This is a genomic window from Marinomonas transparens (assembly GCF_016463975.1).
GTDB classification, from domain to species: domain Bacteria; phylum Pseudomonadota; class Gammaproteobacteria; order Pseudomonadales; family Marinomonadaceae; genus Marinomonas; species Marinomonas transparens.
In genome coordinates, this window is record NZ_JAEMNX010000014.1 from 57,672 (window position 1) to 115,342 (window position 57,671).

A 57,671-nucleotide genomic window follows, 5' to 3' on the forward strand; every position below is an offset into this window, starting at 1 on the left:
ATAACACAAATAGGCTGACGACCTTCAAGGCCAGCCATCACATCAACATCTTGCCAAGTACGAAACCCCATAACATTCACTGCAGAAGCCCCCTCTATTGGAAGAGCCTTAGCTCGAGAGCCAGTCGCCAATACCAACTGGTCATAAGGTACTTTTTGGCCACTGCGCAAATAAAGCTCTTTCGCCTCAAGGTTCATACTAATAACAGGATCCCCTGCAATAATATCAACACCCTCATTACGCATTTTATTGGTATCAACCAAAGGCATTTCGGCATCAGAAATATCCTTCGCCAATAAGGACGACAGCATAATGCGGTTATAACCGACCTGAGCCTCTTCACCAATCAAGGTGATTGAATAATAGGCATTTTGCTTGTGCAGCAAATCATTGGCTAATTTACTGCCTGCCATGCCGGCTCCGACAATAACAATACGACCTGCTTGACTCATTGCGTTAAGCATTTGCAACCTTGGCATTAACAACAGTCTTCTTCTCTTTAGCAACCGCAATAGGCTCTACTTTGCGTTGTTTTTCATACAAGAAGGTCAGTACTTGTGCTCGATAGTCCACGTACTTAGAGTCATTTGCCAAAGCTAGACGATCCCGTGGACGCTCTAAATCTACCTGAAGAATTTCACCAATGGTCGCTTCTGGGCCATTGGTCATCATCACAATGCGATCAGACAGCAATACGGCTTCATCCACATCATGGGTGATCATAATGACGGTGTTATTCAGGTCTTTTTGGATTTCCATCAAGGAATCTTGAAGATGAGCACGAGTCAAAGCGTCTAACGCGCCAAAAGGCTCATCCATCAACAACACACTTGGCTCCATCGCCAACGCACGGGCAATACCCACACGCTGCTTCATACCACCAGATATCTCATCTGGACGTTTGTCCGCCGCATGGGTCATATGCACTAGTTCTAAGTTATGCATAATCCAATCATGCATTTCTTTTTTCGTTTTGGTTTTCTTAAAAACCTGTTTAACCGCCAGTTCAACATTCTGGTAAGAAGTTAACCAAGGAAGCAAAGAATGGTTTTGAAAAACCACGGCACGCTCTGGTCCCGGCCCTCTAACTTCCCTTCCGTCGAGTAAAATTCCACCTTCGGTTGCATCATAAAGACCAGCAACAATATTAAGCACGGTTGATTTACCGCACCCGGAATGTCCGATCAGAGAAACAAACTCGCCCTTCGCAATTTTCAAACTGACGTTGTCTAATGCTTTAAACGATCCCTTCGCCGTCGGAAACTCCATAGAAACTTGACTGATATCCAAATGTGTTGCCATCTTGCTCTCCAATTAGCCTTTGCTATTTAACTCGTCTCTCATTAACGAAGCACTTGTGTTTTATCCCAAGAAACAAAGCGCTGAATGACCAGCATGGCTCTGTCTAATAGAAAACCGATAAAACCAATCATCAACACAGCAACCATGATTCGACCAAGCGAGTTTGAGCTACCATTCTGAAACTCATCCCACACGAACTTTCCTAGCCCAGGGTTTTGCGCCAGCATTTCTGCGGCGATTAATACCATCCAAGCAATACCAAGAGACAAACGAAGACCCGTAAACATAAGAGGAATAGCGGATGGAATCACAATTTTAATGACATGGGTAATCCATCCAAGACGCAGCACTTTGGACACATTAAGTAAGTCTTTCTCGACAGCGGCCACACCCACGGCAGTATTAATCAGCGTTGGCCACATGCAACACAAGGTCACGGTAAACATAGACGTTAAGAAAGATTTGGAAAACATCGGATCCTCCGATACATAACTGGCACTCACCACCATGGTCACTAGAGGCAACCAAGCAAGTGGAGACACTGGCTTGAACACCTGAATAATGGGATTAAGTGCACTGTATACAGAACTATTCAAGCCGATCAAAATACCCAATGGAATGGCAATTAAACTTGCTAAACCAAAACCTGCTAATACGGTATATAAACTGGTAAAAATCTGGTCAAAAAAAGTAGGTTTACCAGTGTAATCTCTCAGTTTACCGACATAGTTAGGGTCTTTAGCTTGTCGAGCTTCAATACGTTTTTCTTGACGTTGGTAAAACTTATCTTCTTTTACACGTTCATTATGATGCTCTGTTACCAGACTATTCCACTGCTCGTACACTACAGTAGGTCCTGGAAACTCGCCTAAAGAAGTATGAACTCGACTTGCTCCAACCTGCCACAGCAAAACAAATACTAAAATGCCGAAAATGGGAAACAACAGGGCTTTAAAGGAAAAATTTTCGACCCTGTCTTTCAATGATGCTATGGATAAACTTGGTATATTCATATTTCCTTTCTCACTTAATCTAACTAAGCACTCTTAACGAGATAAGGCAGTCTAATGGCTGCCTTATCATGCGCTATCTTTATATTTGCTCGTCGCCTTTCAAACCAATTTTGAAGCTTTTCAAGTAATCATTAGGACGTTTACCGTCATAAGTCACCCCATCAATGAAGTCATTTAATGGTGCTTTGAAGCCGTCTTCTTTATCAAAATCAGGAAATTCAGAGGCCATCATTAAGCCATCTTCGATCAAAGATTTAGCTGCTTGAGCATAGATATCAGGACGGTAAACCTCTTTCGCCGTTTTCATAAACCACTCATCTGATTTTGGCTCTGCAATTTGTCCCCAACGGCGCATTTGCGTTAGGTACCAGATGGCATCACTGTAATACGGGTAAGTGGCGTTATGACGGAAGAATACGTTGAAGTCAGGCACATCACGCTTATCGCCTTTTTCATACTCAAACGTCCCTGTCATGCTGTTCGCAATAACATCATAATCCGCACCCACATAATCACTGCGAGATAAAATTTCTACGGCTTCAGGGCGGTTAGCATTATTGTTTTCATCCAACCATTTGGCAGCACGAATCATGGCTTTCACTACACGAATGTGCGTAATTGGGTTTTCTTCCGCCCAGCCACTGCTTACACCAAATACTTTCTCTGGGTTATTTTTCCAAATTTCGTAATCGGTAATAACAGGAACACCAATGCCTTTAAAGACCGCTTGTTGATTCCAAGGTTCGCCAACGCAATAACCTGAAATGGTTCCGGCTTCCATGGTGGCTGGCATTTGTGGTGGTGGTGTTACAGAAAGCAAGGCATCAGCATCAATTTGACCGCTAGTATCGCCTTTTGCAGGCGCGTAATAACCGGGGTGAATACCGCCAGCGGCTAACCAGTAGCGCAATTCGTAGTTATGGGTAGAAACAGGGAATACCATGCCCATCTTAAAAGGCTTACCCTCGGCTTTATAACCATCGATGACAGGTTTTAAGGCGCTCGCACTAATAGGGTGAACCGGCTTACCATCAGCACCATTTGGAATGTTTTTCTTCATTTCCTTCCAAACGTCGTTCGATACGGTAATGCCGTTACCATTTAGGTCCATACTAAAAGCCGTAATGATATGAGCTTTCGTTCCATAACCTATGGTCGCACCTAGCGGTTGACCAGCTAGCATATGCGCACCGTCAAGTTGTCCGTCAATCACTCGATCTAATAACACCTTCCAGTTAGCTTGAGCTTCCAAGGTAACGTACAAACCTTCGTCTTCGAAGTAGCCTTTCTCATAGGCAATCGCTAGCGGTGCCATATCTGTCAACTTGATAAAACCGAACTTAAGCTCTTCTTTTTCTGGATAACCTAACTCAGCTTGGGCCATCCCAGACAAAAGTGTTGAACCTACCAAGGCGGCAAGGCTCATTTTTTTACCAGCACATGCTAATTTGGATAAAGGTAAAACCGTTTTCAAGTTTCTCAATTTCATAACTAAACTCCGCTTCGGGCTCAAAAAACAAAAAAGGCGCATGCAAATCACAATTAATGTGTCTGCAGGCGCCTTTGCCAGTTAGTTAATAGATCTTCATTGAGCTATTAATAACATGAGTGATAATTAACGAATAGGGTTAATCTCACCAAGATGTATGTCTGAAACTTAATTCATAAACAATAATAAGCACGGAGTATGCCAAATAACAAACCCCTTTGATTTAATAAGGTTTCTCGTAGAAAAAGCACAAAATCAAACAAATCATTGGAACTTTACGCCCACTTAGTAAGCAGCACGCACCATATTAGACATCGCGAAACTCAAAGCCTTTTAAAATTCCCTCTGGGTGCAGTTGTATCTTTCCGGTAGACACAGCATCTAGCCACTGACTTTCTTGCAGCGAAGAAAGTTTCCAGGGCTCTTCCTTTACCATTTCATGGCCAAGCGCCTGATCATACAAGTCCTGACAATAGACCTGCTCGGCAACTGCATTTAAGGACGACACCTTCGCCAACTGTTGCCAGCGATACATCTGCGCCATAACCCACAAGGCATAATTCGGTAGAGGCTTATTAACCTCTTGACCAGAAAAACGCTGATATGCCTCCATTGGCCAGTCAAACTGCCCTTTGGGTTTAATACTACTAAAGCCATATATCAACTGCTCAGGCGTACAATTTAGATAATCGGGATGACTGAGGATTTGTAGCAACTCTGTTTGATTCTCAGGTGCATCCACCCAAACACAAGCCTTATCTAAAGCGCGAATCATTGCCATGTGGACAGCTTGATTTTTCTTCGCCCAAACTGAGTTAACCCCAAATACTTTTTCTGGCGTACTGCCCCATATTTCATAGCCTGTCACCAACATGTGACCTATTCCCTGCTCAACCGCTAAGCTATTCCAAGGCTCTCCAACACAATAACCATCAATTTCACCCTGCTTTAAATAATCCATCATCTGAGTCGGCGGAATCACAATAATCTGCACATCTTTATCCGGATCAATCCCAGCTCGATCAAACCAATCACGCAACTGATAATTATGTGAAGAGTATGGATACACTATAGCAAAGCGAAATGGTACAGCCTGTGCCCCACGTCGTTCAATCAAGCGCTTCAAAGCCACGCCACTACGTATATCAGCGGAGGATTCAGACAAGGGGAGAAGTTGTTCATATAAAGCATTACCAACTGTAATGCCATTACCATTATGGCTTACCGTGAAACTGGTTTGCATGGCTGCTTTGATAGTGCCAATACCTAAACTAGCCGCTATTGGCATAGACGCCAACATATGAGCACCATCAAGTAGATTAAATGCCACTTTATCACGAACGCTTGACCAAGAGGCTTCTTTTGAAAGCTGTACATCTACCCCCTCATTAAAGAAAAAGCCTTTTTCTTTAGCAATAACAAAAGGCGCACAATCGATAAGAGGAATAAAACCAACTCGCACTGGCTCACTACTGGTTAAAATCTCCTGGGAATCCATCATGTTCATTTTCTGTCTCCCATCAACTCCATGACCGAAATAATATTGCGGGCCACATCCGTCATTCGCTGACTACGATCCATGGCCAATTTCCTCAAGGCTTTATAGGCAGCTGGCTCATCACACTGTTGATGTTTCATAATTAGGCCTTTTGCTTTATCTATGAGTTTTCGGTCTTCAAGCTGACTTTTTACTGTTTCCAATTCAGAACGCAATGCTTGGAATTCACGAAAACGTGCAATAGCAACTTGTAACAACGCCTTCACACTACCGCTTTGCACCCCATCCACAACATAGGCACTAACACCCGCACGAATGGCCGCTTCCACATGTCGTGAATCGTCTTCTTCAGCAAACATAACAATAGGACGGGGATTGTCTTTGGTAAGACGAGACATATTTTCTAACATGTCTCGATCAGGCGATTCAATGTCGATGATAACCATATCTGGTTGGCATTCTGTCACCGCTTCAGTCAGGTTCTTTGCATTTTCAAGTCGCCTGATGACACGATAACCACTGTCTCTCATTGCTTGCTCCACAATGGCGGCCCTAGCAGGCTCATTGTCAACAAGCATTACAGTTAGCTCTTTATTAGGAGGCGCTGACATGGTGCATTCTCACAACAAGGAAAGTATTTATCCTTACCAGCAAGCAATATATGCGCCATAAAGAAACACAAAAAATAAAATCACAACAAAGCAAAAAACCCACTTTAAAAGCTTATTTATAAGTGAGTTAGAAAATAACAGCTAAGAAAAACAAACTAAGAAAAGAGAAGGCGTGCTACTAATGCACTCTTAAGAAGCAAGATTAATGCATGGCGTGAGATTTTTGCACCATTAAGGCGAGAGACAATCTATCTTTCGTATTGGTCTTTTTAAATATGGCGGTTAAATGCGCTTTAACGGTACGCTCTGTGATATCCATATCATTGGCTATTTGTTTATTAGACAAGCCTTTGCCTATCCGCCGAGCAACATCTTGCTCACGATCCGACAATCCATCTAATTCAGCGTCACCCGAGTTCATTGCAAAAGCCGATTGCATAATCAACTGTTGAATAAAGGCTTTGCCACCCCAAATTTCGCCCGATTCTACAACAGACAAAACTAATTTAAGCTGCTCTTCACCAATATAAGGAGCGCATTGACCGCTAACACCCACTGAAAAAAGCCTTAAAGCCGCCTGCTGACTTGCTTGGTTTGGAAAAACAATCATCTTTTGTTGAGGATGGGAAGCCCGTAAGGACACCACCAGCTCTACTCGCTCAGAAAAATTTTCATTGTCTAAATAGATAAAGCAGTATCGAAAAGAGCCATCTTCACTCTGCAACGCTTCAAGCATTTGAGACCATTGGGTTACACGAACTAAGACAACCTCAGAACCTACAATTCGATTCCAATGACGCCATACAGTCTCATCTGTATTCCAACACAAAATTCTCAAAATCACTCCCACCTATTGCTAAACAAAATGTGTACCCAGATTTTACCTATGATAGATAAAATGAGTGTTAACATTTGTTATAATCCCCCTACACAAATCAAACTTTATGTAACTACCTCTCACGAAGTGCATTCTGCTTAGCTTTTAAAATTGGCTTAAGCAAATAGTCTAATAACGTCTTTTTCCCTGTAATCACGTCCACACTTGCTTGCATACCCGGAATGATGGGTAAAGGTGCCTCTTCTGTACCAAGGAAGTTTTTATCTGTTCTCACTCGAACTTGATAAAAGCTATTACCTTCTTCGTCTAAAATCGTATCCGCACTTATGGTTTCTACACTCGCTGGTAAGCCACCAAAAACAGCAAAATCGTAAGCCGAAAGCTTCACGACAGCATGGAGACCAGGTTTAATAAAACCAATATCTTCAGGCCGAACTTTTGCTTCAATCAACAAAGAATCTTCAAGAGGTACAATTTCTAACAAACTCATACCGGGACGAATAACACCACCTACCGTATTAATTTGAATCTGCTTCACCACCCCTTTCACAGGAGAACGCACTAGCGTTCTAGATACTTTATCCTGCAACGAAACATTGGTTTCTTTAAGCTGATCTAACTTATTTTGTACTTTCGTTAAATCTTCTTGGGCATCTGCACGAAACTTAGCATCGCTTTCTTTCAATTTATTTTGTGCTTCTTTTAAAGCAGACCGAGCACGAGGAATCGCCAACTTAGTCGCGTCCAGCTCCCCTTTCAATTCATTTACTTGACGCTCAAGTTGCAATAACTCGACCCTAGAAACCGCACCTTGCTCAAACGCTGGTCGAGTTAAATCCAGCTCTTCCGTCGATAATTCGAAGCTTTGCCTTAAGTTAGAAAGTTTAGCTTGTTGTTCAACAATTTCTTGTTTCTTTTGCTCTATTTGCTGCTGAAAAACCCGTTGATTTGTTTTAAGTGACTCTAATCGGTTGTTATATAAATCCATCTCCCGATTAACAAGTTCAGGAGAAAGTGCCCTTATATCAGGATCAAACACAGGTGACTCGCCAGTAGATTCGGCTCTTAGGCGGGAAGAGCGTACTTGCAAGCTCAAGGACTCCGTTTGCTGCTCGCGTAAAGAAGACAGGGCTTCCGTATTTTCAATTGTCATCAGCACTTGGTCACGCTCTACCGTTTGACCCACTGATACATTAATTTCTTTAAGAATCCCCCCTTCTAGGTTCTGGATTTCTTGCACCTGACTAGAAGGAATCACCTTTCCTTCACCCACAGTTACCTCATCCAACGAAGCGTAATTTGCCCATATCAAGGCAACAATCACAAAGAAGAAAATCGCCCATAATATAATGCGCCCCCCTCGAGGGGTTTTCAGCATCAGCGCCGCATTACGATCATTTAGGTACCCTAAATCATTTTGAGAAACTGAATTTTTGTTACTCATAATTAGCTTACCTTCAACTTACCTTGGCGGAGTGCTTCGTGTACTTGTGCTTTTGGACCATCCGCAATTAAGCGACCATTATCCATCACAATAATACGGTCAACCATGTCTAGCATAGAGGCTTTGTGAGTAATTAATATAAGCGTTTTTTCTTTCACAGCCTCCATTAAACGACGCTTCATTCTTGCTTCAGTCGTGTTATCCATGGAAGCCGTAGGTTCATCTAAGATTAAAATGGGCGGATCAAATAATAGTGCTCTAGCAATAGCAATACTTTGACGCTGACCTCCAGATAACAAGGCACCACGTTCACCAACACTACTATCTAAACCACCCGGTTTACGGTTAGCAAACTCAGACACACCAGACAAATCCGCCGCGCGAATAATGGCTTCATCCTCCATATAAGGTACGCCCATGACAATATTGTCCTTGATAGAGCCATAAAATAAATTTACGTCTTGAGAGACAGCCCCAATATTCCGCCGTAAGTCAGTTGGGTTTACTTGTCTTAAATCCACACTATCAATACGTACCGCGCCACTAGTTGGGGTATATAAACCAGTCATCAGCTTACCTAAAGTCGACTTACCAGAGCCAATACGCCCGATAATGGCAACTTTTTCCCCTTCCCTGATATTAATATTAATATCACTAACAGCAGCTTGTTCTTGATCAGGGTATGAAAAATTAATCGCTTCAAACTGAAACTCACCTTTAAACTTCGGACGATGCACAAATTTCACATCATCCGGCCTTTCAACGGGAGAAGACATGATTTCATTAAGAGAAGTAAAAGCAGATTTAGCCTGATTATAACGAGTCGCTAAGCTGGCCACTTGTGCCATTGGACCAAGCGCCCTTCCGGTTAGCATCACCGATGCAACTAAAGCTCCCATACTCATATTGCCTTCGGATATTTGATAAACCCCGACAATCACAATAATCACGGTTGTTAGCTGTTGCGCCACCATAGCAAATGACGAACATGACTGAGAAAGTTGGCGGGTTTTCACCCCCCAATCAGCAATATTACCCACTGCATTTTCCCACTGTTTCTGTAATACGCCTTCCGCATTATTAAGCTTGACACTTTCTGCGTTATACAAGCTTTCAATCAGCACCGCATTTTTCTGCGATGCGGTTTTTTGGCTTTCTACAATAGATCGCTTGAGTGGAATTTGAATAACCAAACTAAATAAAATAATCAGTGCAATGGTGACAATGGGAATGTAGCCCACTGGGCCACCAATTAACCAGATCACCCCAATAATCAAAAACATGAAAGGAATATCAACTAAGGTCGTAATCGAAGCTGAAGTGATAAAATCCCGAATACTTTCAAACTCTTGCAAGTTTTTAGCAAAGGCCCCGACAGACTTAGGCCGTGCCGCCATAGTGATATTATTGACCTTAGAGAAGATCGTAGCAGAAATTAGTATATCGGACTTTTTACCCGCAATATCGATGAAATATGCCCGTAGAGAGCGAAGCAAAAAGTCAAATAGATATACCACAATAGCGCCAATAGCCAATACCCAAAGCGTGTCAAAGGCATTATTTGGTACCACTCTGTCATATACATTCATTACAAACAAAGGGCTTGCTACAGCAAAAATATTAATCAGCAACGAAGCAACAAAAACGTCTCGATAAATACGCCAAGAACGAGACACGGTTCCCCAGAACCAATGGCCTTTCTTACTGTCTACTTCATCACTTTTTTCAGAGCGTTTATCAAATTGATACAGGGGACGAACAAAGAAGCAATACCCCATATAACTATCGGTTAGCAGATCTAAGGGTAAAAAAACCTCACCCTCACCAGATTCAGGGCGGAAAATTTTCGCGATATTTTGCTTATGATCAATTTCCAGTAACACACAAGCCTGATTATCTTTCAACAACAGTACTGCTGGCAGCACCATGTCTGGAATCTTTTTCAGAGGACGCTTTACAAAGCGAGAGCTAATACCAATACGTTTTGCTGCACGCTGGAAAAATTCCGGTGCCATATCATTATCGGTAATAGGTAAGCCTGCAGCGATAGCATCCGCGGTGTAAGGGTTATGAAAAAACTTACTCAACAACACCAAACAATCTAATAGTGGATTGGGATATTCCAATGTTGCACTCTGGACATTCCACTGCTCTTTAGAGCCACTGAAAGTACTGTCATCAGGCGCCTTCGTTGATTCTTCAGGATTGTTAACATCCCCCTTTTCAGGCTTAATATCAGTCTCAGCCGAAGAAAAAGGCTTTTTCCCTGAAATATCGGAGTCAGACATACTACAATTACCCCTTAAATACTTAAGAAATATAGGGTTTATACGCCTATATTATAATTACTCTGGTCTAGGATAGTGCTTATTCGGTAAGATGGAAAGTATAGTGCGCAGACTTAATACAAAATAAAACACACAAGGAAATCAAGATGCTATACGCCAAGGTAGACGAAAGCGGAGAGATTATTGATGTTGCAACAGAACAATCCGATGAGTACAAATTATTGGTTGCTCCCAATGATCCGATAGTCGCAACGCTATTAGAACAAAAGTTCACTGCAAGCAATACAAAAACTCAAGAAATGCTCACTACTTCAGACAGTGAGATGATGAGGGTATTAGAAGATTTAGTCGATCTACTAGCAGAAAAGCGCCTAATACAGTTTACCGAATTGCCTCTGGCTGCACAGAAAAAACTACTTAGCAGAAAATGGGTACGTGGAGTACACAACGGTGGTGATGAAGGCCTTATTAGTGACGATGAAAATTTCACCCCCGGCAATGATTCCCTAATATAAAAATCATCTCTCTTCTATTTACTTAACCACACAAGGTATATAACCATTTATCTACATATCTTGTGCGCGACCAATCATAAAACCTTGCCCACCAACAATATCAAAACGTTTTAGTACGGTAATTTGTTTTTCACTTTCAATACCAGTAGCAATAACGTTTATATTTAAGCTATTAAACATCTTACACAAGGTATGCATAAAGAAAGATTCAGATTCTTTTCCTATCGCCATACGAGTATAAGAAGGGTCAATTTTTACATAATCAGGCATCAGGTTCTGCAAATATTGGAAAGCAGAAAACTGCTTACCCACGTTATCAATGCCAAATAAAACACCTTTCTGCTTCAGCATTTGCGCCAATACAGTCACTTCTTTCTCTGTTACCAACACACTTTGCTCAGAGACTTCAAAAATCAGTTTAGATCTGATTGTGCTATCTAGCCCCGTTAATGTACGCTCAAGCCACTCAACAAAAGAAGGCTTTATATAAGCCGACGCGGACAGATTCACAGCTAAAGGAGCATCAAGCTTGGTCTTTTTAAGGTATTCAATGGCTCGCCCTATAATGACTTGATCCACCTGATCACCCAAATCAAACTGCTCAGCCAAATCAATGAAATAGCCTGCGTGATATTTTTCACCTTCGTATTCCAAACTTGCAAATACTTCTTCATGCAAGGTAACTGGATGCCCATCTAACGTTGAAATTTTCTGCTTTCTCAAGCTAAAGGATTTATGCTCTATGGCATACTCTATCATCGTTTTCCAAGTCATTCGGCCAATGGCCACGCCTTGCCCCGTTTTAAGATCAAATACTTGGCAAGTGTTCATGCCCTCAAGCTTAGCAGCCCGCAATGAGGCATCCGCTTGCGCCATGGCTTTAGACCGATCCACAAGACTATCAATGGTCACTGCGCCAATATTGGCAACATGTTCAGAATAACTAATATGTGCCGCATTTAGCTCTAACAGTTCCAACATAATATTGTCAACCGCTTGCTTAAGTTGCTCATGATCAAAATTGGGTAACAGCAAAATAAAGTCAGCGCCGGATAAACGCGCTAACGTAGCAGACTTAGACAAATGTGATACCTGCTCAGCCAATATGTCGCCAGCAGCTTGAATAAACATATCTGCAGACTCATAACCCCGCTCATTATTTAATTTAGAGAGGTCCGCTAAACTGATTAACACCAGACCATCCACTGAACGCTCTTTACCAGCAAAATGGGACTTCACTTGGCTTTCAAAGAAATTACGATTACCTAGGCCACTAACAGGGTCTTTGAAAGCTTTTGCCTGTAACCATTGGGCCGTTTCCACTTCAGAAGCAAATTCTTTTTCGAGCTTCTCCGCCATCCGATTCATCGAGAGAACAACAGATCTAAGCTCCCGTGTTTTAGGAACATTAGACATCTTAATAAAACGGCGCTGCTGTATGGCTTCCGCTTGTTTTTCAACTTCCGCTAAAGGCTTAAATAATAGGCGTAGCGCCAAGCCTCCCATTAAAATAGTAATCGACCCAATCGCTAAAAATGAGATTAAGATATCTCGGCTAGCTAACCAAAGTTGATAATAACCATAACCCGCACTACCGGTAACATACACTTGACCTAATTCACTCCAGCCGTTTGAGATCACCGAACTGGCTTGAGGAACATCAAAATCAATGGATTGAATAAACCACGAAGGTACTCCATTAATCTTCATGGCATTTTTGCGTACTATGTCTTCATCTGTCGCATAGACATGAATGCGCACCTCAGAAAAATAACCACTATCAAAAACGGCATTAATACTACTCTCAACGGCAGCATAATCTTCTAGCGCCATATAATCGGACACGGACATACCAAGTGAAGTCGCAGACCCTTGTGTCGTGGTTGCCAATTGATTGATCAAATATTGCTTGGTTGTATTAAAGTTTATTCCCATTACAACCACCAACATAAGTGAGAATATCATCACAATCGTCATCATTAATTGGCGAAAAAGTGTCATCCCAGTACTCCTAGTTTTTAAAGGTATCGAGCCGATTATTTAAATCTGTCCACAAGCTCAGTCGAGATGAGCCCCCTACTAACACACCTCGCCCTTGCTCTTTCGAAAGCCACAAATTGTTCGCATTAAATGAATAAATAGGCAGCAAATCTCTGCGCTTTATCGCTGGTTTTAATTCCTTATCAAGATTATCGAGCAAGACGGGGACAGAGGTGGGTTTATGATAATAAGCCAGTACCATATGATGCTGGTTCAGTTTTAATGCTTTAACGTAAACCAAACGAAGCTTTTCATCTGGTACGCCAAGTTCTCTAAGGGTGAAATATTTTGCTATGGTAAAATCTTCGCAATCCCCAGCACGGACCTCTAAAAACTCAATAGGAGTTGCCCAATAATCCTCTTTACCCCATAAACTTATATCACTAACAAAGTCCATTTGATTAAAGAAATTATTCACCTCAATAAGCTTTTCTACGACTGGCAAATCTTTACTGCTATCAATTAATCTTCGCCAAGCTAAAATTCGCTTTTCAGCATCCTCACCATAAGTAACACCCGCTTGTTGAGCAAGTTGACGATATTTATCCGAGACATCGGCATATAACCACATCTGAGGGATTATGCACGCAAATAAGCAGAAGCAAACAAAACGTTTGCTTCTGCTTAAAACGAGTAAAGACGAAAAAAAACGCCTACTCACTGATCACTACTTAACAGAGGTCGCATTAAAGGCAGCCAATTGTTCCACCGTTGCAGGAGGCTGGTATTTAGCTTTCCAAGCGTCATAAGGCTCGCCATAAACATATTCTCGAGCCTGATCATAATCTACTTTAACGCCTTGCTGTTCAGCCTCTGCCATATACCATTTACTTAAACAATTACGACAAAATCCAGCCAAGTTCATTAAATCAATATTTTGTACCGACTTATTATCATCTAAATGTTTGAGCAAACGTCGCAACACGGCAGCTTCAATTTCTGTTTGTTTATTTATAGACACAACTTAGTCTCTACTATCAAGTGGTTAGTGGGAATCATCAGCTAATGGCCGTTTACGCCATTGCCACCGCTGAGAGGAAACCATGAAATCTCGCAATGCTTGCATGCTCTGCCCTGTAATTTGCTCGACAGCATAAGCACAAGCTTCTAAAGTTGATAATGCCTGCCCATTAGGAGATTTTCGAATATCGTATTGGCAAGCTGGCGGCATAGCAAACTTTACAGCATTAAATTTATGCAGCAGGGGATCAGTTAAATACAATTTTTTTGCCTTACGCCACGTCCCATCTAACAAAATAATGCCTTCGAGCCTAGATGAGGATTCGTGATCTAACGTTTCAATGTCGACCGCCCCTTCGCAAGGGTAGACCAATCTCCATTTGCTATAGTCTAGCTCAGATAAAGTGCTAAGCAGTTTTTCCTTATCATCAGAGTCAATACACGTCACCTGAGGCAAAGCGAGTCGTAATAAAGACACGGTATTTTTTGCGTGCTTTGCTTCTTTTGCTTCTTGAATAACAAGAATCTGTATAGACGTGGATATAGGTGAAAGCCAACGGCACACACACTGCACAACCAAGAACCCACACACTTCGCAGTAAGCTCGCGTTTCTACCTGCATATTATCAGGCCAGTTTTGACAAATAAGCCTTCACTACATTGTCCCAACCTAAATCTAATGCTTCGATGGTCAAAGCATGACCAATGGAAACCTCTGTCACTCGACCCGCACGACACAAAGGCTCAATGTTATTCAGGTCTAAATCATGCCCAGCATTAACACCTAGCCCAGCATCAATAGCTGCCTGAGCAGCTTGTTGGTATTGCTCCACAACCTGTTCAAAGCCATCTTTTCCATAGGCATTGGCATAAGCTTCCGTATATAACTCCACACGGTCAGCACCAATCTCTTTAGCCAAAGTCATATTTTCAGCTTCCGGGTCCATAAACAATACGACGCGAATCCCCTTCTCTTTCAGTTTAGCAATAACTGGACGCAATGCGTCTTGGTCGCGGGCAACATTCCAACCATGGTCAGAAGTTAACTGATTTGGGTCATCTGGAACCAAGGTACACTGATCAGGTTCGACTTCTAGTACAACACTTAAGAATTGCGAATCAGGAAAGCCTTCTATATTTAACTCTCGGTCTGGAAAGCGCTGCAATAAATTCTTTAGATCATAAGCATCTTGGTAGGTCGCATGACGCTGATCCGGTCTGGGATGAATCGTGATACCAAACGCACCTAGCTCCAAAGTGCGTTCTGCCATACTCATCAGGTTAGGATAATTTCTGCCACGAGAGTTTCTAAGTAAGCCAATTTTATTTAGGTTTACGCTCAAATGTGTCATTTAACTTCTCTCGGTTAATATTTTCTCCGCATTATAAGACAAACACATAGCCTACAGCACTAAAATACCAAACAAGATATCGTTTAGATAAGTTATACCAGCGAAGGCTTATGATAAACTCAGCCTAGAAAAATAGGAGTCATGCATGCAATACGAGCTCTTCCAAACAATTTATGACCGTGCGACCTTACGTCATGGCGGCATTAAAGCCCTTGAAAGCAAACTAAACCACCCATTACCAGCGAAAGAACTAAGCCAACATAGTGATGATAGGTGGTTAGCTGCATTTTCGCAGAAGGTATTTCAATCTGGCATCAACTGGCAAGTAGTGCGTAATAAATGGCCAGGTTTTGAAGAAGTATTCTTCGGTTTTGATATCGAAAAAATGCTGCTTATTCATGATGAAATGTGGGAAGAAAAAGCTAAAGACACACGCATAATACGAAACTTTGGCAAAGTAATGACCATTAGAGAAAATGCCATCATGATTAATGAGTGTCAGACAAGCCACGGCAGCTTTACGGATTTTATCGCCAATTGGCCTAGCAGCGACATCATTGGTTTATGGGCCTATCTAAAAAAACACGGCGCACGGCTCGGTGGTAATACTGGACCTTATACTTTAAGAGCGATGGGGAAAGACTCTTTTCTCCTTACTAAAGATGTAGAAGGCTATTTACGCAAGAATGGCATTATCACCACAGGAAGAGATACTCAGTCTGCTTGGAAGGCAGCTCAAAACGCCTTTAACCACTGGCACCAAGAAAGTGGACGTAGTTACACAGAAATCAGTCAATGCATTGCCTTAAGCGTCAACTAACGACTTAACCAAAGTAAAAAAATTTAATTTATCTATAGGAGAACACATGGCCGATCTGCGTATCGACATCATTTCAGATCTCGTTTGCCCTTGGTGCTACTTAGGTTATACACGCCTCAAACAAGCTATTGAACAACTAGGTGACGACTACAAAATAGACATTCGTTGGCAACCATTCGAATTACATCCAGACATGCCTTTAGAAGGTGCTGACCGCGACACTTACCTAGGAGAAAAATTTGGCAGTGCAGAAAAACTCAATGAAGCCACTCATGCGCTCCAACAAGTTGGTATAGAAACAGGTATCCAGTTCAATTTTTCAGACAAGGACCGAGTACCTAACACCAAAATTAGCCATCAATTTGTTTTAGCCGCAACCAAAGCGGACCTAGCAACGCCTTTTGTCATGGCCTTATATCATGCTTACTTCACGAGCGGAAAAGACATAGGCTTAACAAGCATACTGAAAGAGGCTGCCCTCAGTATTGGTATGCAAGACAGTGATATTCATTATGCTCTCTCTCTACAAGCAGAAAAGCTCACAAATAAAAAACTACAACACCTACGCAGCCTAGATATCAAATCCGTACCCACCTATGTGATTAATGATAAATATATGATTCAAGGTGCCCATGACCCCGAAGCTTTCCTCAAGGTATTAACCGACATAGCACAAAAAGAACAATAATCCATTCACCTTCTTTTTGTACGGATGAAAGTAGGCGCTCATCCGTACAAATATCCAATTACAACAAAAACTATCAAACTTGGAAAATAAATAAACAAATACATGTTGATAATCATTCACATTCTTACTAGACTGAAACGGTAAGAATATTAGTAAGAGTGATTTTCATTTATGTATGTGTGTCTTTGCAACGGCGTTACGGATAGAGAAGTAAAAGAATCTATTCAACAAGGGGCGACTACCCTGCGCGAGCTTTATCAAGAACTCAACGTTGGAAGCCAATGTGGAAAGTGCTGTCAGTGTGCCAAGAAAATACTGAACAATGAGCTTCTGCAAATTGCAGAAACCCAAGTTCAGGTAGCTTAAGATTAAGCCACTTATATTTAGTAAAACGAACTACCCCCGACTAGTCTTTACATTTGTGACTGAAGATAGTTTTCAATGCCAGATGAAGCAATTAAATGTTGCTGAGTTTCCAGCCAGTCAATTTGCTCTTCCTGCTCTTCCAGAATTTTTTCAAGCGCATCTCGGCTCATAAAATCCAGTTTTTGCTCACACAAATCAACCGCCGTTCTTAGTGTTGGCAAAGTATCTAGTTCAAACTCCAAATTAGCAGCAATCATTTCCTCGCTATTTTCACCAATACGAAGACGACCAAGATCTTGAAGATTTGGCAACCCCTCTAAAAATAAAATACGCTCGATCAATCGATCTGCATTTTTCATTTTTTGAATAGAGACTTTATAATCTGCTTTATCTAGTGCACTAAAACCAAAATCTTTAAACATACGCGCATGTAAAAAATATTGGTTGATACCAACCAACTCATTGGCTAACACCTTATTCAGGTTAGCAATTACGTTACGATCACCTTTCATAAAGCCTCCCTAGCTAGCCATCTGTGATTGGTAATAATTCTGCATACCAATTTTTTCCATCAAGCCAAGCTGCTGCTCTAACCAATAGACATGATCCTCTTCTGTATCAAACAACAATTTCTCTAATACTTCGCGAGTCTGATAGTCACTTTCAGCTTCACACACAGCAATTACTTCACGAACACAAGTCACCACTTCAAGCTCTAGCGTTAAATCATTTTCCATCATAGAGCGAACATCCGCTCCAATCAGAAGATCACGACGATTAGTCATACATGGCACACCTTCCAAAAACAAAATGCGCTTAATTAACCAATCCGAATGCTGTTTTTCCTCATCCATTTCATGATCAAGACGTTCATACAACTTGCCCAACCCCCAATCCTCATACATTCTAGAATGTATAAAGTACTGATCAATCGCCGCCAACTCATTGGCTAATAACTTATTTAAACTGTCTATTACTTTTTGACTACCTTTCATTTCACCCTCTCCTTTACTAGAAGTGCACCCACAGTTAAAAGTAAGTGCAATATGAAAACTACAGATCTAATGTAAGCCGCCCCTCACTCTAGAACTTAGCCTATTAATCGAATATTGCAATTTATAGTCTATTCTGAAAATAGATCCTGATCCTTGCTTATTTCGCCTTTTGACACTTTTCCTTCACCGACTTTAACGTCAAAGGAGTCAATTCGTTGGAAGCCTCGCGGTAACTTCAAGCCTCTTCGACCACGCTCGCCCAAATAATCTTCTAGATCTTTCTCTGTAAAAGACATAAAACGTTTACCCGCATAGGCCAGTAAAAGATCATTTGGCTGGACACATGCCATGGCGACAAGCAATTCTTCTCTCTCTGCCGCACGAGCACTTGGAATACTCAACATCTTATTACCCTTACCTTTTGCCATTTTCGGCAAAGAAGCAACATCAAAGGCCAGCATTCGACCCTCATTAGAAACTGCAACTACTCTTCCAAATTCTGGATTTTCCACCAGAACTGGAGGCATCACCCGTGCTTCTTTAGGAAGACTTAATGTTGCCTTACCCGCTTTGTTCTTCGCGTATAAGTCTTTAAGCTGCGCCACAAAGCCATAACCTGCATCACAAGCAATCAGATAATGGGCATCCTCACTATCCAGTACTGCTGAAACAATGGTCACTTCTCTTTCTAAAGTGATTCGTCCTGTAATCGGCTCACCTTGTCCACGGGCAGAAGGTAACGTATGAGCTTTAATTGAATAGGTACGGCCATTCGATGCCAGCAATACTAAAGTTTGATTAGAACGCCCTTTTGCACTAATCAAAAATTCATCGCCAGACTTATAACTCAGCCCATTCACATCAATATCATGACCTTTTGCAGCACGCACCCAACCTTGCTTGGAGATAATGACAGTAATTGGGTCATTTGAAAGCAGATCTTCTTCACTAAAGGCTTGAGCTTCTTTACGTGCCACAATAGGCGTTCGCCTATCATCACCAAAAGCGTCTATTGCTTCTTGAATTTCTTCTGTAATCAGCTTTTTCAACTTGCGGTCTGAAGATAACAAACCTTCAAGCTTCTTACGCTCTTTCTCCAGTTCGTCCTGCTCTCCCTTGATTCGCATTTCCTCAAGCTTGGCAAGGTGACGAAGTTTAAGTTCAAGAATTGACTCAGCTTGAGTATCACTAAGACTAAATCGAGACATCAACTCAATTTTGGGCTTTTCTTCCGTGCGAATAATCTCAATCACTTCATCGATATTTAAAAATGCAATCAATAAGCCTTCAAGAATATGTAAGCGGCTCACCACCTTATCAAGGCGAAATTGCAAGCGACGACGTACAACGTCAATGCGAAAGCGCAACCACTCGGCTAGAAAACTTCTTAATGGTTTCACCTGAGGCAAACCATCCAAGCCAATCACGTTCATATTAACGCGGTAGGATTTTTCTAAATCAGTAGTCGCAAAAAGATGCGTCATCACAGAATCAATATCAACACGATTAGACTTAGGAACTATGACTAGGCGCGTGGGGTTTTCATGATCAGATTCATCACGTAAATCCACCACCATAGGAAGCTTCTTCGCCTGCATTTGCGCGGCAATTTGCTCTAATACCTTGCTACCAGAAACTTGATGAGGCAACTCATTAACAACGATTTCGCCTTCTTCTAATGCAAAGCGCGCTCTGGCTTTAATTTGACCTTTGCCCGTTTCATATAGCTTAACGATGTCACTTCTCGGCGTAATGATCTCTCCACCTGTAGGAAAATCTGGCCCTTGCACATAATTAAGCAACTCATCTAAATCAGCATTGGGATTATTCAGTAAGTGAATACAGGCACCACCTATTTCACGTAGATTATGTGGCGGTATATCTGTCGCCATCCCCACCGCAATACCCGTTGTGCCATTAAGTAACAAGTTAGGTAAACGAGACGGTAATACAGAAGGCTCTTGTAATGTGCCATCAAAATTCGGCACCCAATCCACCGTCCCTTGGCTTACTTCACCCAGTAAAACGTCAGCGTATTTAGACAAACGAGATTCGGTATAACGCATAGCCGCAAAAGACTTTGGATCGTCCGGTGCCCCCCAGTTACCTTGGCCGTCAACCAGCGGATAACGATAAGAAAAAGGTTGGGCCATAAGAACCATGGCTTCATAACATGCACTGTCGCCATGGGGGTGAAACTTACCAAGTACATCACCCACAGTACGAGCAGATTTTTTATACTTAGCTGAGGCTTTCAGTCCCAACTCACTCATGGCATAAATGATACGCCGTTGCACTGGCTTTAAACCATCACCAATGTGTGGCAAGGCACGATCTAGAATGACGTACATGGAATAATTTAAGTACGCTTTTTCTGTATAGTCCTTTAATGAAAGGGTTTCATTAGACTCAAAATTTGACAACTCGCTCAAGGAATCTTTCCTTCTACTATCGTTTGGGTGGGTGAATTTTCAACACACACAGATTTGCTAAACATTATGATGGGAATACTATAAAGAAACACCCCAACGACCTGCAACAGTCGAAGTAAGATTATCATGGAAAGGTTGGCATTCTCATGCTTCAATATATAAGTTTATAAATTAAAGGTGCAGCATGGCGAACTTGTCCAACACACATTCTCTCTACCCTATTCAATATCACCTTGGACAATCCAGTCAGCGTATCATTATTCATAACCAGAATGACCTCAATATTTCTCACGAGCACCTCTTTCAGGACGACACGCCAACACGCTTCTATCATTATAAAGCGAATACCTTTTTGTTCGTATTGAAAGGTGAGCTTTATCTAAAACAAGATGAGCAAGACAGGGTAATCAAGCAACATCAAGGTGTCTGGTTAGAGGCAAATACCGTCAATATTGTCACTCTATTAAAAGCGTCTATTGAAATTTGCCTGATTCGCTTCAAGGCTAGTGACCAAAGTAAAAGCCTAGACAATTTAAAAAAAGTTTCGTCGGGAACAGTGAACTTCGTCTCTGGACGTAACGGCATTAAAACCTGGCCACTTTGGCAAGGTGACTCAGGCTATATAGCAATCGAACTCTACCCGCCCTACTACAAAGAAACGCTTTACTACCAGAAAGCAGCCAACCAATACCTACAACCTTTAAACGGCCAAGTTTTTATCAATAACGGCAAGGGCACACCACAAGCTTGTCCAGAGATAGGAAAAATCATCACCACAAGAACCCCAAGAGCCATACTTAACCCCAATACAGAAAGCGTCACCACCTTAACGGTAACCACCTCTCCAGCGGAAAAAGGTCGTGTTCTAGTCCTCACCCGTGCAAATAAATGATAACACTCAGCGCTTTACTTGAGCCGTGATAATGTGGTCTTCCCAGCGCCCATTAATCTTCAAATAGTCCTTCGCCACGCCCTCCTTCTCAAAACCTAATTTTTTTAGTACTGCCGCACTTCTGGCATTTCTGGGCATATAATTCGCTTGAATTCGATTAATCTTTAATTCTTTATGGAGGTAGTCTAAACCAGCACTCAGGGTTTCTAGCATAATACCTTTGCCTTGTTCACTTTCTCGCAAGCTGTAACCGAGGTTACAAGCTTGAAAAACACCCCGAATAATATTGGTATAATTGCTATAAGCCATCACTTTGCTTTCATCAGGAGAAAGCAAACACAACACAAGCCCCTTATCTTCCAAAAAGTCACGTCGCATCTCTTTAACCCGAAGTTGACAGGTTTCGAAAGAATAATAGGCTTCGCTCCTAAGTGGCTCCCAAGGAGCAAGAAACGCTTTTTCCTGATTAACATAGTCATGTAGAAGGTGGGCTTGAGATTCCTTCAAGACGGTTAAAATCCCTCGTTCTGTAACGATACGCGGGAAACGCGAAGCATGTATATTTTTATTCGTTTGTACAAATGACCGCTCAGAAAGCACCTCAAACAATTTCAACGAATAACCTTCGTACCAAAACTGCTCAGCGATAGACAATACTTTACGATGCATCTCATGATCCAACCAGCTCTCCGCCGCTTGTCGAGTCTGCCAATAAGTCACCACCATATCTGTCTCACTTAAAGCACACTCGGCACCAAGATAGTCAGCTTGTTCTTTGGCTAAGTCCAACATCTTATCCGTCATAATACGATAAATCATATCGTTCAATATTAATTTACTGGACAAGCTAACAGCGAAATAAGGTGCTTTTTCTGGGTAACTAAATAGATCCATAATGCCTCTATTACTAAGTTGAAAAAGGAACGAATAACAAAATTTTAATCCGCTATGAAACAAAAAAGCTTATTCGAGCCTTCCCCAATACAAACTTCATCGCTGCAAAATAAAATATTTGCTCATAAAGTCAAATTTAAGACTATAGTTAGATGATAAGAGATTGCCTAACAAGGTTTTTAAAAAGGTCAGTAAAAGGGCGAACCGTACTTATCAGTACAATTATCTATACCAAAATCCGCTTACTTATTTGTCATAGCAGAACCCAAGACGATCTCTTTATTAGTTTTCCTCCTGAGCACAGTAGAGCTTTATGCCCGCCAAACGCGGGCATTTTTTTGCCAATAATGTATTTTCTAAACTAGAGATAGTCATCTTGATAGCCTACTTCAACTCAGACAATCAATCTGCCCTTATCACTGCTTGAAACATTTCCACGTTCACAACTCACACTATAAAACTCAAAAAAAAAGCGGTGATGGGACGATAGTCCCAACACCGCTTCTTTTATAGCTTACTAATTAAGACACCCGCTCACCGTGAGCCTGCTTATCTGCATGATAAGAAGAACGAACCAAGGGCCCACATGCCGCATGTTTAAAACCGAGCTCTTTCGCCACTTGCTCGTAACGCTCAAATTCTTCTGGTGGTACAAAACGCGCCATTGGAAAATGATGTTTAGAAGGTTGTAAATACTGACCAATCGTCAACATATCTACATTATGAGCTCTTAAATCTTTGAGCACCTCAACGATTTCTTCAAAGGTTTCGCCCATTCCTACCATTAAGCCCGATTTTGTCGGTACATCTGGGCATCTGTCTTTAAAGTTTTTCAATAGATCTAAAGACCACTGATAATCAGAACCCGGCCTTACCTGACGATATAAACGGGGAATTGATTCTAAATTGTGATTAAAAACATCTGGCGGGGCAATTTGTAAAATATCCAAAGAAACCTCCATCCGACCACGGAAGTCAGGTACCAAGGTTTCTATTTCAATATTTGGGCTTTCAATACGGGTTTCACGAATACAATCGACAAAATGTTGAGCACCGCCATCACGAAGGTCATCACGATCAACAGACGTAATCACAACGTATTTAAGCTTCATATCGCGAATCGCAGCCGCCAACTCTTTCGGTTCGTCTTGACTCAACGCATTAGGACGACCATGAGCGACATCACAAAAAGGACAACGGCGAGTGCAAATCTCCCCCATTATCATAAAAGTAGCAGTACCGTTGCTAAAACACTCACCTAAATTAGGGCAATTTGCCTCTTCACAAACAGAGGCCAGTTTATGCTCTCGCAAGGTGCTTTTAATCCGCGCAATTTCTGGCGAAGCAGGGACACGAACCCGTAACCAATCAGGTTTACGAGGAATTTCTTCCGTAGGTACAATTTTCACGGGAATGCGCGCCATTTTATCGGCACCACGTAACTTTTCCCCTTGGACAACGCGCTTGCGTTCTGCTGTCATTTTATTTCCACCCTTGTTGGATAGTCGGATGATCATATCCGAGTAATTCAGCCAGCTGGTTCGCCAACTGAATCTTAATTTTTGATAAGATAACATGCTTGTTCAGATGCTTCATATCAACCATTTTCAAGCCTTGGTAGCCACATGGATTAATACGATTAAACGGAGTGAGATCCATATCTACATTCAAAGCCAAGCCATGAAATGAACAGCCTCGGCGTACACGTAAACCTAACGAAGCAATTTTTTGTTCATTCACATAGACACCCGGCGCATCTGGCTTAGCATAAGCCTTAATATGATTCGATTCTAACACGGCCACAACTGTGTTCTCTAATACACTAACGAGATCACGAACCCCAATACCGAGACGCTTTAGATCAATTAATACATAAGCCACTAATTGCCCCGGGCCATGATAGGTAACCTGACCACCACGATCGACTTGAATGACGGGAATATCACCCGGTGCTAAAAGATGCTCTTCTTTGCCCGCCTGCCCCTGCGTAAATAAGGGAGGATGCTCCAACAACCAAATTTCGTCTGCCTCTTCTTTTGATCGAGTTTGAGTAAAGCTTTTCATGCTTTCCCAAGTTTCTGAGTACTCAACCAGGCCCAAATCACGGCAAATTAGGTCAGGTGTCATCACATAACCATCTTAACAGCATCAATTGACATAAGGCTTTTATGCAAAGCAGACAATTGCTCTTCACTAGTAGCAACAATTCGAAAGCTATAACTAGCAAATCGCCCTTTACTAGAACGATTAATAGCGACTGCATTAGGATCCATTTCAGGAGCATGGCTCGTCATGCATTCAACAATTTGAGCATAACTACCATCAAGGTCAAGAGACACTACTTTTATCACATAGTTTTCACAAGGAAACTCTATTTTAGGGGCATCAACCGCTGTTTCCGCTTGATCACCCTCTTTTGTAATTAACGCCATTAAATTACCACTTGGCCCCTTGGGGCTTAAAACAAATTAGTGAAGAAAAGTTTAATATTATCAAACAAGCGCTTGAAGAAACCGCCTTCCTCAACAGCCTCAAGAGCAACAACAGGACGCTCTAATAGGACATCACCTTCCGTTCCAACCACAATCGTCCCTAGAACATCACCAACAGCAATTGGCGCAACAATTTCCTTATGCATATCTAACGTTGCAGGAATAGAAGTACCTTGCTGACGAGGCATGGTAACAAGCACATCTTCAGCAAACCCCACTTTTACATTAGACTGACTCCCCCCCCAGACATGGGCATTATTAACGACCTGTCCACGGCTATATAGCTTACGAGTTTCGTAATACCTAAAACCATAATCGAGCAATTTCTGCGATTCCACAGCACGACCTTCATCAGATTTAGCGCCCATCACGACCGAAATCAAACGTGTGCCGTTTCTTACTGCAGAGGCGGCTAAACAGTAGCCAGCAGCTTCAGTATGGCCTGTTTTCAAGCCATCAACCGTTTTATCTCTCCACAAGAGTTTATTGCGGTTCGGTTGGCGAATATCGTTGTAGGTAAAGTATTTTTCAGAATAAAGAGGATAATTGTGTGGAAACTGCAAAATAGTCGCACGTGCTAGCTTGGCAATATCATTAGCACTAGAAAAATGATTGTCAGCAGGAAAGCCAGTTGAGTTAACAAAATGACTGTTCTTCATACCAAGCAATTGCGCATGTTGATTCATTAAATCAGCAAAAGCCGACTCACTACCTGCCACATATTCAGCGGCAGCGACACTGGCATCATTACCTGATTGAATAATAATACCACGCATTAGGTTTTCCACAGAAACTTGCGTCCCTTCTCGGATAAACATGCGCGAACCTTTCATACGCCATGCTTTTTCACTAACAGTGACTTTATCCTCAAAAGATAAATTACCGCGAGCCAGCTCATATTCCATAATATAAGCTGTCATTAGCTTTGTTAGACTGGCTGGTGGTACTGATTGATCAGCATTATGCTCAACCAATATATCGCCAGTATAGGCATCAATTAAGATATAGCTACTAGCAGACAATTGCGGCGGTGCCGGAATCAGTGAAGGGGCAGCAAACAGTGGATTGGTAATCAAACCAAACACTAGGGATACAATAACTAGCAGTCTTTTCATACTCAAAAATGTCATCTATAAAAATATGTGTGGATAATACTAGAGCAAGCAATAATTCTCTAGTTCATAAATACTTTGCTAAGGCAACAGAACAACCCTAACAGGCCGACTAAAGCCAGCTTGATCGAGCTTTTCTTGCCAATTTAGCAACTCATTAGCATCTGAATATGGCCCTACTAACACTTTATAAAGACCATCTTCTTGCTTATTCACCAGTACTTTAATATCCGTATCAAAAGCTTCGAATAACTTCCCTTTTAAACGATCTGCCGACTCTTCTGCGCTAAAGGCCCCCAACTGTAAATGAGTGAAAGACAATTCTGCTGAAACATCAGAAGGAATTGCAGGTAAAGCTTCTGGTGTATTTACCACTACTTTCTGCGGTGCAGCTTCAGTAGTAGGTCGATAAACCTCTCCTTTACTTGGTACAATAGCTTCGATTCGAACCCTAGCTAACCCCTTTTTGTGATACCCCAACCTTGCTGCTGCCGCATAAGATAAATCAATCAAACGATCACCATGGAACGGCCCCCTATCATTTACTCGAACAATAACAGTCCGCTTATTATCAAGGTTAGTTACCTTAAGATAAGTGGGTATAGGAAGCGATTTATGGGCGGCAGAAAAACCATACATGTCATACTTTTCTCCATTTGACGTTTTATGACCATGAAACTTTTTGCCATACCAAGATGCCGTACCTTCTGCGACATAACCCTTTGCAGAATCCATCACCGAATATGTCTTACCCCATACTTCATAAGACTTTTTGTTACCGCCACGGCTTTTAGGTTCCCACTTGGGCACCAGATCAGGCAAATGATCTACCTTGATATCACCTGTAGGGGCATGATCTTGTAAAATAGAATAACGACCGCCACCAGATGCTTTTTCATAATCTATATCGTCCTTGCCAAGTACATGACTGGTACTCATACAACCATTTAGTAACAACAAACTGATACCAGCAAGAAAGCATATATTAACTATCTTCATAATTTCCTATTTTTTCAGCAAGTTGCAACACAGACATGGCATAACGTCTACTAGGATTATAATCCATGATGGTGAAAAAATTCTCATAAGCGAGCCAATAGGAAACTTTTTCAGATTCCGTTCTTAAGCCAATCAAGCCGGCTTCTTGTGAAACAAACGCTTCTGTCGGTAAAACATTTAAAGAAGACCAATCCGCTATACTTCTACTTGGAGATCGACCTTCATTAACCCGCTCAGAGATTTTTTCTGGATTGGCAACTTGCGCCATCACAAACCAAGGTTGACCTTTTTGCCAACCATGATGCTGTAAATAATTAGCCACACTACCGATCGCATCCGCTTCAGACGTCCACAAATTAATATGGCCATCAGCATCATAGTCTATTGCTAACTTACGATAGTTACTCGGCATAAACTGCACCATCCCCATGGCACCACTGTATGACCCCTTTGTCGCACCAATGTCCCAATTTTCTTCTCGTACTAGTAATAAATAGGCCTGTAATTCACTTTGAAAATAGTCTTTTCGACGAGGATAATCAAAAGCCAATGTTGTCAGAGAAGTAAATATATCGGTCGACCCTGTCACTCGCCCATAAAAGGTTTCGACACCAATCAAAGCCACAATCACTCGCGACTCAACACCAAATTCTTGTTCAGCCTTACGCAGCCAAGACGCATTGCGTTTAGCAAATTCACGCCCCTTCTTGATACGAGAATCAGAAACAAAACGAGTACGATATTGATAAAAAGGTGTAATTACTTCTGGTTGATTGTTTGATTTTTCAATGACTTTAGGACGAACTTTTATACGCGAGAAAGCCAGCTCTAAGGTAGAGCGATCATAATGGTAATTAGCGACCATTTTACTAATAAAAGCTTGTACTTCTGGGTTCACAGCATAGGAGTCGGCCCACTCTTCTGGCATCTCCTCGAGCAATGAATTACTCACGCCCAAATATGAAGACTCATTTGAATGATCTGTCGTACTACAGGCAGTTAAGCCAAGCACCAACAATATTCCTATCGCTTGTTTTATTATCATTACCTTGCTCTTTTGTGTGTTTGTATCGACATTAAAATGCCAAAAGTAGCCATTATTGTAATAATTGAAGTTCCACCGTAACTCACCAAGGGTAAGGGTACCCCAACAACTGGCAGAATACCTGACACCATGCCAATATTTACAAACATATACACAAAGAAGGTTAGAGTTAAACTTCCTGCTAAAAGGCGAGCATAATTATCCTCAGCCATCGCTGCGATATACAAGCCACGGGCGATAACCAATAGATAAGCAAGTATCAAAACCCCGCACCCAATCATGCCAAACTCTTCACCCAACACCGCAATAATAAAATCAGTATGGCTCTCTGGAAGAAAGTTTAATTGTGCCTGCGTTCCCTCCATCCAACCTTTACCATAAAGGCCTCCAGAACCAATCGCAGTTTTCGACTGGATAATATTCCAGCCCGAGCCTAGCGGATCACTCTCCGGGTTTAAAAAAGTTAATACTCGTTGCCGCTGATAGTCGTGCATCACCTGCCATAAAACATAACCGGCAATAGGCGCTAAAGCGGCGGAACCAAGAATATAACGCCAGCCTAAACCCGCTAAAAATAAAACAAATATGCCAGAAACAGCCACAAGTAAGGAGGTACCTAAATCGGGCTGCTTAGCAATCATAAGAACTGGCACCATGATAAGCACCAATACCATCACAATTTGCTTAAACTTTGGTGGTAACGGCCGATCAGAAAAATACCAAGCTATCATCATTGGCATCACAATTTTCATAATTTCAGAAGGCTGAAAACGTAAACCTCCGGGTAAGGCTAACCATCGCTGAGCACCTTTTGCCCCCACGCCGAATAACAAAACACCAACCAATAACAACACCAAAAAGGTAAACAACAAAGGAGAAGCTCGACGCATATATTTAGGAGGAAGCTGGGCAAGCATAAGACACCCTCCCATCCCTATCACCAACCGGAAAACTTGCCTTTCAACCATAGCCACATCCTGCCCAGAGGCAGAATAAAGCACCACCAAACCACCTCCGATCAGCAAAAGTAAAGAGCCGATCAAGAGCACGTCAATATGCACTAGATTCCATAACCGCGCATTACTAAAAGCAACCACACGACGATACAAGCTATTATCAGTCATGATGATTTGGCCCCTTTAGATAGTCATAGCGCTTAGGGTATTTCCCAGATAAATAAGCATCAAATAACGCCCTAGATAAATCAGCAGGCTTAGAACTGCTACCACCATTTTCAAAAATCGCAAATACAGCTATTTTAGGTTTCTCTGCTGGAGCAAACCCTATAAACAAAGCATGATCATGAAGGCGTTTAGCAAGTTTTTCCGAGTCATACTCTTCATCTTCTTGTAGACTAAAGACTTGCCCCGTCCCCGTCTTCCCCGCAATAGAGTAATCCGTTCCTCGTAAACGTCTTGCCGTTCCTTTAGAGTCTGTAATTACCTTACGCATAGCATTAACCATTTTTTCCCAGTTACGCTGATCTTTAAGAACAATTTCTCGCTCGCCACCTAAACCATCCAAAAACTGAGCAGGTTGATCTCCAATTGTCTTTGCCATACGAGGGTCAAAATAATGCCCACGAGCTGCTAATGCTGAAGTAGCCGCAGCGATTTGCATAGGCGTCGCGACCATAAAGCCTTGGCCAATACCAACGTTAACAGAATCCCCCGGATACCATGGCTCGTTATACTTGGCCATTTTCCATTCATTAGAAGGCAACAGGCCTCGGCTCTGACCATTCAAGTCCAATAACAAATCCTTACCAAAACCAAAACGCGACAAGAAATCATGAATCGGTGTAATGCCCATCTTATTAGATAATTGATAGTAATAGGTATCAACGGACTCAATAATAGAGCGTTCTAAATTTATCCAACCATGACCTGTTCGCAACCAGTCACGGTAACGACGCCCATCGGGATTAATTTGATAATAGCCACGAGCAAAATAACGCTCTTGCCACGAGGCATGGCCATACTCAAGACCAGCTAAGGCCATAAAAGGCTTAATTGTAGATGCTGGTGGATAACCACCACGAAGGGCACGATTAAATAAGGGAAGTTTTTTCGAATTGCGTAACGCAGAATAGTCTTCAACAGAAATACCACGAACAAATAGATTAGGGTTATAACCTGGTTTGGAAACCAGAGCTAAAACACCGCCATTATTAGGGTCTATAGCAATCACAGAGCCAGTATAATCACCTAGTAAATCATAGGCGTACTGCTGTAACCTTGCATCTAAATAGAGGTTAACGTCTTGCCCTGGGGTTGGATTCTTCCGTTCCAGTTCGGACATAATGCGACCACGAGCATTTACCTCAACCTTACTAATACCTGTTTGGCCAAACAAGGTTGTCTCGTAATATTCCTCAATCCCTGTTTTACCTATAAACAAAGCCCCTTGATAAGCCAGCTTGTCGACTCGCTCAAGGTCTTTTGAAGTAATTCGCCCTACATTCCCAACAGCATGAGCAAAAGCATCACCATAGGGATAATAACGTGTTAATTGCGCCTCAACCTGAACACCGTCCAATTTATATAAATCAACCGCCACCTTTGCCCATTCTTCATCGGTTAGCTGGGACTTTAAGGTAATGGATTGATAAGGACGTCGATACTCTTTACGTCTTTCTTTGAAGTCTTCCCACTCAGCATCACTAATATCGATCACATTAGATAAGGTTTTCTTGAGTTCAGTAAAGTTAGAAACGCGTTCTGGGGTCACTGTTAAACTGTGGATAGGACGATTGTCGGCAAGCACTAAACCATGACGGTCATATATCAACCCCCTTGGCGGCGGTTCGGTAACCAACATCACGCGGTTATCATCAGCTTTAGTTTGATACAGTTTATGCTCAATCACTTGCAAATAAAACAAACGAGCCATCAGCACGCCAGCTAACAAAAGCACCATAATAGCGGCGGCAAAAACCCTCTGCTGAGTCAGCTTTTGTTCTTGGCGATAATTGCGAAAGTGTTGATGTTGACGGCTCACCAAACGCCCCTTACCTATGATACGGATGGTTATTCATTAATGTCCAAGCTCGATAAATCTGCTCAGCCAAAATAATACGCACCATAGGGTGCGGCAAGGTCAAACGAGATAACGACCATAATTGATCAGCTTTAACAGAACACCTTGGATCAAGTCCATCAGGCCCACCAACTAAAAGACTGACATTAAAACCATCCATACGCCACAGCTCCGTTTGACTCGACAACTGCTCGGTGGACCATTCCTTACCCAGCACTTCCAGTGCAATCACCTTATCCCCTGCTGGAATGGCATTCAGCATAGCATCGCCTTCCTTGCGAATGGCTTTTGCTATATCCGTATTTTTCCCACGGGGAGACATAGGTATTTCGATCAGCTCTAAAGCGAAGTCTTTAGGTAGACGTTTAGCATACTCATCATAGCCTTGCGTCACCCATTTTGGCATTTTATTGCCAACAGCAATCAAACGAACATGCATTTTAAAGGCCTATAATACTTCAGGCTTGATATCCCACAATTTTTCGAGATCATAAAATGCACGGGCCTCTTCTGTCATCACGTGAACAACGACGTCGTGCAGATCTACCAATACCCAATCACTACTCATACCACGGCCTTCTGACCCTAGTGGCTGTAGACCTTTTTGCTTTAGGTGCTCAAAAACATGTTGCCCTAATGATTCCACATGGCGCTTAGATGTACCGGTACAAATCACCATAAAGTCCATCATGTCGGTATGGTTACCCACATTCAACACAGTGATCTTATCGCCTTTGACATCTTCCAATGCTTCAACGGCAAAAGCTAAAATTTGATCTGCTGTGAGATTCGGCTGACTCATATAATTACGTTATCCTATCGATATAATTGATTTTTTTCTATGTATGCTTGAACAGGCTCCGGTAGCAAATAAGCAATAGATGACTGCTTACGGCAAAGAGATCGAATCATGCTTGAAGAGATCCCTAGTGGCGTTAATGTTTCCAACCAGACCAGTCCTGAGGGCGCGCATTGTAACTCAAGCGGCGAAGCGGCACGATAGTTTTCGCAGAATGTATTCAACTCCGAAATCAAATCTGGCTCCCAGCCGGGACGAGATACAACAAAAATATGGGCATATTGAATTAAATCCTGCCAATTGTGCCAAGTTGGTAAGGATAAAAAACTGTCCATCCCCAATACCATAATCAAAGGTTCATCGACACCAACATCATCACGAATAGCATGCAATGTGTCTATGGTATAGCTTGGCCCTGCACGCTTAATTTCACTGTCATCGACCACTAATCGGCTATCACCAGAAACCGCCATATTGACCATATCCAGTCGTTGTTTAGCCGTAACACTCGGCGCACTCTTATGGACAGGTTGGAAACACGGAATCAATTTTAGTTCCCGAAAGCCGTAACGATCTAATATTTCCACTGCTGTACGCAAGTGCCCATTATGAACTGGGTCAAATGTCCCCCCCATAATGGCGACGCCAACTCTTTCTTTGTCATTCTTAAAATTAATTGTCACGGGTATGACCATCACCCAGCACTATATACTTTTGACTGGTTAGCCCCACCAAACCTACAGGGCCACGCACATGTATTTTATCTGTTGAAATACCTATTTCGGCACCAAGACCATATTCAAAACCATCGGCAAATTGCGTAGAGGCATTCACCATGACGGAAGAAGAATCCACTCCAGTCATAAAAGTACGAGTCTTAGAGTAATTCTGAGACACAATAGCGTCCGTGTGATGCGAGCCATATTTATTGATATGAAGAATTGCCTCGTCAATATCTTTCACTATTTTCACAGAAAGCTTAGGTGCCAAATATTCTGTATACCAATCTTCTTCCGTCGCCTCCCCAATGACAGAAGACAACGCCTGAGAAGCAGTACATCCCACTAATTCAACATTCTTATCTTGATAACCAGCAATTATTCTAGGTAAAAAGCTTTCCGCTACATCTTTATGAATAAGCAAAGATTCCATGGCCCCACACACACCATAACGACGAGTTTTAGCATTTATAATAATAGAAAGTGCCTTATCAAAATCTGCTTCATCATCAATATAAACATGACAATTACCATCTAGGTGCTTAATCACTGGCACTTGTGCATCCCGACTAATACGCTTAATCAGGCCTTTACCACCACGAGGGACAATCACATCCACATACTCAGGCATAGTAATCAGTTTACCTACCGCCTCTCTATCTGTGGTGTTTAAAACTTGCACGGCATGTTCTGGCAAACCTGCTTTATCTAGCCCTGTAATAACAGCTTGGGCAATAGCTTGATTAGAATAAAAAGCTTCCGAGCCTCCCCGTAAAATAGTCGCATTACCAGATTTTAAACATAGGCTTGCTGCGTCAATCGTCACGTTTGGACGAGACTCGTAAATAATACCAATAACCCCTAAAGGCACACGCATCTTGCCGACTTGAATACCGGATGGACGATAAACCATGTCCGTTATTTCACCAATAGGATCAGGTAGAGCCGCCACTTGTTTAAGCCCTTCAATCATGCCATCGATACGGGCATCATTAAGTAGCAAGCGATCCAATAAAGCGGCATCCAGCCCCTTTTCTTTACCATTTTTAATATCTTTAGTATTTTCCTCTATCAATCGAGGTCGGGCCTCTTCCAAAGCAGTCGCCATGGCAATTAGCGCCATATTTTTTTGCTCTGTCGATGCTTTAACAAGCTGACGAGAGGCCACCCTAGCTTGCTGACCAATTTGATTCATATAGGATTCTAAAGACATTATTGGATCTCTAACTAAATTAAATAATGGATGGTAAATCGTAAAAATGTCGCGAACGATTTAATCTTGCCAGTATACTACCACAATCTTTTTATTCGTTTAGTGTGGAGCCCTACAAAAAGGAAAGCAATGTGACACCCAGCAACTCATATACCCTATCTACAATTGGCATTGTACATTCTTGTTATAAAGAAAAATTTGGTATCCCTCGGCAGCCTGGCTTAGTTAACGCCGCGACCGCTCGCATTGAACTTGTTTCCCCTTACAATCGCCTAGACACACTAGATGGGTTAAATGATTTTTCACACATTTGGGTTCAATTTATTTTCCACGCCAACCTATCCACTAGCTGGAAAGCAAAAGTGCGTCCACCACGTCTTGGCGGGAAGGAAAAAATGGGAGTATTTGCAACACGTTCTACCCATAGACCCAATCCAATAGGCCTGTCAGTTATAAAACTCGGCAACATTTACCAAGAAGGTAAAAAAATCTTTATCGATTTGCACGGTGCAGATCTACTTGATGGCACACCTATTTTAGACATTAAGCCTTACCTTCCCTACGCCGATATAATTGAAGAGGCACAAGGTGGGTTTGCACCTACTCCAACAGAAACCAAACCTGTTGTCTTTTCCAAACTTGCTCAACAACAATGTATTGAATACCAAGAGTTGCACAAAACAGACATAAGCACTTTAATTAAACAAATAGTCGCTCAAGACCCTCGCCCTTCTTACTTATCAGATCAAACAGATAGAGAGCATGGCATTCAACTTTGGGATATTGACATTAAATGGTGTGCAAGAAATACACACCTAGAAATTCTCCGCTTAGAAAGTAAGCAAGAGAGCAAAGAATGAACAAAAAGCAATTTCTTAATACCTATAAAAAAATCGACGCTCTGAATAAAGACAAGGCAACTCCTAACGAGAAGCCGACACTATACCGCTCAGAGCACGATGAACGCCTAATAAAGGACTTCCATTACGCGAAATTTCAAAAAAACCAACAAGTAGCACAACAAAGTGAAGCATTAAAAAGCTTATTAGAAAAAGAAGAATGGGACGAGGAAGACACACAAAAATTATTAGATTCACTACGCTAAGAAACTACACCGAGTCTATACCCATGGTTATCCACATGTTCTGTGTATAGTTTTCTTGTCAATTAATTCATAAATTTTTGATATAAAAAAAGCGGACCGAAGTCCGCTTTTTAATGACACTTAGAAAATCAAAACTTAGTTTTGGTTTTCTAGCTGAGCCTTGATCAAATCACCGATAGTGGTAGGACCATTTGCTTCAGTTTGTTGTTTCTCAGTATGAGATTTCAACGCCGCTTTTTCTTCAGTCGCATCTTTCTGCTTGATAGAAATTGCGATAGTACGAGCTTTACGATCAACATTAATGATCGCCGCTTCTACACTGTCGCCTTCTTTCAATACTGTGCTCGCATCTTCAGTACGCTCACGGCTGATTTCAGATACTTTCAATGTCGCTTCTACGCCTTCAGCAAGAACAACGACAGCACCTTTAGCATCAACAGAAGCAACGGTACCAGTTACAACAGCACCTTTATCATTCTCTGCTACGTAAGCAAGGAATGGGTCTTCTTCCAGTTGCTTAACACCAAGAGAAATACGCTCGCGTTCAGCATCAATAGACAGAACAACGGTTTCAAGCATGTCGCCTTTCTTGTATTGACGAACGGCATCTTCACCAGTCTCTTCCCAAGAAAGGTCAGATAGGTGAACAAGACCGTCGATACCGCCATCAAGACCGATAAACACACCAAAGTCAGTGATAGACTTGATTGCGCCAGAGATCTTGTCGCCTTTGTTGAAAGACGTAGCAAATTCTTCCCATGGGTTCATAGTACATTGCTTGATACCCAAAGAAATACGACGACGCTCTTCGTCGATGTCTAGGATCATAACTTCAACTTCATCACCGATCTGAACAACTTTAGATGGGTGAATGTTTTTGTTAGTCCAATCCATCTCAGATACGTGAACTAGACCTTCTACGCCTTCTTCAAGTTCTGCGAAGCAACCGTAATCAGTCAAGTTAGTAACACGAGCTGTGACTTTGTTGTTTTCTGGGTAACGGGCTTTAATAGCAACCCATGGATCTTCACCCAATTGTTTAAGGCCTAGAGACACACGGTTACGCTCGCGGTCAAACTTAAGAACCTTAACGTCGATTTCATCGCCAACAGCAATGATTTCGCTTGGGTGTTTAATGCGTTTCCAAGCCATATCTGTGATATGTAGAAGACCATCAACACCACCAAGGTCAACAAACGCACCGTAATCAGTAAGGTTCTTAACGATACCTTTAACTTCTTGACCTTCTTCAAGAGAAGCAAGTAGCGTTTCACGTTCAGCGCTGTTAGTCGCTTCCATAACGGCGCGACGAGATACAACAACGTTGTTACGTTTTTGATCAAGCTTGATAAGTTTGAACTCTAGATCAACACCTTCTAGGTGAGAAGTATCGCGAATTGGGCGAACATCTACCAAAGAACCAGGCAAGAAAGCACGGATGTTAGCGATATCAACTGTGAAGCCACCTTTAACCTTACCGTTGATAACACCGTGAACGATGGCGCTTTCTTCGTAGGCTTTCTCAAGCACAGACCAAGTTTCAGCACGTTTCGCTTTCTCGCGAGACAATTTCGTCTCACCGAAGCCATCTTCAACAGCATCAAGAGCTACTTTAACTTCGTCACCGATGTTTAAGCTAAACTCACCACTATCCGATAGGAATTGCTCACGAGGAATCACACCCTCAGATTTAAGACCTGCATGAACAGTTACCCATTCGCTGTCGATATCAACAACGATACCAGTAACAATTGAGCCTGGCGCCATTTCGACGGTTAACAGGCTTTCTTCAAACAGTTCTGCGAAGCTTTGAGTCATTGTATTTCCTATATAATCGGTTTAGCTAGGCTAAACCTTTATCCACATTGCCAGCAAATGTGGGTCAATTTTTTTGGATGTTGCGACAAAGGCATGCTGGCCCCTCGCCGACTTGAATAACATTTGATCTATTCTAGCACATTTTAGACGCACAAAAGAACAGGTTATACGAGTCCAGCCTTTACTGTTTCAGCAAAAACCATCTCGACAACCTGTTCTATTGTTAAGTCTGTACTATCAATTACCAGTGCACCTGCAGCAGGCACCAGAGGGGCGATAGCACGGTTGGCATCTCGCTCGTCTCTTTCTTTAATGGTTTTGACAAGTTCGTCTAGATTAACAGTTCCACCTTTTTGCTGCAATTGCAGCATGCGTCTTTGAGCTCGCTCTTCAGCAGAAGCGGTTAAGAAAATTTTAATCGGTGCATCAGGAAACACAACTGTCCCCATATCACGACCATCTGCGACCAAGCCAGGAGCCTGTGCAAAAGCCTGCTGACGAAGCAATAAGCCTTCACGCACCTCAGGAATAGAAGCCAACTTAGATGCTTGATTGCCCACTTCCTCAGTGCGAATTGCCTGAGTAACCGTCTCACCCTCTAAGACAATCTCCACTTTACCATCTGCAGAATGCTCAAACTGAATATCAAGATGCTCAGCAAGCACCTTTAAAGTATCGACATCTTCAGCAGACATCCCATGATGAGAAACAGCCAGCGCAAGCAATCGATATAAAGCACCACTATCTAGCATGTGCCATCCCAGCTTTTCTGCGACCAATTGGCTCACCGTGCCTTTACCAGCGCCACTTGGACCATCAATCGTAATAACTGGGGCTTGGTTTATCATAACAATTCCTCTTTAATCTCTGTTATGCCACAGAACAATGAAAACCCAATTGCTTTGCGACATGCTCTAAGCCATTAAATTCTTCTAATAATTTTTGGCAATCATTAACCTTGGTAGAAGCTTTGCTTCGCACACCTAATGCAAGCATAGCAAGCGCTAATCTATCGTCTCCGACACAGTCCACCTCACCACCTTGAGGGACACCACCTTCAATAATCAAATCTCCAGACTGATAACGACAAGCCACCTTCATATGGTTAAGCGCATCTACCAAGGATAAAACTCGATCCTCATCATAGTAGGGCAAGGCACTTATCCCTTGAATTTTACTTTCCCCTTTAGCATACGCTGCGGCGACGCATAATAAGGGTAATTCTTCTCTTAGTCGATAAGTCTGAGCTGGTAACAGTGTAAATGCTTTTAACTCTGCAAATCCTCCCTCTACAGAACCTTCATATACCTCATCTCCATTCAGCGGATTTAAAGAAATATTGGCACCGATAGATTGTAAAAATTCAAGATAACCTGATGAAACCGCACCTAAGCAAGCATTCTGAATAACCAAATCTGAACCCGGAGACAAAGCTGCCAATAAAACCAACCAAGCAGTTTTACTTACATCTCCCGACAAAATAAAATCAGCCCCAGTTAAAGGCTTAGAAAAAATATGAAAACCACTATTCGTCTCACGAATATCAGCGCCAAATTGACGCAATAAAACTTCACTATGGGATAAGCAAGGCTCTAGGACCTCTAACACACCTTCATAAGGAGAATATAGAGCCGCCAATAAAGCCGCCATTCTTAGCCGTTCAGACCCAGTTTCTAGACGAATAGAAACATCTGAAGGAGTCCCCGGTGAAAGATAAACAGGCAAGCAATCTGTGACAGAAGATTCTAACTGTCCTCCCATTTTGCGAGCCAAATCAAACAACTCTTTCATTGACTGAGACAGCAGCTCTCCCTCAGCAGTAACGGTAACAGGAAACTGCTGACCCGCTAAAACAGGAATCAGTAAATGCAAGCTGTCCCTCGACTGATGAACATTGATAGGCGCAATCGGTGCCTTTAATCCTTGAAGCCCAACACCATGCACTCGCAGCTGATCAGTGGCAATCTCTTCAATTACCACCCCCATATCTCTAAAGGCTTGCACGGTAACTCGAACATCACCGGTCAAATCAATGTTCTTTATATTACTTACACCTTGCGAAAGTGACGCCATGGTAATGGCTTTATGTGACAGCGATTTGTCACCTAATAAAGAAATTTTTCCTTTAATAGCCGAAGCAGGCAAAACCGTAACAGAAACAGAACGAACCTCTTCTATTGATCCTATGGTACGCAGCTCTAGCAGGCGAAGAAAATGATCTCGCGCAGACTTTGCTCGAGTAAACACACCAAACATACTAGCGCCATCACCTTGTTCAATCGCTGTACGCATATCAGCAAGTCGATCGGTAAAATGATCCAAGGTGGCGAGCGTAGCCTCCTTATTCGCCATAAAAACATCACGCCACATCACAGGGTCACTAGAAGCAATACGAGTAAAATCTCTAAAGCCACCCGCAGCAAACTTGAAGATATCTTGGCTACGCTCACTGCTAGCAAGCGCATCAACTAAAGTATAAGCAAGCAGATGAGGTAAATGACTTGAGGAAGCAAGCACATGATCATGATGCTCTACATCCATACTCACCACATCCGCCCCAACGGCCTTCCATAAGCGATGTAAACAATCAAGTAAAACAGGGTCACTGTCAGGTAAGGGCGTAACAATTGCCATATGCTTTTCAAACAACAAAGAGTTGGCAGCTAAAACACCACTTTTTTCGGCACCTGCAATAGGATGACTAGGAATAAAGTGCGTCGGCACCTCACCGAACACTCGGCGCGCCGCTTCAACCACACTGCCCTTGGTAGAGCCAACATCCGTTAACAAGGTAGTCGAAGAAAGCAATGGCTTAAGATCTGACAACACAGATTCCATAGCCCGAACAGGGGTGGCTAGAATGATCACATCCATTTTAGCCACGTAGTCAGCAGACAATTCAGCAGGATAATCAATAACACCAGTGGACACTCCAAGCGCCACCTCACCATTCCTACGGTCCACACCATAGAGGGTCGCCAAACCACGCTCTTTCAGAGCTTTAGCAAACGAGCCACCAATCATACCAAGACCAACAATCATCACATTGCCAAATCTTTTCTTTTGATGCGTCATATCAGAAGGCGTTTTGAAGTCACTCTCATTATTCAAAGCAGAATACTCTCACTCATCACTACAGTACAGCTACCGGATAAGAACCCAATACCTTAACCTCAGATGCCCTTTCCTGCAGCTCACTAATCACTGCCTGACATGACTCTTCAAGATAATGGCCAACAAAATCAATATAAAAAACATACCCCCAGCGACTCACCAATGATGGGCGAGTTTCTAACCGCGTCATATCCACGCTATGACGTTCAAACGCTTCAAGCAAGCGATACAAGGCACCAGGTTCATTTTTTGCACTGATTAATAAGGAGGTTTTATCCTTACCACTTGCTGGCACCAACTGGTTACCAACAATCAAAAATCGGGTGGTATTATCAGGGTGATCTTCAATATTGGCTGAGACTTTTACAAGACTATACAGCTCACATGCCACTTCCCCAGCAATCGCAGCAACAGCACGACCATTCAAACCGGCTTCAGAAGCAAGACGAGCCGCTTCGGCATTTGAACTAACTGCGATTCGCTCAGCATGGGGCCAGTAACGATCCAACCAAGCACGACACTGAGCCAATGATTGCTGATGAGAGTAAATATGCATCACATCTTCAGAGTTAATATGTGGGCTTACTAATAAGTGATGATGAATACGCTCTTCCACCTCCCCACATATTTTTAAACGCGAGTCACGAAAGCTATCCAAAGTGTGATTAACCACACCCTCCGTCGAGTTTTCAACAGGCACAACACCATAATTAGCGGCACCAGACTCTACTTCGCGAAACACCTCATCAATCGCCGCCATAGGCGCACTAACAATGGACTTACCAAAGTGTTTCAATGCAGCCTGCTGGGTAAAAGTCCCTTCAGGACCTAAAAAAGCAATGCGCATCGGCTTTTCTAGTGCCAAGCAGGAAGACATAATCTGACGAAAAACCTTCGCCATTTCTTCATTATCTAAAGGTCCTTCATTACGCGACATAACTCGGCGTAATACCTGAGCTTCTCGCTCTGGGCGATAAAAAACAACCTTTTCATCACCCTGCTCAGCCAATTTAACTTCAGCCACTTTTTGCGCGCATCTAGCACGTTCATTGATTAAAGACTGGATTTGAGAATCAATTGAATCGATGCGATCTCGCAATAAAGGCAAGGTATTCGGCACGGTTTGGTTTGTATTTGACATAATATTATCCGTGACGTTTTTCAAAAGCAGCCATGAAAGCAATCAGAGCCTGAATCCCTTCCATCGGCATGGCGTTATAAATGCTTGCACGCATCCCACCAACTGAACGGTGACCTGCCAAGGTTCTTAAGCCAGCCGCCTCAGACTCTTTAATAAATAAAGCATCTAAAGATTGATCAGAAAGAATAAAAGGCACATTCATACGTGATCTAAAAGCCGGATCAATAGGGTTAGAGTAAAAAGTACTGGCATCAATATAATCATACAAAGCTTGCGCCTTCCGTATATTAAGCGCCTCCATCGCCGCCACACCACCTTGCTCTTCCAACCACTCAAAAACCAAATCTGCTAAATAAATAGCAAAGGTTGGCGGAGTATTGATCATAGAATCATTGGCCGCTAGATTAGCAAAGTTCCAAATCGATGGCAGACTATCATCACAACGCTTCAGAAGATCCTTACGCACAATACAAATAACAACGCCCGCAGGTCCAACGTTTTTCTGAGCCCCCGCGTAAATCATGCCATACTGACTAACATCGATTTTTCGAGACAAAATAGTAGAGGACAAATCGGCAATGATAGGCAAACTCGTTTCAGGCAAATCAGCAAACTCTAAACCACCAATGGTTTCATTTGGGCAAAGGTGTAAATAAGCGGCTTTTTCATCAAGTTGAAGAGTTGAAAAATCTGGAACAGTGAGATATTTCTTCTCTTTAGAAGAAGCAACGACTTTTACATCCGTGTACCTTTTCGCTTCTTTAATCGCTTTACTAGACCAAGCACCGGTATCTAAGTAGCAAGCAGAATCAAAACCGTTTGTTAAGTTAGCAGGAATCTGGGCAAATAATGTAGAGGCGCCACCCTGAACAAACAAAATTTCATAATCATCATTAATATCAAGCAAACGAGTTAGCCGCGCCTTCGCGGATGCAAGTATCGACATAAACTCAGCACTACGATGACTCATTTCCATAACGGAAACACCTGCACCATGCCAATCCAACAGCTCAGCTTGTGCTTTCTTTAAAACCGCTTCAGGAAGCGCTGCTGGTCCAGAACAAAAATTATATACTCGGCTCATTCCGCCTATTACCTCAAAAAGTTCTTAGCTTCTAACGACAATCAAAAAAAACATAACTAAGACATAACAAAAGCGACGCACCTAGGTGCGTCGCTTTTAATTACTCTACGTCAGAGTCTGGGACATCTGGAGAATCATCTTCCGCAGTAGATATCTGCTCGATAACAGCATCACCCTCTTCCGCGTCAATCTCTTCTTCATCGTCTTCAATAACTCGCACCACACCTACCAAATGTTCATCGTTAGTGAGGCGAATTAGGGTCACACCCTGAGTATTCCGTCCTTGGCAAGACACTTCTGTCACACGAGTACGAACCAAAGTACCCTGATCAGTAATCAGGATAATTTCATCCGTTTCATCGACCTGAGTCGCTCCAACAACTGGCCCGTTTCGATCAGAAACCTGAATACCAATAACCCCTTGACCACCACGGCCATATGTAGGGAAATCTTCAACCAAAGTACGCTTACCAAAGCCATTTTCACAAGCCATCAGCACTGCCGCGCCTTTCTGAGGCACGATAAGGGAAACGACCTTAGCCCCCTCACCCAAACGAATACCGCGCACACCAGCCGCTGTTCGACCCATAGCTCGAACATCAGACTCTTTAAAGCAAATAGTCTTACCAGACGAGGAAACAAGCATGATGTCATTCTCGCCATTGGTAACAGAAACACCAACTAACTCATCCGATTCATCTAGACTCAAGGCAATTAGACCCGTTGAACGAGGGCGAGCAAAGTTTTGCATTGCGGTTTTCTTCACAGTACCGTTAGCCGTTGCCATGAAAATATAACTGTTTGCCTCTTCAACTACTTCGTCATCTGCCACCTCAGCGCCATCGGCATCAGGTTTTTCAACAACAGGTAATGGTAATAAAGCAGATATCGCTTCACCCTCACTTAAAGGAAGCAAGTTGACGATAGGACGACCCTTGGCATTACGACTTGCAACAGGAATTTCAAACACGCGCAACCAATAAACCTTACCAAAGTTACTAAACAACATAATGGTGTCATGGCTACTGGTAACCAGAAGATGCTCAATATGATCTTCATCTTTCATACTAGCTGAAGATTTACCGCGACCACCACGACGCTGAGCTTGATACTCTTCGAGTGGTTGCGATTTGGCATAACCAGTATTGGAAATAGTCACAACCATTGGCGCTTCATCAATCAAATCCGCAATGGTTAAGTCTTGTCGGGAGGTTAGGATTTCAGTACGACGTGCATCACCAAAACTAGCACGTACCTCTTCTAATTCCTCACGAATCACTTCCATCAAACGATTCGGATTAGATAGAATCTCTAGCAACTCAGCAATCAGCTCAATAAGAGACTTATACTCTGCCAATAATTTATCGTGCTCCAAACCAGTTAAACGGTGTAGACGCAAATCCAATATAGCCTGCGCTTGATCTGGCGAAAGATGATAAGCACCATCAACAAAGCCATACTGAGCTTCAAGGTCATCAGGACGGCAGGCATCAGCACCGGCGCGTTCCAGCATGGCCATGACATCTCCTGGCTGCCAAGATGCATCAATTAATTTTTCTTTTGCTTCCGCTGACGTTGGCGAAGTTCGAATCAATTCAATAATTCGATCTATATTAACGAGAGAAACAGCAAGACCTTCGAGTATATGACCACGCTCACGAGCCTTACGAAGTTCGAAAATGGTACGACGGGTAACAACCTCACGACGATGCTTAACAAAACATTCTAAAATCTGTTTAAGGTTAAGAAGTTGCGGCCTACCATCGACCAAAGCAACCATATTGATACCAAATACAGATTGCAATTGAGTTTGAATAAAGAGGTTATTTACCACGACATCAGGGTTTTCACCACGACGCAGCTCAACAACAATACGCATGCCATCTTTGTCAGATTCGTCACGTAACTCACTAATGCCTTCTAATTTTTTCTCTTTAACCAGTTCCGCAATTTTTTCAATCAGTTTTGCTTTGTTTAACTGGTAAGGAATTTCGGTAAAGACAATAGACTGTCGGTTACCCTTTTCCATTTCCTCAATATGGTGACGAGCGCGCATATGAATACGACCCCGTCCCGTTTTATAGGCATCAATAATACCAGCACGGCCATTAATAAAAGCGGCCGTAGGAAAGTCTGGACCAGGAATATAGTCAATTAACTGCTCAATCGTTACATCTGGATTATCAATAACAGCAAGACAACCATCCAGCACCTCACCAAGATTATGAGGAGGAATATTCGTTGCCATCCCAACCGCAATACCTGCTGAGCCATTGACCAGCAAACCTGGAATGCGAGCTGGCAAGACCTCTGGCATAAACTCTGTGCCGTCATAGTTAGGCACAAAATCAACGGTTTCTTTTTCCAAATCCATGAGAAGATGATGAGCAATCTTCTCCATGCGAATCTCGGTATAACGCATAGCTGCAGCGCTATCACCGTCAACAGAACCAAAGTTTCCTTGTCCATCAATTAAGGTATAGCGTAATGAAAAAGGCTGCGCCATACGAACAATGGTATCGTAAACAGCAACATCACCGTGGGGGTGATATTTACCGATAACATCACCGACAATACGCGCCGATTTTTTATACGGTTTATTCCAATCATTTTTAAGTTCATTCATCGCAAATAGAACGCGACGATGAACTGGCTTCAACCCATCTCGTACATCCGGTAATGCTCGACCGACGATAACGCTCATTGCGTAGTCTAGGTAAGATCCCTTCAATTCGTTTTCGATACTGACGGGAATAATTTCTTTGGCTAATTCACCCATATATACAACCGATCCTTATGCCTCGGAGTCTGAGAGACTTCCTAATATCTTTTTTATAAGCGCTGCATTGTACCATAACGAAATAAATAACACCCCTATAAGCGATATGTTTTGCGCCCTACTTGCATTCAAAATTCATCCTCTTCACATGCAGTAAAAAACAACCGAAAAGTACTCATATCTTGATGCAGATACCAACCTATTCAAGTTTACTGTTGGTCACCACATCTGATGCAGCTATAATGAATTATCAACATAAAAAACACCTTGAGTCAGCACCTAAGCACACCTCAAGTCATGACTTGTATAAACAGGGACACTTCAAACACATCGTCCCTCACCACAACCGAACATAACAACGGAAGCCAAAATGACAAACACACACAAAAGCAACGTAGATTTAAATGAAGTAGCAAAATTCGAAGCGCTTGCGAGTCGTTGGTGGGATAAAGAGAATGAATTCAAGCCATTACATGACATCAACCCCTTGCGCGTAAACTACATCAATGACCGCGCACCTCTTGCTGGTAAAAAAGTGATCGACATTGGCTGCGGTGGCGGAATTCTATCTGAATCTCTTGCTCAGTTTGGTGCCGACGTAAAAGGCATAGACATGGGGGAAGCACCACTTAATGTCGCTCGCTTACACTTGAAAGAATCTGGACTTAAAATCGACTATGAGCGCATCACCGCAGAAGAAATCGCTGAGCGCGAAACAGAACAGTACGATGTTGTCACCTGTCTAGAAATGCTTGAACACGTACCCGACCCTTCCTCTGTCATTAAAGCCTGCATGTCCTTAGTAAAACCAGGTGGACACGTTTTCTTTTCAACTATCAATAGAAATCCTAAAGCCTACTTGTTTGCCATTATCGGTGCTGAGTACATTCTCAACATGCTACCAAAAGGCACCCACGACTACGCCAAATTCATCCAACCAGCAGAATTGAACAACTATGCACGAAATGCTGGCCTTGAGACCAAACACCTCACAGGAATGACCTATAACCCAATCACTAAAATTTATAAACTTAACGACAAAGACGTATCAGTCAACTATCTAATGCACACCCAGAAACCACAAATATAACAGTACAGGGTAAGGAGAAGATCATGTTCAATTATCAAGCTCCCAAACAACTACTAAAAGATAAAATAATCCTTGTTACAGGTGCAGGAGATGGCATAGGTAAAGCCGCTGCAATAGCCTACGCCAAACATGGCGCTACAGTAATTTTACTAGGTCGCACCATTAAAAAACTAGAAGCCGTTTATGATCAAATAGAAAAGAAGAAATACCCACAGGCCGCTATTGTGCCACTCAACCTAGATGGTGCCGCTGAACACGATTACATGGAACTCGCCAACACCATTGAAAATGAGTTTGGTCACCTAGATGGGATCTTACATAATGCCAGCTTATTAGGAGACAGAGAACCTCTTGCTAACTACGACCCAAACACTTTCGAGCAAGTCATGAGAGTTAATGTGAGCAGCCAGTTTTTACTGAACCAATCACTACTTCCTCTCCTCCAAAAAGCAGAAGAAGCTTCCATTATTTTCACCTCCTCTAGTGTTGGCCGTACAGCCAAAGCAAATTGGGGGGCTTACGCCATCTCCAAATTTGCTACCGAAGGCATGATGCAACTTCTTGCCAGCGAACTTGGCAGCACATCAAACATTCGCTCAAATGCCATCAATCCAGGTAGCACCAGAACCAGTATGCGAGCAAATGCCTATCCAGACGAAGATCCAAGCACCTTACCCACACCCACCGACATCATGCCTCTTTACCTCTACCTAATGGGCAAAGACAGCCTGTCAATAAACGGCCAATCGATAAACGCCCAATAAAAACCTTAGATCAATGGGAGCCAAGCCTCCCATTGCATCAGCATATCAATTAACCGCCGATCAGCCTTTCTAATTTTTCTGCCTCTGTCAATGGCTCAGAGACTTCACTCTCATTGACAGAAGGAAGCTGCTCACCACTCGGGGAAATTGCAGAAAACTCCCCTGTATCAGGAGCTACATCTTCACCGACTTCAGACTCGCTTGCCTTGCCACTCTCAGCCTTTTTCAATTGATCACCAAAAATACCAATCTTAGGCATCATGCGTAGACGTTTCTCTTGAATAACCTCAGGAATATTACCCGTAAATAACACAGTGAAAGGCGCCTCGTCTGTACGTTTATTCACCTCTTCATAAATTGCCTGTTCGCGCACAGAAACAGCACCTTCCTCAAGATATGATAAGCCTTGCCCAGAAGCAGAAAACACAACATTTGGTTCTAGTTCTAACTTTGGTTTTTCAGCAGGAATCACAGCAACACTTGCAGAGGAGTTCTGCACCACCTGATGACGACCATGAATAATTTTATCGCCATAAATAATATCCACAGGATTCACTTCTACTGTCTGCGCATTCACAAATAAAGGCAAAAACCAAAGCAACCAAAGTGTTTTTTTCATAACAACCTCAAACATGACTCCATACACTATAAGAGATAAAAAGCCATTAAAAAAGGAGTTGAGGTGACCCTCAACTCCTTTTTGATTTCCTTCAGCTAATATTAAAGCGTAATAACTTCAAAATCTGCAACCGGATCTGCCTCAGCATCGTAATCAACCCCATCGATACCGAAACCAAACAACCTTAGAAACTCATCTTTGTACAACTGATAATCTGTTTCAGCAAACAAGTTCTCATTTGTCACTTGTGGCCACAAATCACGACAAGCCTGCTGAACGTCATCGCGTAATTCCCAATCGTCCACACGCAAACGATTTTTATCATCCGTTGCTAGTTGCGCCGGGGTATTATCATTATATAAGCGCTCAGCAAACAGGCGAAAAACCTGTTCCATACAACCTTCATGCAAACCTTTTGCACGCATTATCTTGAACACCATAGCGAGATATAAAGGCATAACAGGAATAGCGGAGGAAGCTTGCGTTACGACTGATTTCAAAACCGCCACATTCGCCCCACCCTTTATAACAGTAAGCTGATTATTAATCGCATGAGCAGCGCGATCCAAATCTTCTTTTGCTTTACCAAGGGCACCATGCCAATAAATAGGCCAAGTAATATCAGAGCCAATATAAGAATAGGCAACAGTGCGAACACCATCAGCCAACACACCCGCTTCCTGTAAAGCAGACATCCATAATTCCCAATCCTGTCCACCCATTACTGTCGTAGTCGCCGCCACCTCTTCTTCCGTAGCAGGCTCGATCTCAGCCTCAATAATGACATCTTTATTAGTATCAATTGCTGTAGAACGATAGGGCTCACCAATCGGCTTAAGCACAGAGCGAATCACTTCACCCGTATCTGGCAACTTACGAACCGGTGATGCCAACGAATAAACAACCATATCTATCTGGCCAAGATCTTCTTTGATTAGCTCAATCACCTGTGCACGCGCCTCATGGGAAAAGGCATCGCCATTTATACTTTTTGAATACAGACCTTCTTCTTTTGCAACCTTATCGAAAGCCGCAGAATTGTACCAACCTGCCGTACCGGTTTTCTTTTCAGTTCCTGGTTTCTCAAAGAAAACACCAATGGTTGCCGCACCAGAACCAAAAGCCGCCGCAATTCGAGAAGAAAGACCATAGCCACTAGATGCACCGATCACGAGAACTTTTTTCGGGCCATTAGTAATTGGGCCTTTGCTCTTTGTCAGAGCGATTTGTTCTCTTACATTTTGCTCACAACCAACAGGGTGGGTGGTTGTACAAATAAATCCGCGAATCTTTGGTTTTATGATCATAGTATCTTCTCAACGTCATGTTTTACTTACGTCTTGCCTGACAAGACCCACTAACTACCTAGTAAAGGGACAGACAACACAAATCTGTGCGCCATGATACAATAGCCAAATCCATATGTCCTGATTCTGATTAAAATTACAGAGTCGAAAAACAACCCTTTCCATTTAGAGATCAATGTGAATTTACTTATCATAGGTTACGTCTGGCCAGAACCAAACTCCTCTGCCGCAGGCAGCCGAATGATGCAATTGCTCAATACCTTCCGAAAACATAACTGGCAAGTCACATTTGCAAGCCCAGCCCAACAAACAGAGCACATGGCAGACTTGTCTGTATTAGGCATAACTTCTGAGCAGATTACTTTAAATGACGCCTCATTCGACCAATACATTGCCGACCAGACCCCTGATATCGTTGTATTTGATCGTTTTATGATGGAAGAACAATTCGCTTGGCGAGTAGAGAAATTCAGTCCAAACTCGCTCAGAATACTCAATACAGAAGACCTACACTCTTTAAGGCAAGCTAGACACAGCGCCCTCAAGCAAAACAAAACATTCCAAGTCGAAGATCTATACAGTGATCAAGGCATTCGAGAAATCGCGGCGATTCATCGCTGTGACCTGACATTGATGATTTCGGAAGTAGAAACACAGCTTTTAATGGATGAATTTCACGTCCCTGAAACACATCTATTTCATCTCCCCTTTATGCTACCCGCCCCAAAAAACACCAACAAGCTAATCCCCTTCGATGAACGACAACACTTTATTAGCATCGGCAATTTTCGTCATGCGCCGAACTGGGATGCCGTGCTTTATTTAAAAAACAGCCTATGGCCAAGCATAAGAAAACAACTTCCCAAAGCGGAACTGCATATCTATGGAGCCTACCCACCACCGAAAGCCACACAACTTCATAATGCAAAAGAAGGCTTCTTAGTAAAAGGCTGGGCACAAGATGCCCAACAAGTCATGCAGCAGGCTCGCGTCTGCTTAGCACCATTACGTTTTGGCGCGGGCATAAAAGGCAAACTGGTTGAAGCCATGCAGATGGGAACACCAAGCATAACCACAAGTATTGGCGCCGAATCCATGCATGGGCAATTCCCTTGGAACGGAGTGATCACAGATGACCCAGATACCTTTATAGATGCTGCCGTATCCCTTTATCAGGACCCAGCAAGCTGGCAACTAATGCAACAAAATGGCAAGCACTTACTTGAAGCACGATATCAAGCTGAAGAGTGGGAACCCAAATTAATGAAACGACTAGAACGACAGATGCAATTAAAAGACAGTTTACGTAAAAAGCACTTTTTAGGCCTGATGCTAAGACACCATAGCTTAAAGAGTACCCAGTACATGTCCCAATGGATTGAGCTAAAAAACAAACAAGAGAAAGAGGTATAAAAGGAAAGGTTATTTACTGACGAATAGACTCGCTGATTCACGCTTATGAACTTTCATCATGACAGCACGTTGCTCATTTTCATCCATCCGCCCCCACAAAGTAATCTCTTCACCCGTACGATAGCAGCCAGTGCAAACATCGTCATCATTCAGCAAGCAAAGGTTTACACAGGGAGACCTTACTTTGCCAGTTTCTTTATTTTTCATTTCCTCTACCTTCCAGTCCTGATGGCGCTGAGACATCACTACCCAACAGCTAAAAACGCTAGAAAAGCCTTGCCCTATTAAAGCAAGGCTTAACGATCCTAATACTCAGCGTTATGATAAACACGCTGAACATCATCTAGATCGTTCAACATATCTAAAAAGCGCTCAAACTGCTCAACCTCTTCCCCCGAAATTTCCAAGGTATTTTGGGCAACAAATTGAATTTCATCCACATCAAACTCAATGTCACCAAGTGCATCCATCAAAGCTGCTTTAGCTTTACCATAATCTGTATTTGGTGCAAAAACCGTCACTTTGCCGTCTTCCAACTCGATATCAGTAACATCGACATCCGCCATCATCAAGGCTTCTAACACAGCTTCTTCATCGTCACCTGAAAACACAAAAATAGCACTATGGTCAAACATATGACTCACGCTACCTTGACCACCAATCTTACATTTTACCTTGTTAAAACAAGTACGCACATCGCCAAAGGTACGATTCGGGTTATCGGATAAACAATCAACAATAACCATGGTATTACCCGGCCCAAAACCTTCGTAACGAGCCGTATCAAAGTCTTCTCCACCACCGCCTTTTGCCTTATCTATCGCCTTATCAATAACGTGAGTCGGCACCTGATCTTTTTTAGCTCGTTCAATTAAAGAGCGCAGTGATAAATTGCCATTAGGATCAATACCACCGGATTTTGCGCAAACATAAATCTCACGACCATATTTACTATAAACCTTGGCTTTTTGATCAGACGTTTTAGCCATGGACTCTTTGCGGTTTTGAAAGGCTCTGCCCATTACGTATTCCTATTCTATTCATTCTTAAAAAGAATGATTCTAACGTGTCACCCAAAAAGAAGGAACTGTCTACCTTGCATAAAGACCATAAAATCAACGATAAATAGGCATAAAAAAACGCAAGGAGCTTCCTCCTCACGCTTAATGCTGGCACTTTAAATAACCTAAAACTTTAAACAATAAGGCGTTTAATTACCTTAGCCAATACCGCAACCGCTTTATTTATATCGTCTGGCGATACACGAGCAAAACTCAGCCGCAAAAACGAATCCTCTAATGGGCTTTTACAAGGAAAGAAAGGTATACCTGGTAATACCAACACCTTTTCTTTCAATGCCTCCTCCAAAATAAGCTTCGAAGATAAACCGCTTGGTAATTTCACCCAGAAAAACATCCCACCAGAAGGCACAGTAAACTCAACCAAGTCACCAAGATGAGTATTAAGAGCGGCCATCATTGCATCGCGTTTTTGCCGATAGGCTTCCTGTAATTTTGCCACGTGAGCAGGATAAGCACCTGACGATAAAAAATGGGAAATCATAGCCTGCCCCAAGCGGTTAGTATGGAGATCTGAAGCTTGCTTCACTTTAATCAAATAGGAGGTAAAAACAGCACATGACACAACATACCCAGTCCGTAAACCAGGCCAAAGCACTTTTGAAAAGCTCCCCATATACAGCCAAGGCGCTGTTTTTACTAAAGAAGAAATAGGCGTGAGATCGACCTCTTCGTAGCACAGCTCCCGATAAGGATCATCTTCAATCAATAGGACATTTTTTTCGTCTAGCAAAGCGGCGATTTCTTTACGGCGCTGAATACTGTAACAATGCCCAGCAGGGTTCTGAAAGTTAGGGATCAGGTAAACGGCTTTGGGGTTATAAAGATCTATCGCTTCGCGCAGCGCCTCGAGAGACATACCTTGCGCATCCGAAACCACATCCTGAACCTTCGCACCCTGTAATTTAAACACCTGGCAAGCCGCCAGATAAGTAGGCTGCTCCGTCAAAATAGTTGAATCACTGTCTAAAATTAATCGGCTAACAATATCCAAACCTTGCTGAGAACCATTAGTAATCAATACATTATCAGCAGCCGTCGTCAAACCACGCCCTGCAACAATGGACACCACATGATCACGAAGGCTATTTTCCCCCTCACTTGCCCCATATTGACGACTATCCACCAAGGCATTCAAATCTGGATATGCAGGCATAAAACGCTCATCTGGCAAGCCACCAGCGAGTGATAAGATATCTGGCTGCTGACTATAATGCAGCACTTCACGAACCAGAGAAGCTTCCATATTTTTACAAGGATGCGTCAACAAATGGGAAATAGTCATTCAAAATGCCCTGAGAAAATTAAGGATAAGAAGCAGCATCACAGATACTGAAACAACAAAAAAGATACAGTTTTTGTATAAAAAAAGGATACAGCTACCATGGCTTGATAAAACCGATAAACGCTATTCAGCCGCCTCAATGACCTGCATTAACTCAATGCGATGGTCTTTTTCCTGCCACAGCTCATTTACCCACTGCTGAAAATACGCTCTATAAATAGGGTCATTAACATAATCACCCAATAGCTTATCCTCAATTGCCATAGATCGAAAATGCACTTTAACTTCTGGCACCTTGCCTGACAGATAACCAAAAAAACTAGGGATGCCATTAGGGTACACAATTGTAACGTCGATCAATTGATGAAGTTTGCCTCCCATGGCATTTAACGCGAAAGCCAGCCCACCGGCTTTAGGCTTTAACAAGTACTTAAAAGGGCTCGCTTGTTGTTCATATTTGACCTGCGTATACCGGGTCCCCTCTAAGAAGTTCATAATGGACACAGGGAAATGCTGAAATTTCTCACAGGCTTTTTTCGTTACCTCAATGTCTTTACCCTTCAACTCAGGATGCTTCTTTAAAAAAGCTTGGCTATAGCGCTTCATAAAAGGAAAATCCAAGGCCCACCAGACTAAACCAATAACAGGCACCCAGATCAATTCTTGCTTAAGAAAAAACTTAATAAACGGCACCTTATGATTAAACACTCTCTGCAAAATCAGAATATCCACCCAAGACTGATGATTAGCCGTAATCATGTACCACTCTTTATGAAGCAAACTCTGGTTACCAGACACATTCAGTATCGAACGCCCTAACCAGTTTTGATTAATGTTGTTTATGCTTATCCAGGTGGTGGCAATGCAATCTAATATACGACTTAACGCGGCCTGAATGACAGCAAAAGGTAAAACACATTTAATCAACACAAGAAAAACAATAGGAATAAAGCAAAGCAAAGTATTAAAAATAATAAGAGAAAGAGAAAGAGACCCTCTTAAAACAGGCAGGAACGACATAGACTAGGCTCAAAAGTTGTAAACTCCGGCATAATACTAAGGAAATAAACGGATGGGAAATCCTCATTTATTACACTCACACAAAGTAGCCAGCTTTCCCTAAAAAACAGTATAGTAAACATACGATTACAATATTTCCTACTGCCCAACGAGGCAGAATAAGAAATAAATATGCATGAACTCAACCTCCCTACTATAAAATAGTAAGGCTAATCATAGGATTCCACGACCCAGTTATGACTTTTACCAAAGGGTTCAAAATTCGCCACAAGCTTTTCGCCGTTTTCATTCTAAGTAACATTTTACTTATTGTTTCAATGTGGCAAGTCTTTCAATGGAGCTTCGACAGAGGATTTGTTTCTTACGCAACAGAACGTGACCGTGATTTCCTCGAACAAATGGCCAATAGAAGCGCCAACCTTTATATCTACTACGATGACTGGTACTTCCTTGCCCAAGAAAGCCGTATGGAAAAAGAGTGGTATCAAGCTAAGTTAGAAAACTTACACGATTTGCTGCCACCACCCAGCACCCCTAATCTCGATTTAATTTACCCGTCACAATATTATCGCAAGCGTTTTCTATTATTTGATCAAGATAAACAACCCATTATAGGCAACACCAAGTTTGCAGATGCCGAAACTCATGCAGTTGAAGCCAATAAACAAATCGTCGGCTATGTTGGACTCCGCTCTGTCAAGGAACTGGTTCAAGACCAAACATTGCGCTTTGTGCGTCAACAGGGAGAAGCTTTTTTACTTATCTCTGCCTTCATGTTGGTCCTTACTGTCTTATTAACTTGGCCTTTAGCAAAATGGCTCAGCTCACCTATCTATACGATGCGACAAGCCACCAAAAAATTAGCAGCAGGTAAGTTTGAAACACGCATTAAGATCAAGGGCTCCGATGAGCTAACGGATCTTGGCGGGGATTTTAATCACTTAGCATGCACACTAGAAAATACTCGAGAAGCTCGTAAGCGCTGGGTAGCAGATACAGCGCACGAACTACGTACCCCAGTAGCGATACTACGAGGGGAAATTGAAGCCATGCAAGACGGCATCATCAAAGTATCGGCAGATAGCCTAACCTCCCTGCAACAAGAAGCCATGCATATCGCTAGATTAATTGACGATTTAAACCAATTATCTATGCATGACATGGGCAGCTTAAATTACCAGATGGAAGATGCCAATTTAGATGACATTATTGAGCAAGCCGTGCAATCCATGTCTTTGCCGTTCAAAGAAGCAAACATTAGCTTAGTATTTGAATGCCTAGCAAAACCACCTATTGTTATAACGGGTGATACAGACAGGTTGTATCAACTTTTCTCAAATCTTATGAATAACTCGTTAAAGTACACAAATGCTCCTGGAAAGCTTAGGATTAAACTTTTAAAACAAAGCCAAAAAGCCATTATTCTTTTTGAAGATAGTGCTCCGGGAGTCAGTGAAGATAATAAAAACCGAATTTTTGAGCAGTTTTATCGTGTCGAAAACTCAAGAAACAGAGCAACAGGCGGTAGAGGTTTAGGCCTAACTATTTGCTCTAGCATTGTAGATGGCCATCAAGGCACCATCGGCGCCTACCATTCTCCTGATGGTGGCTTAGGAATAAAAATCGAATTCCCTTTAAACTGATATGGAACACAGCATTATGAGCAAAATACTTATTATTGAGGATGAACCCAAGTTAGCCGAACTCATGGCCGCTTATTTAGATCAAGCCGGTTATGAACACCACCACCTTGATCGTGGTGACATTGCCGTAGACTATGTAAAAAACAACAAGTTCGACCTTATCCTTCTAGACCTTATGCTTCCCGGCCTAGATGGTATCGAGATCTGTAAGCAAGTACGTCAGTTCAGCAGTATTCCTATCATCATGGTGACCGCCAAAGCAGAAGAGATTGATCGTCTTATCGGCTTAGAAATGGGTGCAGACGATTATGTATGCAAACCATTCAGCCCACGAGAGATCGTCGCTCGTGTCAAAGCCAACCTGCGTCGCGTTGAGCTAGATCAAACAGAGTCACCCAAAACAGATGGCTTTAACCTAGATGTAGACCGCTTACGAGCTACTTATAAAGGTGAGCTTATTGACCTTACCACAGTAGAGTTTCAGCTACTGCAATTGCTGATCAAAGAACCAGGACGCGTATTTGGACGTGATCTAATTATGAAAAGCATCTATGCAGACAGTCGTGTAGTAAGTGACCGTACAATTGACAGCCACATTAAAAAACTACGTAAGAAGATCGCCACCGTTGCTCCTGAATTGAACGTTATTCACTCCGTATACGGTGCTGGATATCGCTTTGAGAACAACGATTAAAGTTTCGTACTAGGCCTACATGGATGTAGGTTGCTAACATTATGCAGGAGCAACCAGCAAGATAAGATAACAAACCTATAGCTTGCCTTAATACCCTGTCATAAGGAATATCTTTGAATAACTTCTTAGACGTACTAGCGTTTTCTTTTTCCATCACCATGCCTATTTTTTTGATTTTGGTGCTGGGAATTGTGCTGTATCGTATTCGCATTATTAATGACAACTTTATCGATGTTGCTTCTAAACTAGTATTCAACGTCACCCTCCCTGCCTTGCTCTTCATTAGCATTTCTAAAACAAACATCAGCGTTAATAGTAATTTTTCACTCGTTATTTATGCCATGTTGGCAGTAGCCACAACCTATATTGCTTTAGAGTTATTAATGTCTTTTTGTATAAAAAACAAAGCAGATAGAGGCGTTATAGTACAAGGGGCATTTCGCTCTAACATGGGAATTATAGGCCTAGCGTATTGCGTGAACGCTTACGGAAATGAAGTCTTCTCCGTTGCTTCTATGTATTTAGGAGGCGTCACCATGCTCTTTAACGTGTTATCCGTCATCTGCTTAAACAGGGCAATGGAAGCGAATAAAAGCGTTATCAATACCATTAAAGGCATTGCTAAAAACCCTCTTGTAATAGCTATTCTAGCCGCACTATTATTCTCCGCAACGGGCCTAAAACTTCCTAGCACATTGTATAAAGCAGGTAACTACTTTGCACAAATGACACTTCCTTTAGCGCTTCTCTGTGCAGGCGCTTCATTAAGCTTTGGGGCATTAAAAAAAGACATAATAGGTGCTCTATTGTCTTCTGTAGGGAAGCTTATATTCATCCCTTTTACGTTAACTTTAGGGGGCTATTTACTCGGTTATCGAGGGATGGAATTAGGTGTGCTCTTTCTTATGTCTTCTGCACCTTCCGCTTCAGCAAGCTATATCATGGTTCGCGCCATGCAAGGCAACTCCGCCTTAGCTGCGAACATTATTGTCATCACCACACTCGCCTCCTTGCTTAGTACCAGCATTGGCGTTACTTTGTTGCGCAGTTTAAGTCTAATGTAATTAAAACCCTCACCACCAAAACAGGTAACGCTAATAGGATTTTCTTTGATTGATCAATTTCGTAAACATAGATTTTTCTTTAGCTTCTTAGGCTGCATAATACTTGCTCTGTTATTCTGGTGCAGCAACATCATTGCCTATCAAATCCTTATTATTAATAAGCATAGTGATGGTCAAAACCGCCTACTTAACTATGTTATTGAGCTACGTAATGAACTAAAAGATTACCGAATACTCCCCTATGCTTTAGCTGATAACCCTGTCTTGCGAACTTATATGGAAGCCCCAAACAAAGACAAAGCACTGAGCACACAACTGCAACGCCAACTCGAAGATCTCACTCATGTATCCAAAACCCTTGACTGGTTTATCCTTTCAGATCAAGGGCAGCTATTACTTTCCAGCAAGCAATCCCCCAACTTCACCTTCTATGACTATTTCAAAAAAACGCACCTTAGTCAGGTATTAAAGGAACAACAAGGAGAAGCCATTCTCATTTCTGGTTACAACCAATTTCTTTCACAATCAGCTCATTTAGCACTTGCTCCAGTCTATACATCAAAAGGTCTTGCCGGTGCTGTAGCTGTTCTCATAGATGTTAATGACCTAGTGGAACGATGGAGTTTAGCGGGTGACCTAGTGGTCATGACAGATCAAAACAACCTTGTTTTTCAAGCCAATAACCTAAATGATTTATTTGATCAAAAATGGTTAGAAAATCAATCAAACATCCAATTTTTGAATAAAACTAACGCAAAAATATATCTCCACAATCACAAGAAGTACCTACTTCAGAA

The 57,671-nt window shown here is 42.3% G+C and carries 56 protein-coding genes (2 of these 56 cut by a window edge); 14 read left to right on the top strand and 42 right to left on the bottom strand.

The window, feature by feature from the left end; all coding sequences use genetic code 11:
• The 9 genes from I8J31_RS12305 to I8J31_RS12345 form a co-directional block, all read right to left on the bottom strand.
• Positions 1-479 carry the 5' end (the start) of an NAD(P)/FAD-dependent oxidoreductase gene (locus I8J31_RS12305; protein WP_233402752.1) on the bottom strand. Its footprint begins 772 nt before the window's first position, so 479 of the gene's 1,251 nt are visible here — the first part of the coding sequence; the start codon lies at positions 477-479; its stop codon lies beyond the left edge, outside the window.
• The gene (locus I8J31_RS12310; protein WP_199468867.1) at positions 457-1,302 is read right to left on the bottom strand and encodes an ABC transporter ATP-binding protein; all 846 of its coding nucleotides are present in this window, start codon (positions 1,300-1,302) and stop codon (positions 457-459) included. The genes I8J31_RS12305 and I8J31_RS12310 overlap by 23 nt, the downstream gene beginning before the upstream one ends.
• Positions 1,303-1,343: 41 nt before the next feature.
• The gene (locus I8J31_RS12315) at positions 1,344-2,315 is read right to left on the bottom strand and encodes an ABC transporter permease (protein WP_199468868.1); all 972 of its coding nucleotides are present in this window, start codon (positions 2,313-2,315) and stop codon (positions 1,344-1,346) included.
• Between the two features lie 79 nt (positions 2,316-2,394).
• A complete protein-coding gene (locus tag I8J31_RS12320; RefSeq protein ID WP_199468869.1) occupies positions 2,395-3,804 on the bottom strand; it encodes a CmpA/NrtA family ABC transporter substrate-binding protein in 1,410 nt (469 codons plus the stop codon).
• 307 nt (positions 3,805-4,111) lie between these two features.
• Positions 4,112-5,305, bottom strand: coding sequence for a CmpA/NrtA family ABC transporter substrate-binding protein (locus tag I8J31_RS12325; RefSeq protein WP_233402753.1), 1,194 nt, complete (start codon positions 5,303-5,305; stop codon positions 4,112-4,114).
• A 2-nt stretch (positions 5,306-5,307) separates the two neighbouring features.
• Positions 5,308-5,880: an ANTAR domain-containing response regulator gene (locus I8J31_RS12330; RefSeq protein ID WP_233402754.1), complete on the bottom strand. Its 573-nt coding sequence runs from the start codon at positions 5,878-5,880 to the stop codon at positions 5,308-5,310.
• Between the two features lie 235 nt (positions 5,881-6,115).
• On the bottom strand, positions 6,116-6,751 hold the full coding sequence (locus I8J31_RS12335) for a helix-turn-helix transcriptional regulator (protein ID WP_199468872.1): 636 nt from the start codon (positions 6,749-6,751) through the stop codon (positions 6,116-6,118).
• Positions 6,752-6,863: 112 nt separating this feature from the next.
• Positions 6,864-8,195: an HlyD family type I secretion periplasmic adaptor subunit gene (locus I8J31_RS12340; RefSeq protein ID WP_199468873.1), complete on the bottom strand. Its 1,332-nt coding sequence runs from the start codon at positions 8,193-8,195 to the stop codon at positions 6,864-6,866.
• A gap of 2 nt (positions 8,196-8,197) precedes the next feature.
• Positions 8,198-10,483, bottom strand: coding sequence for a type I secretion system permease/ATPase (locus I8J31_RS12345; protein WP_233402755.1), 2,286 nt, complete (start codon positions 10,481-10,483; stop codon positions 8,198-8,200).
• Between the two features lie 146 nt (positions 10,484-10,629).
• On the opposite strand from I8J31_RS12345, the gene I8J31_RS12350 reads away from it, so the two are divergent.
• On the top strand, positions 10,630-10,998 hold the full coding sequence (locus tag I8J31_RS12350; RefSeq protein WP_199468874.1) for a hypothetical protein: 369 nt from the start codon (positions 10,630-10,632) through the stop codon (positions 10,996-10,998).
• Positions 10,999-11,049: 51 nt separating this feature from the next.
• On the opposite strand, the gene I8J31_RS12355 is transcribed toward I8J31_RS12350, so the two are convergent.
• From I8J31_RS12355 to I8J31_RS12375, 5 genes are all read right to left on the bottom strand, one after another.
• Positions 11,050-12,999 (bottom strand): EAL domain-containing protein, encoded by a 1,950-nt coding sequence (locus I8J31_RS12355; protein ID WP_199468875.1) that lies wholly within the window; start codon positions 12,997-12,999, stop codon positions 11,050-11,052.
• A gap of 10 nt (positions 13,000-13,009) precedes the next feature.
• Entirely contained in the window at positions 13,010-13,609 is a 600-nt protein-coding gene (locus I8J31_RS12360) for a transglutaminase-like cysteine peptidase (RefSeq protein ID WP_199468876.1), read from the bottom strand.
• 96 nt (positions 13,610-13,705) lie between these two features.
• On the bottom strand, positions 13,706-13,993 hold the full coding sequence (locus tag I8J31_RS12365; RefSeq protein ID WP_199468945.1) for a DUF1244 domain-containing protein: 288 nt from the start codon (positions 13,991-13,993) through the stop codon (positions 13,706-13,708).
• A 30-nt stretch (positions 13,994-14,023) separates the two neighbouring features.
• Entirely contained in the window at positions 14,024-14,620 is a 597-nt protein-coding gene (locus I8J31_RS12370; RefSeq protein WP_199468877.1) for a tRNA-uridine aminocarboxypropyltransferase, read from the bottom strand.
• 4 nt (positions 14,621-14,624) lie between these two features.
• Positions 14,625-15,350 carry a pyridoxine 5'-phosphate synthase gene (locus I8J31_RS12375; RefSeq protein ID WP_199468878.1) on the bottom strand — a complete coding sequence of 242 codons (726 nt, stop codon included), beginning with the start codon at positions 15,348-15,350 and terminating at the stop codon, positions 14,625-14,627.
• A 145-nt stretch (positions 15,351-15,495) separates the two neighbouring features.
• Between I8J31_RS12375 and I8J31_RS12380 the strand changes: the two genes are divergently transcribed.
• The 3 genes from I8J31_RS12380 (at position 15,496) to I8J31_RS12390 (ending at position 17,224) form a co-directional block, all read left to right on the top strand.
• Positions 15,496-16,170: a DNA-3-methyladenine glycosylase I gene (locus I8J31_RS12380; RefSeq protein ID WP_199468879.1), complete on the top strand. Its 675-nt coding sequence runs from the start codon at positions 15,496-15,498 to the stop codon at positions 16,168-16,170.
• Between the two features lie 46 nt (positions 16,171-16,216).
• Positions 16,217-16,858: a DsbA family oxidoreductase gene (locus I8J31_RS12385; RefSeq protein ID WP_199468880.1), complete on the top strand. Its 642-nt coding sequence runs from the start codon at positions 16,217-16,219 to the stop codon at positions 16,856-16,858.
• A gap of 171 nt (positions 16,859-17,029) precedes the next feature.
• Positions 17,030-17,224, top strand: coding sequence for a (2Fe-2S)-binding protein (locus I8J31_RS12390; RefSeq protein ID WP_199468881.1), 195 nt, complete (start codon positions 17,030-17,032; stop codon positions 17,222-17,224).
• Between the two features lie 47 nt (positions 17,225-17,271).
• On the opposite strand, the gene bfr (I8J31_RS12395) is transcribed toward I8J31_RS12390, so the two are convergent.
• The 3 genes from bfr (I8J31_RS12395) to parC form a co-directional block, all read right to left on the bottom strand.
• Positions 17,272-17,736, bottom strand: a complete 465-nt coding sequence (gene bfr, locus I8J31_RS12395; protein ID WP_199468882.1) for a bacterioferritin — start codon at positions 17,734-17,736, stop codon at positions 17,272-17,274.
• Between the two features lie 9 nt (positions 17,737-17,745).
• A complete protein-coding gene (gene bfr, locus I8J31_RS12400) occupies positions 17,746-18,219 on the bottom strand; it encodes a bacterioferritin (RefSeq protein WP_199468883.1) in 474 nt (157 codons plus the stop codon).
• Between the two features lie 128 nt (positions 18,220-18,347).
• Positions 18,348-20,651, bottom strand: coding sequence for a DNA topoisomerase IV subunit A (parC, locus tag I8J31_RS12405; protein ID WP_199468884.1), 2,304 nt, complete (start codon positions 20,649-20,651; stop codon positions 18,348-18,350).
• A gap of 184 nt (positions 20,652-20,835) precedes the next feature.
• Between parC and I8J31_RS12410 the strand changes: the two genes are divergently transcribed.
• Entirely contained in the window at positions 20,836-21,543 is a 708-nt protein-coding gene (locus I8J31_RS12410; protein ID WP_199468885.1) for a hypothetical protein, read from the top strand.
• 6 nt (positions 21,544-21,549) lie between these two features.
• Here I8J31_RS12410 and I8J31_RS12415 read toward each other — a convergent pair whose 3' ends face one another.
• From I8J31_RS12415 to I8J31_RS12475, 13 genes are all read right to left on the bottom strand, one after another.
• Positions 21,550-22,437: a GNAT family N-acetyltransferase gene (locus I8J31_RS12415; protein WP_199468886.1), complete on the bottom strand. Its 888-nt coding sequence runs from the start codon at positions 22,435-22,437 to the stop codon at positions 21,550-21,552.
• Between the two features lie 521 nt (positions 22,438-22,958).
• The gene (gene lipA / locus I8J31_RS12420; protein WP_199468887.1) at positions 22,959-23,918 is read right to left on the bottom strand and encodes a lipoyl synthase; all 960 of its coding nucleotides are present in this window, start codon (positions 23,916-23,918) and stop codon (positions 22,959-22,961) included.
• Position 23,919: 1 nt separating this feature from the next.
• Entirely contained in the window at positions 23,920-24,564 is a 645-nt protein-coding gene (gene lipB / locus I8J31_RS12425; protein WP_199468888.1) for a lipoyl(octanoyl) transferase LipB, read from the bottom strand.
• Positions 24,564-24,869 (bottom strand): YbeD family protein, encoded by a 306-nt coding sequence (locus I8J31_RS12430; RefSeq protein WP_199468889.1) that lies wholly within the window; start codon positions 24,867-24,869, stop codon positions 24,564-24,566. Before I8J31_RS12430 ends, lipB begins: the two co-directional genes overlap by 1 nt.
• A 26-nt stretch (positions 24,870-24,895) precedes the next feature.
• Positions 24,896-26,044 (bottom strand): D-alanyl-D-alanine carboxypeptidase family protein, encoded by a 1,149-nt coding sequence (locus I8J31_RS12435; protein WP_199468890.1) that lies wholly within the window; start codon positions 26,042-26,044, stop codon positions 24,896-24,898.
• A gap of 78 nt (positions 26,045-26,122) precedes the next feature.
• Positions 26,123-27,040 carry a septal ring lytic transglycosylase RlpA family protein gene (locus I8J31_RS12440; protein WP_199468891.1) on the bottom strand — a complete coding sequence of 306 codons (918 nt, stop codon included), beginning with the start codon at positions 27,038-27,040 and terminating at the stop codon, positions 26,123-26,125.
• A complete protein-coding gene (mltB, locus tag I8J31_RS12445; protein WP_233402756.1) occupies positions 27,027-28,085 on the bottom strand; it encodes a lytic murein transglycosylase B in 1,059 nt (352 codons plus the stop codon). Before mltB ends, I8J31_RS12440 begins: the two co-directional genes overlap by 14 nt.
• The gene (rodA, locus tag I8J31_RS12450) at positions 28,085-29,209 is read right to left on the bottom strand and encodes a rod shape-determining protein RodA (protein WP_199468892.1); all 1,125 of its coding nucleotides are present in this window, start codon (positions 29,207-29,209) and stop codon (positions 28,085-28,087) included. Before rodA ends, mltB begins: the two co-directional genes overlap by 1 nt.
• Positions 29,202-31,085 (bottom strand): penicillin-binding protein 2, encoded by a 1,884-nt coding sequence (mrdA, locus tag I8J31_RS12455; RefSeq protein ID WP_199468893.1) that lies wholly within the window; start codon positions 31,083-31,085, stop codon positions 29,202-29,204. Before mrdA ends, rodA begins: the two co-directional genes overlap by 8 nt.
• A 10-nt stretch (positions 31,086-31,095) precedes the next feature.
• Complete coding sequence (rlmH, locus tag I8J31_RS12460) at positions 31,096-31,563, bottom strand: 23S rRNA (pseudouridine(1915)-N(3))-methyltransferase RlmH (RefSeq protein WP_199468894.1); 468 nt, start codon at positions 31,561-31,563, stop codon at positions 31,096-31,098.
• A gap of 9 nt (positions 31,564-31,572) precedes the next feature.
• Positions 31,573-31,926, bottom strand: coding sequence for a ribosome silencing factor (gene rsfS, locus I8J31_RS12465; RefSeq protein ID WP_199468895.1), 354 nt, complete (start codon positions 31,924-31,926; stop codon positions 31,573-31,575).
• 14 nt (positions 31,927-31,940) lie between these two features.
• Complete coding sequence (nadD, locus tag I8J31_RS12470) at positions 31,941-32,606, bottom strand: nicotinate-nucleotide adenylyltransferase (RefSeq protein ID WP_325101203.1); 666 nt, start codon at positions 32,604-32,606, stop codon at positions 31,941-31,943.
• Positions 32,596-33,855, bottom strand: coding sequence for a glutamate-5-semialdehyde dehydrogenase (locus I8J31_RS12475; RefSeq protein ID WP_199468897.1), 1,260 nt, complete (start codon positions 33,853-33,855; stop codon positions 32,596-32,598). The genes nadD and I8J31_RS12475 overlap by 11 nt, the downstream gene beginning before the upstream one ends.
• A gap of 131 nt (positions 33,856-33,986) precedes the next feature.
• Here I8J31_RS12475 and tsaA point away from each other — a divergent pair, with 131 nt between their 5' ends.
• Both tsaA and I8J31_RS12485 read left to right on the top strand, forming a co-directional pair.
• Positions 33,987-34,715, top strand: a complete 729-nt coding sequence (gene tsaA, locus I8J31_RS12480) for a tRNA (N6-threonylcarbamoyladenosine(37)-N6)-methyltransferase TrmO (protein ID WP_199468898.1) — start codon at positions 33,987-33,989, stop codon at positions 34,713-34,715.
• Entirely contained in the window at positions 34,712-34,960 is a 249-nt protein-coding gene (locus I8J31_RS12485; RefSeq protein ID WP_199468899.1) for a hypothetical protein, read from the top strand. The genes tsaA and I8J31_RS12485 overlap by 4 nt, the downstream gene beginning before the upstream one ends.
• A 135-nt stretch (positions 34,961-35,095) precedes the next feature.
• On the opposite strand, the gene rpsA is transcribed toward I8J31_RS12485, so the two are convergent.
• The 6 genes from rpsA to gyrA form a co-directional block, all read right to left on the bottom strand.
• Entirely contained in the window at positions 35,096-36,778 is a 1,683-nt protein-coding gene (rpsA, locus tag I8J31_RS12490) for a 30S ribosomal protein S1 (RefSeq protein ID WP_199468900.1), read from the bottom strand.
• A 164-nt stretch (positions 36,779-36,942) separates the two neighbouring features.
• The gene (cmk, locus tag I8J31_RS12495; RefSeq protein WP_199468901.1) at positions 36,943-37,626 is read right to left on the bottom strand and encodes a (d)CMP kinase; all 684 of its coding nucleotides are present in this window, start codon (positions 37,624-37,626) and stop codon (positions 36,943-36,945) included.
• Positions 37,627-37,648: 22 nt separating this feature from the next.
• Positions 37,649-39,889, bottom strand: coding sequence for a carboxyvinyltransferase (locus tag I8J31_RS12500; protein WP_233402757.1), 2,241 nt, complete (start codon positions 39,887-39,889; stop codon positions 37,649-37,651).
• 22 nt (positions 39,890-39,911) lie between these two features.
• Positions 39,912-41,033 carry a prephenate dehydratase gene (gene pheA, locus I8J31_RS12505; protein ID WP_199468902.1) on the bottom strand — a complete coding sequence of 374 codons (1,122 nt, stop codon included), beginning with the start codon at positions 41,031-41,033 and terminating at the stop codon, positions 39,912-39,914.
• Between the two features lie 4 nt (positions 41,034-41,037).
• Positions 41,038-42,117 carry a 3-phosphoserine/phosphohydroxythreonine transaminase gene (serC, locus tag I8J31_RS12510; protein ID WP_199468903.1) on the bottom strand — a complete coding sequence of 360 codons (1,080 nt, stop codon included), beginning with the start codon at positions 42,115-42,117 and terminating at the stop codon, positions 41,038-41,040.
• 100 nt (positions 42,118-42,217) lie between these two features.
• On the bottom strand, positions 42,218-44,896 hold the full coding sequence (gene gyrA, locus I8J31_RS12515) for a DNA gyrase subunit A (protein ID WP_199468904.1): 2,679 nt from the start codon (positions 44,894-44,896) through the stop codon (positions 42,218-42,220).
• A gap of 370 nt (positions 44,897-45,266) precedes the next feature.
• On the opposite strand from gyrA, the gene ubiG reads away from it, so the two are divergent.
• The gene (ubiG, locus tag I8J31_RS12520; RefSeq protein WP_199468905.1) at positions 45,267-45,986 is read left to right on the top strand and encodes a bifunctional 2-polyprenyl-6-hydroxyphenol methylase/3-demethylubiquinol 3-O-methyltransferase UbiG; all 720 of its coding nucleotides are present in this window, start codon (positions 45,267-45,269) and stop codon (positions 45,984-45,986) included.
• A gap of 23 nt (positions 45,987-46,009) precedes the next feature.
• Positions 46,010-46,750: a YciK family oxidoreductase gene (locus tag I8J31_RS12525; RefSeq protein ID WP_199468906.1), complete on the top strand. Its 741-nt coding sequence runs from the start codon at positions 46,010-46,012 to the stop codon at positions 46,748-46,750.
• A 49-nt stretch (positions 46,751-46,799) separates the two neighbouring features.
• Here I8J31_RS12525 and I8J31_RS12530 read toward each other — a convergent pair whose 3' ends face one another.
• A complete protein-coding gene (locus tag I8J31_RS12530) occupies positions 46,800-47,369 on the bottom strand; it encodes a hypothetical protein (protein WP_199468907.1) in 570 nt (189 codons plus the stop codon).
• Between the two features lie 101 nt (positions 47,370-47,470).
• Complete coding sequence (gene fabV / locus I8J31_RS12535) at positions 47,471-48,676, bottom strand: enoyl-ACP reductase FabV (protein WP_199468908.1); 1,206 nt, start codon at positions 48,674-48,676, stop codon at positions 47,471-47,473.
• 177 nt (positions 48,677-48,853) lie between these two features.
• On the opposite strand from fabV, the gene I8J31_RS12540 reads away from it, so the two are divergent.
• Positions 48,854-50,089 (top strand): glycosyltransferase, encoded by a 1,236-nt coding sequence (locus I8J31_RS12540; protein WP_199468909.1) that lies wholly within the window; start codon positions 48,854-48,856, stop codon positions 50,087-50,089.
• Positions 50,090-50,098: 9 nt separating this feature from the next.
• Here I8J31_RS12540 and I8J31_RS12545 read toward each other — a convergent pair whose 3' ends face one another.
• From I8J31_RS12545 to yihG, 4 genes are all read right to left on the bottom strand, one after another.
• The gene (locus I8J31_RS12545; protein WP_199468910.1) at positions 50,099-50,296 is read right to left on the bottom strand and encodes a DUF1289 domain-containing protein; all 198 of its coding nucleotides are present in this window, start codon (positions 50,294-50,296) and stop codon (positions 50,099-50,101) included.
• Positions 50,297-50,394: 98 nt separating this feature from the next.
• Positions 50,395-51,111, bottom strand: a complete 717-nt coding sequence (locus I8J31_RS12550; RefSeq protein ID WP_199468911.1) for a YebC/PmpR family DNA-binding transcriptional regulator — start codon at positions 51,109-51,111, stop codon at positions 50,395-50,397.
• 172 nt (positions 51,112-51,283) lie between these two features.
• Complete coding sequence (locus tag I8J31_RS12555) at positions 51,284-52,453, bottom strand: aminotransferase-like domain-containing protein (RefSeq protein WP_199468912.1); 1,170 nt, start codon at positions 52,451-52,453, stop codon at positions 51,284-51,286.
• Between the two features lie 123 nt (positions 52,454-52,576).
• Entirely contained in the window at positions 52,577-53,473 is an 897-nt protein-coding gene (gene yihG, locus I8J31_RS12560) for a 1-acylglycerol-3-phosphate O-acyltransferase, YihG family (protein ID WP_199468913.1), read from the bottom strand.
• A 236-nt stretch (positions 53,474-53,709) separates the two neighbouring features.
• On the opposite strand from yihG, the gene I8J31_RS12565 reads away from it, so the two are divergent.
• From I8J31_RS12565 to I8J31_RS12580, 4 genes are all read left to right on the top strand, one after another.
• Complete coding sequence (locus I8J31_RS12565) at positions 53,710-55,116, top strand: ATP-binding protein (protein ID WP_199468914.1); 1,407 nt, start codon at positions 53,710-53,712, stop codon at positions 55,114-55,116.
• A gap of 16 nt (positions 55,117-55,132) precedes the next feature.
• Entirely contained in the window at positions 55,133-55,810 is a 678-nt protein-coding gene (locus tag I8J31_RS12570; RefSeq protein ID WP_199468915.1) for a response regulator, read from the top strand.
• A gap of 113 nt (positions 55,811-55,923) precedes the next feature.
• Positions 55,924-56,874, top strand: a complete 951-nt coding sequence (locus I8J31_RS12575; protein WP_199468916.1) for an AEC family transporter — start codon at positions 55,924-55,926, stop codon at positions 56,872-56,874.
• Between the two features lie 45 nt (positions 56,875-56,919).
• Positions 56,920-57,671, top strand: the start of a protein-coding gene (locus I8J31_RS12580; RefSeq protein WP_199468917.1) for a PAS domain-containing sensor histidine kinase. Its footprint extends 1,333 nt past the window's final position; the window shows 752 of its 2,085 coding nt (coding positions 1-752); its start codon is at positions 56,920-56,922; its stop codon lies off the right edge, out of view.

Excerpts from the sequence above, each read along its gene's own strand:
- I8J31_RS12310 (WP_199468867.1), bottom strand. The coding sequence starts at position 1,302 with ATGGCAACACATTTGGATATCAGTCAAGTTTCTATGGAGTTTCCGACG.
- I8J31_RS12315 (WP_199468868.1), bottom strand. The coding sequence starts at position 2,315 with ATGAATATACCAAGTTTATCCATAGCATCATTGAAAGACAGGGTCGAA.
- I8J31_RS12320 (WP_199468869.1), bottom strand. The coding sequence starts at position 3,804 with ATGAAATTGAGAAACTTGAAAACGGTTTTACCTTTATCCAAATTAGCA.
- I8J31_RS12325 (WP_233402753.1), bottom strand. The coding sequence starts at position 5,305 with ATGATGGATTCCCAGGAGATTTTAACCAGTAGTGAGCCAGTGCGAGTT.
- I8J31_RS12330 (WP_233402754.1), bottom strand. The coding sequence starts at position 5,880 with ATGCTTGTTGACAATGAGCCTGCTAGGGCCGCCATTGTGGAGCAAGCA.
- I8J31_RS12340 (WP_199468873.1), bottom strand. The coding sequence starts at position 8,195 with ATGAGTAACAAAAATTCAGTTTCTCAAAATGATTTAGGGTACCTAAAT.
- I8J31_RS12345 (WP_233402755.1), bottom strand. The coding sequence starts at position 10,483 with ATGTCTGACTCCGATATTTCAGGGAAAAAGCCTTTTTCTTCGGCTGAG.
- I8J31_RS12350 (WP_199468874.1), top strand. The coding sequence starts at position 10,630 with ATGCTATACGCCAAGGTAGACGAAAGCGGAGAGATTATTGATGTTGCA.
- I8J31_RS12355 (WP_199468875.1), bottom strand. The coding sequence starts at position 12,999 with ATGACACTTTTTCGCCAATTAATGATGACGATTGTGATGATATTCTCA.
- I8J31_RS12360 (WP_199468876.1), bottom strand. The coding sequence starts at position 13,609 with ATGTGGTTATATGCCGATGTCTCGGATAAATATCGTCAACTTGCTCAA.
- I8J31_RS12370 (WP_199468877.1), bottom strand. The coding sequence starts at position 14,620 with ATGCAGGTAGAAACGCGAGCTTACTGCGAAGTGTGTGGGTTCTTGGTT.
- I8J31_RS12375 (WP_199468878.1), bottom strand. The coding sequence starts at position 15,350 with ATGACACATTTGAGCGTAAACCTAAATAAAATTGGCTTACTTAGAAAC.
- I8J31_RS12380 (WP_199468879.1), top strand. The coding sequence starts at position 15,496 with ATGCAATACGAGCTCTTCCAAACAATTTATGACCGTGCGACCTTACGT.
- I8J31_RS12385 (WP_199468880.1), top strand. The coding sequence starts at position 16,217 with ATGGCCGATCTGCGTATCGACATCATTTCAGATCTCGTTTGCCCTTGG.
- I8J31_RS12390 (WP_199468881.1), top strand. The coding sequence starts at position 17,030 with ATGTATGTGTGTCTTTGCAACGGCGTTACGGATAGAGAAGTAAAAGAA.
- bfr (WP_199468882.1), bottom strand. The coding sequence starts at position 17,736 with ATGAAAGGTGATCGTAACGTAATTGCTAACCTGAATAAGGTGTTAGCC.
- bfr (WP_199468883.1), bottom strand. The coding sequence starts at position 18,219 with ATGAAAGGTAGTCAAAAAGTAATAGACAGTTTAAATAAGTTATTAGCC.
- I8J31_RS12410 (WP_199468885.1), top strand. The coding sequence starts at position 20,836 with ATGGCGAACTTGTCCAACACACATTCTCTCTACCCTATTCAATATCAC.
- I8J31_RS12415 (WP_199468886.1), bottom strand. The coding sequence starts at position 22,437 with ATGGATCTATTTAGTTACCCAGAAAAAGCACCTTATTTCGCTGTTAGC.
- lipA (WP_199468887.1), bottom strand. The coding sequence starts at position 23,918 with ATGACAGCAGAACGCAAGCGCGTTGTCCAAGGGGAAAAGTTACGTGGT.
- lipB (WP_199468888.1), bottom strand. The coding sequence starts at position 24,564 with ATGACACCTGACCTAATTTGCCGTGATTTGGGCCTGGTTGAGTACTCA.
- I8J31_RS12430 (WP_199468889.1), bottom strand. The coding sequence starts at position 24,869 with ATGGCGTTAATTACAAAAGAGGGTGATCAAGCGGAAACAGCGGTTGAT.
- I8J31_RS12435 (WP_199468890.1), bottom strand. The coding sequence starts at position 26,044 with ATGAAAAGACTGCTAGTTATTGTATCCCTAGTGTTTGGTTTGATTACC.
- I8J31_RS12440 (WP_199468891.1), bottom strand. The coding sequence starts at position 27,040 with ATGAAGATAGTTAATATATGCTTTCTTGCTGGTATCAGTTTGTTGTTA.
- mltB (WP_233402756.1), bottom strand. The coding sequence starts at position 28,085 with ATGATAATAAAACAAGCGATAGGAATATTGTTGGTGCTTGGCTTAACT.
- rodA (WP_199468892.1), bottom strand. The coding sequence starts at position 29,209 with ATGACTGATAATAGCTTGTATCGTCGTGTGGTTGCTTTTAGTAATGCG.
- rlmH (WP_199468894.1), bottom strand. The coding sequence starts at position 31,563 with ATGCATGTTCGTTTGATTGCTGTTGGCAATAAAATGCCAAAATGGGTG.
- rsfS (WP_199468895.1), bottom strand. The coding sequence starts at position 31,926 with ATGAGTCAGCCGAATCTCACAGCAGATCAAATTTTAGCTTTTGCCGTT.
- I8J31_RS12475 (WP_199468897.1), bottom strand. The coding sequence starts at position 33,855 with ATGTCTTTAGAATCCTATATGAATCAAATTGGTCAGCAAGCTAGGGTG.
- I8J31_RS12485 (WP_199468899.1), top strand. The coding sequence starts at position 34,712 with ATGAACAAAAAGCAATTTCTTAATACCTATAAAAAAATCGACGCTCTG.
- rpsA (WP_199468900.1), bottom strand. The coding sequence starts at position 36,778 with ATGACTCAAAGCTTCGCAGAACTGTTTGAAGAAAGCCTGTTAACCGTC.
- cmk (WP_199468901.1), bottom strand. The coding sequence starts at position 37,626 with ATGATAAACCAAGCCCCAGTTATTACGATTGATGGTCCAAGTGGCGCT.
- pheA (WP_199468902.1), bottom strand. The coding sequence starts at position 41,033 with ATGTCAAATACAAACCAAACCGTGCCGAATACCTTGCCTTTATTGCGA.
- serC (WP_199468903.1), bottom strand. The coding sequence starts at position 42,117 with ATGAGCCGAGTATATAATTTTTGTTCTGGACCAGCAGCGCTTCCTGAA.
- gyrA (WP_199468904.1), bottom strand. The coding sequence starts at position 44,896 with ATGGGTGAATTAGCCAAAGAAATTATTCCCGTCAGTATCGAAAACGAA.
- ubiG (WP_199468905.1), top strand. The coding sequence starts at position 45,267 with ATGACAAACACACACAAAAGCAACGTAGATTTAAATGAAGTAGCAAAA.
- I8J31_RS12525 (WP_199468906.1), top strand. The coding sequence starts at position 46,010 with ATGTTCAATTATCAAGCTCCCAAACAACTACTAAAAGATAAAATAATC.
- I8J31_RS12530 (WP_199468907.1), bottom strand. The coding sequence starts at position 47,369 with ATGAAAAAAACACTTTGGTTGCTTTGGTTTTTGCCTTTATTTGTGAAT.
- fabV (WP_199468908.1), bottom strand. The coding sequence starts at position 48,676 with ATGATCATAAAACCAAAGATTCGCGGATTTATTTGTACAACCACCCAC.
- I8J31_RS12545 (WP_199468910.1), bottom strand. The coding sequence starts at position 50,296 with ATGAAAAATAAAGAAACTGGCAAAGTAAGGTCTCCCTGTGTAAACCTT.
- I8J31_RS12550 (WP_199468911.1), bottom strand. The coding sequence starts at position 51,111 with ATGGGCAGAGCCTTTCAAAACCGCAAAGAGTCCATGGCTAAAACGTCT.
- I8J31_RS12555 (WP_199468912.1), bottom strand. The coding sequence starts at position 52,453 with ATGACTATTTCCCATTTGTTGACGCATCCTTGTAAAAATATGGAAGCT.
- yihG (WP_199468913.1), bottom strand. The coding sequence starts at position 53,473 with ATGTCGTTCCTGCCTGTTTTAAGAGGGTCTCTTTCTCTTTCTCTTATT.
- I8J31_RS12565 (WP_199468914.1), top strand. The coding sequence starts at position 53,710 with ATGACTTTTACCAAAGGGTTCAAAATTCGCCACAAGCTTTTCGCCGTT.
- I8J31_RS12570 (WP_199468915.1), top strand. The coding sequence starts at position 55,133 with ATGAGCAAAATACTTATTATTGAGGATGAACCCAAGTTAGCCGAACTC.